A 42930-nucleotide genomic window follows, 5' to 3' on the forward strand; every position below is an offset into this window, starting at 1 on the left:
CCAGGCCCCGGATCAGCACTGTAGGTCTGACCAATCGATCCGTCCTTCGTCCTGGTGACGAAGAAAGCTACCGGCACCACCCCGCCACCCGCGCCGAGGGAGAAGGCACCAAGGTTCATGGCGCGGCGCGCCCCGATATGAGCAGGCATGAAGATCTCCGGTCAGCGCGAGCGTGGAAGTGGGGCGGCATCAGCCGCCCCGGGGGCCGTCGTCAGGTCAGTCGCGATCGACTTCGAGGGCGATGGTGAAGGTCTCGGCCGAGGCCGGCGTCACCGCGCCGCGCGCTTCCAGGAGCGCGTAGAGCTTCTGCGTGGCCGCACCCGTCTCGAAGGCGATGTAGGCGCCGGTCACCGGCACGCCGAAGCCCTTCGCGCCGTCGGAGAAGACGCGGTCGGTCGTCACGTCGAAAGCGCCGAGATAGTTCAGGGCACCGTCGGTCGAGATGGCGAGATTGTCGCCGCTCGCGGACTGCACCGTCGGCGCGGCGCGGAACAGATGGATGCGGAATGCACCGCTCTCCGGCTTCGAGCGCGTCAGGCGCGCGCGCGGGATGCGACCCGTGCCGGCGTTCTTCCGCGCCACCGTGAGGTCGACCGGCACAACCGAAGCAGCCGCGACGTTGTTCGCGATGAGATCGCCGAGCACATAGGGTGTGGTGTCGGCCGGGCGGGTGAAGGAGTTACCCGCGATCGCGGTCTCGCCGCCGACCTGACCAAGGTGCGCCTCGCCAGCGGCGAGCACCGGTGCCAGCGCCCAAGCGGCGATCGCCTTCAGGAGCGAGATGACCGAGCGCGCACCGCCAACGTTGCCGGCGTTCGCCGCGGCGTCCGCCATGGCGCCGATCGAGGCGACCTTGCCGTCGGCGACCTGCACCGGGAGGCCGGTGCTTTCCTTCACGTCGAGCTGGGCGCCGCTTGCGTCCTCATAGGTCGGCTGGACGCGCTGGTGCTTTGGACCGTTCGCCCCGCCCACCTGCTTGGCAGCGGAAAGCGACTGGACATAACCGGTCGGGGTGTTGCCGGAGGTCGGCTCGAGGATGGGCACATTGTCGGACATGGATGGGTCCTTCGCGAGGGAGAGGTCGGGTCAGGCCGCGCGGGCGAGCGGCAAGGCGTGGAGAAGGCCGGTCGCGATGCCGATCGGGATCGGCGGGGCGACGACGGGCGCGAGCTCGTAGGCGAGCGGGAAGGTCTCTATGATGGTGCGCAGCCCGTCCGGGCTGACCGCGCGCAGCCGCGCCGACCCGGCGACGGCCAGCGTCTCGACGCGAGCGGCGAGAAGCTTCGTGCCGTCCGGGCTGACAGCGATACGGCCGCCGAACGTCGTCTCGGCCGCGACCGTCCAGCCCACCGGCGCCGAGATCGTCGCGAGCACCGCGTTGACCGCGGCACCGGTCTGGAAGGTGATCGCGGACAGGGCGAGCGAGGGGTAGCCGGTCCCGCCGAAGTAGGCGGCGAGCTGCTCCAGTGTCACCGGCTGCGAGATGCCGCCGCGCGTCAGGATCACGACGTCGCCGCCCTGCACCGGATCGACCGGCGTAATCGGCGGCTGCGTCCCGTCGAGGTAGATGCGCCCGAGCAGAAGGTCGAACCGCGCCTCCTCAGGCGTGAGGTTGACGATCCGGTCGAGCGGCACCGGCGCGCCGGCGACGAACAGGATGCCGGGCACGACAATGTATCGCTGCTTGGCCATCAAGAGCGTCCTTCAGTTCCAGAGATGTGGGTTGGTCAGTTCGGCCGGGACGTCGGCACGGGGACATTGGCGGGCACGGTGCTGGCGGTGGCCGTGCGCGTGTCGCGCCCTGCCCCGTTCTCCGGTTGTTTCACGTCAAGGCTCGTCGTCGAACCACCGCTGCGGTCCGCCTTGTGGGTCACGCCGTCGATCTCGTACTGGCCGTCGATGCCTGGCCGGGCGCCGGTCAGTATCACCTTCGCGCCGGCCTGCGCCGTCGGCTCAAGATCCATATCAATCGTGCCGTTCGCGCCCTCGCGCTCGCTGTCGGACTTGCGCCCCTGTCCGACCGCTTCGGCCTCGTCTTCGTCGGCAGCGGTGAAGCGGCGGAGGTTCGCGGCGTCCGTTCCCTCGGCACCGATCTCGACGTCCTTCACCTTCCAGTCCGCGGCGTCCCGGTCGAAGTAGCGGACCTGCGCCTTGGCGAACTGCCGCCGCCCCTGCGTCGGATCGATCCGCACGGCGATGACGTTCCGACCGATAGCGGCCGTGATCGTCGGCATGGCCGCGCCCGTCGCGGCCAGCCCCTGCCCGCGCTTGGCGAACACGGCGCGGCCGTCGCGGATCTTGAACGTCGCACCCATCTCGCGCGCCAGCTTCTCGCCCCAGGCAAGGAACGAGGCGCCATCCGGCGACCAGTAATCGCGCTGCATGGAGGCGAAGGCCGGATCGACGATCACGTCCGGCACCCCCGCGGCGCGCCCTGCCTTCTTCAACGCGTCGCCGAGGCTGGCGTCGTCGAGGTGCCAGAGCTGCCCCTCCTTCGCCTTCCCGCGCGTGTCGAAGCCCTTGGCGGTCACGCGCAGGATCCGCCCGCCGCCGCGGGTCAGTTCCCACGGCGTCGAATCGACCACGCCCTGGAACACCGGCACGCCGTCGAGCTCGACGGACAGCTTCGAACTCGGGTCCGGGAGCTTCAGCGAGCCGTCGGTGTCGTCGAAGGCGAGAGAGCAACTGTCCGACGACGTTCCCGACCGGTCCACGACGCTGATGTCGGTGAGGTACGGGCGCATGGCGCTCGACACGTTCTCGCCGTTGATCGTGACGCGCCAAGAGACCGACCAGGGCATACGCTCAGTTCCCGAAAATCGACACGACGGGCTTCGTCGAAACGACGGTGGCCGGCCGATCCGGCAGGATCACCGTTCGACCGATGGGCAGGACCGGCCCCGCCTCGGCGAGACCGGGATTGAGGTCGAGGGCGACCGTCAGAAGGTCACGGGCGAGCGCCGCGCCGAACAGCTTAGCGAGAAGCTCGTCGAGGAGGATCGGCTCGCCCTGTATCGTCATCGAGGTCGGCATGGCGTCAGCGTCCCAAGGCGCCGAAGAGAGATAGGAGCGCCGGCACGATCTCGGCGCTCGCGCCCTCAGGTCCGACCTTGATGAGCGTGATCGTGTGCGCGATCGAGAAACCGACGCCGGACCTGTCGAGGTCGACGTGCTTCTCCTGGATCCGAGTGATCGCGAACCAACCCATCATCTTGCCGTCGCCGCGCATGACCGGCAGCTGCCGTCCAGAGCGGCGGAAACCGTGTAGGGTTTCGAGTTCGGTAAGGCCCCCGATCGTCAAGGGCAACAGCTGGCCGGACAGGGCGATCTCATCGTCGCCCTCACCCATGAACTCGCGGCGAGGCCCAGCACCGATGATTGGTTTGACCGCGAAATCGGCCGACGCCGTTCGATCGACGTCGTCCACGTTGAACGGTGCAGTATCAAGGGAGAGAGTGCCGATCTGATAGAGCATCCCTCAGTCCTCGATGTCGGCCTGCGAAGCGCCGTAGTCAGCTCCACCGCCGACACGACCGGCCCGTTCGGCCAGTTGGTTCTGCAACCCGATCGCCGTCTGCAGCTTGCCGATGTAGGCGTTGATCGACCCCTGCGCGATCTGCGGCTCGGCCGTGACGCTGAACGCGTCCGAAATCCGCTGTCCGAGTTCCTGAGCCTTCAGAGCTGCCGCCTCGCCCTCGGCTGCAATTGCTCCCGCAATGTCGGGGCGTGGCGTCGGAACTGGCAGGCCTCGCCGACCGACGTCGGCGAACGTCGGCGCCGGCGCGGGTGCGGGCATGGCCGGAGCGAAGGATCCTGCATCGGCTGACCGGACACGGCCACCACGATCGGCGCGAGGCGTCTGCTCTACAGGAAGGTCGCCCATCGCGAAGGCGTCGAGGCTGTCCGATCGAGCCGCATCAGCTCGCGCGTTCGCTTCGCTCTCCTGAGCAGCCTGCTGGGCGCGAATGCGGTTGCGCATCTCATCGGTCATCGGCTCGATCCCGGCGGCGCGCATCCGCTCCGGATCGACGGATGATTTCTTCATGAAGCCAATGGGATCATTGGCGAAGTCCGCAATATCGCGGATTTCCTTTGCTACCGTTCGCACGGCAGACGCAAACTCGTTGATCTCCTTCGCGAGATCTCCGAAGAAAGCCTCCAGGGACGAGCCCTTTGCGTCGATGCCAAGTATCCGGCCTAAGTCCTCGCCAAGCTTCCCAACTTCATCTCTCGCACCTTGCACCTTGCTCCAGTCGATCTGGACCTCAAGCTGCTTCATCCCTTGGTCGAGTTGTTGAATAAGGTTGGACAAGCCTTGGAGACCGGTCTTCAGGGCGGGGAGCCCCATTGATCCTGCGTTAATGGTCAGCTCGGCCAGAGCGTTCTTGACCAGCTGCCATTGGCTCCAGAAATCGTCGAGCTTCAGCTTGTAGCTGTTGTCGAGCGACCCGAACCAGCTGTCACCAGCCGCATAGGCGAGGTTGCGCTTCAATTCCTCCGAACCCTCGACGAGCTGCGTCATCACGTCGAGATGGTCTTGGCCGAAGAGTTCGACGATGATGCCGGTGCGCTTCTCCTTGTCCATCGCCTTGAGCGCGTCGACGACCTCAACGAAAGCTTCGGAAGCCTTGCCGCTGGCCAGCTGCTTCTTGAACTTCTTGTCGTCTTTTATCAGCTGGTAGTACGCCGTGCGCCCGTCGCTCGACAGGGCATCCGGCGCCATCAAGCGGGTCAGGATCGAGTTCGTCGCGGTCGCGCCCTTCGCAGCCGACACCTTCAGGTTGGCGAGCGCCGCGCCGAGCGCGGCCGTCTCCTGCGCGGAGAACCCGAACGTCTTCGCCATGGCGCCGGCTTGATCGATGTAATCGACGATGCCGCTTTCGTCGGCGATTCCGGCGTCAGCGAGTCCGTTGATCAGATCGAAGTACCGCTGCATCTGATTGAGCGGAACGCCGAGAACCTTGTTGAAGCCGGCAGATGCGTTGCCGACATCGGTCGCCGACATTTCGAACGCATCAGCGGCCTTCGCCGAAAGGGCTGCGAACTGGCGCAGGTCGTCGAGCGGGATACCAGCTGCGGCGCCGCGCTCGTACGCGGCCGCGATCTCCTCGATCGGCACAGCCAGCTCGCCGGACGTCGCCAGCGCCTTAATCTCGTCCCCGAGCTTCGCCGTCTGCGCAGCGGTGGCGCCGGACTTCTTCTGGATGTTCGTCAGCGCCGTCTCGAAGTCGGCTGCTGCAGAGATGATCTGACCGGCGCTGAGCGCACCGGCTACCGGAGCCAGGACACGGGACGCGCCGGCGAGCATCATATTTCGGGCGGTTCCTAGACCGGCCACGTCTTCGGCCGTGGTGCGAGCGCCACGACCGACCTCCTTGCGCTGCTTGTCGAGGCTCCTGAGGCTGCGTTCGACGCCCTTCGCGGGGCCCGACACACGGTCCGTCAGGCTCAGGACGAGTTCACTGGCCAAGCGAGCCATAATCAGACGTCCCCGAGATCGGGCGCGACGGCGCGAGCCAGAAGCGTTGCGATGCGGCTATCGCACCATTTCAGGGCACGCAGCACTTCGACATCGACGCTGGCCATCCGCGCATGAAGTTCCTGCTCGGTGATCCGCCCGTGGACGCGGTCCTCGACATCGGCGAACGAAGGCTCTGCGAAAAACAGATGCTCGATGCGCTGCCCGTTGATGTGGAAAGCGTACCTCAGGCGGTATGCGCTGTAGATCGGACACTCGTCGTAGACGATCACGGGACGATCCACGCTCGTCACGTTCGGAGTCACCTCGCGTTCGCTGGGAGCTGCCTCTTGCAATCGCTCGAGATGAGGAGGCGCCAGCGCGTCAGCGTCAGCGTCGGCGGCAACCCGAAGGCGCTCGAAATGGCCTTCCCGTTCGGCAAGATCGATCATAGGTTGCGCTCCTGAAGTCGAACCGCCCTTCCAAAAAGGACGAACATGCGGACGTTGATACTGACGCTGGCTCTGACGCTCACTGTGCCTGCAATGGCTCTGGCCATGACGTGCAAGGAGTTCGAGACGCGCGTGCAAGCCGCAGATACCAAGGACCTGCTGCGAGAATTCGACGGGACCGAAAGCATCAATCTGCCCGGCCTCATCAACGTCGAGAACATTCCTGGCATCATGCTGGGATTGTCCTGCCCTGACGGCAATTTCGAGGGGCTCGGCGCCACACTTACGGACGGCTCCAAGGCCGGTATCACACGATGGAGCGTCTTCACCGTGAGCGTCCTGCGAGCGCTCGCGCCAGAAGGCGAAGCCCGCCAAATGCCGAAGACTGCCGCCGCCCTGCAGTCGAAGGCAAACGAAGATGCCCAGCGCCGAAAGATCAGGGACGGGGTCGCCATCGGTAGCGCCGAACAGAATATCGGCGTTTGGCAGGCTCGCTTCGAGACAGGACTGAACCAGATCCGTTTCGAGATCAGGCAGTGATAGTCAGGGGCCCTTAGGCTCCCAGCGCCTGCCGTGTTTCCGCGAACAGATCGCTCCCCGCACGCCGAGCGATGCGCTCCCAGAAGTCGAAGTAGATCAGCTCCTTTCCGCCGAGCGTGAACTCGAAGTGCGTCACCTCGCGGAAGGCATGGTTGCAGCCCTTGAACTCGGCCGGGTCGCTTTCGTCGGGCTCCCAGCCGGTGATGGCGCCCTCGATGATTCCGCGAGCCGGCACGGTCCGGCCGGACTGCGTGTCGCGATAGGCGGCCGCGAACGTCCAGGTGTCCTTCACCCCCATGCCGCGGAATACGTCCTCGTCGATGCCCTTGGCCATGAAGGCGGGCTCGAGCGCTTCGATGCGTGGCTGCGTGAAGTTCACCTCCATCACGCCTCCGCCCGGATTGTGCGGCGTCGTGACGAAATTGATCGGCGGGATCGTGAGGGAGGCGATCGTCGTCGCCATGCTCGTGCCGGTTTCGGTCGCCCGGCGAACGTCGACAGCGGTGAGGAGAAGCAGCGGCTTCTGAGCCATGGAATGGATCCTTCGTCGAAGAGGGTCAGGCGACCGTGTTGAGGCGGGCGAAGATGTCGTTGATCAGTCCCTCGACCGCCGTGCGGTAGCGGTGGATCTCGGTGTCCGCGCGCCGGAACAGCGGCGCCGGCTCGATACCGAGGTCGAGCTTGATGCGGCCGAGCCGGATGTTCTCTGGCGAGTTCTGGTCGGGGATGAAGATCTGCCGGTTGTAGCCGAGAATGTCGTCCGCCGCCTTGTGATCGCGCAGCATGAACAGGATCGAGTTGATCAGCGCCTCGGCCATGTCGACCGTGATCTTGCGGCCAAGGAACTGGCGGTAAATCTGGATCAGCTTGACCGTGATGAAGTCGGCGCCGCGAACCTGGTGGATCTGCTTCCAGAGCTCGCCGTTGTCGGTATTGTCGGCGCCGATGAAGGTGAAGCCGCCCTCGGCGATCGCGCCGTCGACGTTGACCTCGCCCGGCACCACGATCGACACCTCAGCGTCGAGCAGCTGCTGGCCCTCGGTCGAGCCGTCGAGCAGCGAGAACGGAATGCGGCGCGAGACACCGGCGATGCCGTAGATCGCGCGGTTGGCGATCGGGTCGAAGGGCTTGCCCTGGTTCTCGTTGTCGACGCGGGCGAAGAGTCCGAGCACGCGCGGGCCCATCGGCCGCGTCACGAGGTTCGTGCCCTCGTAAACGCGGGCTGCGATGCCGACAGGCATCAGGCGCTGCGAGTTCATGGTCTCCCGCGCGTCGATGGCGTTGGCCTTCGAGGTGTCGTCGACGTCGACGGCGGCGATGGCCAGCAGCTTTTCGAGCGCCTCCGGCAGCGCCGCAACGATCGGGTTTGCCGTGTCGGCGTCCGGCCGCCAAGCCGTGCGGCCGCACCACACGAGGCGGGGTGTCCCGCCGACCAGCGCCGGCACCGAGCCGACGAGCGCCAGCGCGGCGACGATGTTGGCGACCGTCGCGGCGACGTTGATGCCCTCGGCGATACGGATCGCGGTGACGTCGGCGCCGACGTTGAGCCCCTGCAGCTGGGAGTTGATGCCGGCGACGGCATCGCGCAGCGGGCCGGTGCCGAGCTTCATCAGCATGTCCGGATCGGACGACGAGAAGCGTACGGCCTGCCCGAGCGGGAACGCCAGCGGGTCGGCGTCCTGCGAGGCCTCGATCAGCAGCATCTTCGAGAAGTCGGCGCCGGTGACCGGCACCGGCTCGTTGTTCGATCGGCTGAAGGTCATGCCGAAGTTCGGAGCGGTCATCTGCGCCTCGGAAAGAAAGGGTCGGAACGGGAAAGGGCCCGGCGGATGCCGAGCCCTCGGAGGGTCGTCAGGGATGCGGCGTCAGCCGCGGCGGCGCTGAAACCAGCCGTAGGCCCGACCGAACAGGATGACGCCGGTCGCCATCACGACGCCCATGCCGGGCCAGATGGCACCGACGCAGCGGCCGAGCTCGAGATGGGCGGCGAGGTCGAGCGCCGACGCATCGTGCGCCGCACAGCAGGCGGACCAGTCGAGACCGAACAGGCGGTCCGGCCAGAGCGAGCAGTGATCGATCGTCATGCGACCGGCTCGCCGACGTAGAGGAAGACGTTGGCGCCGATCGCGAGCGGCGCGAGCCGGATAGCCTTGGCGCCGCCCGTCTTCTTCGTCCGCTTATCGGTGATTGTCTTCGCCGTCAGGCCGGTGAAGACCTGTAGGACGCCGGTCAGCAGCCCACCCTTCCCCATTGTCGCCTCGGCGGTGGCGTCGTCGAACAGGTGATCGTGCTCCGGCAGGTTCTCGATCGTGAGCGTCAGATCGTTCGAGCCCCCGCGGTCCAATACCTTCAGGCGCCCGGCGGCTCCGAGTAGGAGGCAGTCCTTGCCGTCCGGAACCGTGATCGTGGCGGCCGTCACCTCGATCGCCTGGAAGAACGTTGGATAGGCGGCGCGCCGAATGGTGCGCCCGTCGCAGAGGATCCAGCCGTCATGGTCGGATCGGCGGGCCGAATGCTTGAAGTCCCCGATACGGCGCAGGGACGAGTATCCTGCCGGCCGCTGCATCACAGGCTCCGTGCAAAGCGCCAGAAGGCGTCGATTGCTGCGGCGTCCATGTCCTGGCTGGCGCCAAAGATGGCGACGAGCGGGTCGTCACGATTGAACTGCTGGCCGCCGGCGACGAGCATGGTCGCATTGAACTGGGCGTCCGCCGGAAGCCCGTCGATCACATCCTGCATGACGGCCGGAATTTCGCCGGTCTTCACGGCATCGAGCGCCTCTTGCGACGTGATGAGGCCGTAGGGCGGCAGGGCGAGCGCCTGGAAGAACTGCCGGGGCGTGATCGGCAAGAACACCTCGGCATGCGACGGAAGCTCGGGCTCGAGCGGGCGTTCGATCATGACCCAGGTTTCGGCGACCGAGTTCCACACCGCGATCTCGTCGAACGTGTCGTCGGGCTTCGGCGGAGCAAGAGCGAAGCCGCACTCGGCCGCGCTGTCCGGATGGTTGGCGAGATCGGTGCGTAGCTGGCCGTCGGCGGTGAAGGCCTCGAACGGCAGTTCCGCCGGGGCCCCGCCGTTCTGTCGGTAGAGGTCCGGCATCAGACCACCTTCACGTAGGGTTTCAGATTCGGCGTGCTCGGCCGCCGATAGGCTCGCGGCAGACGTAGTTTCGTGCTTCGCCGATAGGACGTCGAGAGAAGCTCGAAGGTGGCGGCGAGGCCGTTGCCGACGAGGACGCGCTTGTCCGAACCGCTGTTGAGATCGGCGCCTGAGATCGCGCGGCGCACGCCGTTCATGACGTAGTTGGAGCCGCCGTCCTGCCGCGTCTCGATCACCTCGTCGCCGACGCGGTGGACGCTGCAACTGACGCCGCCCGTTCCCAGTATCTGCGACGTCGACGCGAGCCCGTCGTCCGAGATCAACGGCGTGGAGGTGCCGCTGCTCGCGCGCGTGCCGACGTAGACGATGCCATCGGCGACGGAGACGGCCGTCGGCGCGCCGTTGAAGTTGACCGTCAGCATAGCGAAGTTGACGCCGTCTCGCGTGGAGATCAGCCTCGAGTTGCTAGCGGACGTCATGACAAGCAGATCGCCGTCCGAGCGGACGTCCCCAACGCTGATCAAGACGCCTGGAACGAAACCGCGCTGCGTCCAGGTCACGAGATCCGGCGAGGACAGGAAGACCGTGTCGCTGTTGCCCGTGTTCACCTGCGTTCGCACGAGCATGAAGAGGCCAGCCACGAATGAGATCATGGTCTGAACGTTGAGGTACGTCGGGTCGGGCGTCGACGCGAGCGTCCACGTCAAACCGTCCGTCGAGCGATACACCTTCAAAGTGGAGGTGAATGCGGCGAAGGTGCCCTTGGCGTAGACGACGCTATTCACATAGCCCGTCTCGTTCGGCAACGTCGCCGTCGTGAAACTCACGAGATCCGTCGTGACGATCAGCTTGCCGCCCTCGCAGCCGAAGACGAACTTCCCTCCGCCGTAGCAGCCGTCGCGGACGCGCAGCGGTAGCGTGCCGACGACGTTTCCGATGGCCGCGCTTGGGAGAAACACGGCGGCGAGCGCGTCGGTACGGTCGATCAGGCGTCCATCGGCCGGAAGCCAATCTCCACCCGGATCGAACTCGAAATAGTCGATGCCGCCGACCGGAACGCCACCCTGTCGCTCGCTGAGAGTCCGGACGCCGCGGCGAACGCCGCCCATCGCGCTCACGCGGTCTTCTCCGCATAGTACTGCTGGACATGGGCAGTGATGTCGCCGGGCGCCGACGCGGACGCCTCGAGCTTGTCGCCGGGCCCCAGCACGAGCCGGCGTGTGGCCATGTCGAGCGCCCGCACCGGATAGTTCAGCGGCAGGAAGGCACGTACACCCTTGCCCGCATCCGCATAGACCACGCGGCAGGCCGTGAGGCTCGCGCTGACCTGGCCGTCGGTGTTGATGAAGGCGACGTCATACCCGCGCACCTCGCCGCTGCCGGCAGGGTTCTCGATGACGGTGCGAACCGTCGTGTCGAGCGGGGTGCCGCCGGGGGCTGCAAGGTTCGCCATGGGTCAGTCCCCGATGAAGAGCGCATAGGCCATCGCCTGACGCTTGGCACGCTGGACGAAAGCGGTGGTGGCGATCCCGTCGCCGTCGTCGATCTCGGCGCGCGTCGGCGCCCGAGCATCGCCGGTCAGCGCGGGGTCCTTCAAACGAGCGACTTTCTCGGCGAAGTCGGGATCGTCGGCGAGCGCCGCGCTGAGGGCGAGGATCGCCGCCTGCGCGCTGGTCGTGTCGGTGAACATGCCGCCGGAGGTGATCTGCACCGACGAGCCGGTGACGATCCCCGCCTGGATTAGCGCCAGCTGCTCCTTAGCCTGCTCGATCGACGCCTTCAGCGCGTCGAAGGCAGCCGCCGTCGACGTCAGGCGCGTCGCCAGCTGTCCCTGCAGCACGGTGTCGAGGTTGCCGTTCGCGACGGCCGTGATGGTCGCTGTGATGTCAGCCTTCAGCGCATCGAGGTCGTCGAGCTCGCCGCACAGGGCGAGGAAGACGGCATTCCAGAGCGCCGCCGAGAACTTGTCGCTCGGCGCGACTTGGAACGCCTCAGATCGGCTTGGCGGAGACAATCGCGTCCTCCCCGTGTTCGGCGATGATCGCGTTCAGCATCTCGCCGGTGAACTCGGTGAGGTCGCGCGGCAAGTACTTGAAGGACCCAACCGTCAGGACGCGCGAGACGCGCGCACGGTAGCTCATGGCCGGGTCGTACGGCTGGGCGGCATCGGCCATGGCTCAGGTCCTCAGAAGGCGTTCAGCTGGATGTCCTGCCCGAAGGGCACGGACACGACGGTGTCGGTGGTCGCATCGAGCCGCCAGCGGGCACGCGTCTGCGGCGAGCCGAAGTTGAAGTTCGCGGTGAACTTCGTCCGGCTCGGCTTCTCCCGGTCGACCACCGGCGTGATCGACGCCGGCGAGACCACCGTCCCGTCGGCGAGGATGATCTTCGGCGTGCAGGTGTGATGCACGCTGTCATAGGCGTCCATGTTCACGACGATCTGCGCTTGGCTCGACGAGAAGCCGAAGGTCAGCTCCTTGCCGATCGCCTGAAGGTCGTTGCGCATGCGCCCCGTCCGCACGCGAGCCCACTGGTCGATCACGATACCCGGCGCGATATCGGCCGTGCCGATCAGGACGGCGCGGATCTGCACCAGCGCCGGCAGGTTCGTCAGCGCGTTCGCCTCGCGTGGGTCGATGGGCACCCACTCGTCCCGACCTTCGGACTTCACCTCGAAGGCGATCTTCGTGCCCGCCGGTAGGAGGTTGTCGAAGAGGAGCGTCAGCTCCGTCATCCCGCCTTCGAGGATCGCGCTCTCAAGCGGCACGGTGACGCGCGAGGCGGCGAAGCGGGCGCCGTTGACCTTGAACAGGAAGTCCTCGGTCGTCGACAGCTGCGACCACACACCGTCGGTGCAGACGAACGCGCTGCCGCCCGAGAAGGCGTTGGCGTCGCTGGTGCCGAACGCATGGTTGCCGGTGGTGACCGTGAACCACGCGTAGCGCTCGCCCTGGTCGAGCAGCGTCGGCGGGATATCGATCTTGTTCCAGGCGTTTGCGACGAGCTCGCCGCGCGGCTTGTTCACCCGCGCGATCACCGAGTTAAAGTCCGGTGCGCCGGCCTCGTTGAGGAGGCAGAGGACGAGGAGGACGTCGCCGGTCGAGCCAACGCGCTTGACGAAGACCTCGATCGAGGTCGCGATCATCACCTGGCTGCTGAGGAACGTCTGCCCGTGGATCGCGCCGTTTAGGCCGAACGTCTCGGTGTTGTAGACCGTGTAGCTCTCCTGCGTCGTCTGCGTGATCACCTCGCGGACGGCGTGGACCTGATGCGCGTCAAACGACTGAGCGCCCTGATACCCGGCATACTGGAAGGTCCGCCCGTTCGCGGCGAAGACCTCCTGCGGGCGGCGCGCCGGCAGCCCGGCCGAGCCCCAGCCCGCCATGTTCTCGCAGACCGTGATCGTCGGGCCGTAGCTGACCTTCGTCACCGGGCGCTGCAGCTGCGTCGCGGTGACCACCGTGTGCACGGTGTTCGAGATGTCCTTCGTTCCCGAGCCGGTGAGGTTGGCGACGCGCGTCACCTCCGACCATGCGGGCAGCACGAGGTTGCCGGATCGCTTGATGTCGGCACTGTCGGGGTTGAGGAGACGGATCTGGGAGTCCCGCTCGTTCTGGTACTGGAAGCGGATGCCCTCGTTGATGCGGAACCGGGCGGCCGCATGGGCGAAGTCCCAGCGGTCTTTCACCAGCGCCTGGTCGAACCAGTAGTTCCGCGCCTCCTCTGGCACGTTGAGGATCTGGTTGTGCCGCGAGATGTCGCGGGAGAACTGCTCGACGAGCTCGCGCGGCGGCACGCGGCGGGCGAGCTCCAGGACGTCGCCGCCGAGCGCCGCGAGATCCGTCGCGATCGTCGTCGTGTCCTGGATGACCTTCACCATCTGGACCTCGAGCGCGACGGTGCGCGTCTCGATCTCGTAGACGGTCTTCACCCGCGCCGGCTCATTGGCGACGATCTCGGCGACGCCCGACGTCGTCAGGCGCACGAAGGCGACGCAGCAGTCGGTCGCCGCAATGACCGGGCGACGCGCGGGCGCGGGCGACGCCATGCCCTGCTGCACCGTGATGCCGAAGACGCGGCTGAAGCGCTTGGCGACCGGCATCACGACCGGCACCGATTCCTGCAGCGGCTCTTCGCCCGTCTCGATCGCGCGGTTCAGCGTGATCTCGTCGGTGCGCGGCCGCAGGACCAGCGCAACCCACGCCTCGTCCGAGGCGGCGATCGGCTTGTAGACCTGCAGGTCGGTCTCGATCGGATCGCCGTTGGCGTAGATTGCACCGACGTTGTGCATCTCGCCGGCCGAGACAATCACGACGGTCGGGGCGCCTGGCTTCGTCGCAACGGTCAGCCGCGACCAGTGCGCCGGCCAACCCAGCGCACCAACCGTCACGCGGTCGGTGCCCGCCAGAGCGTAGCGACCGATATCGGTGACGTCCGGCGCGAGCAGGATCTCCGACTCGTCAAAGCTCAAGCGGTCCATGTCGGCCTCATAGATGCGGGCGCTCGACGGTCGCGGCAAAGGTCGCTGCCCCGTCGAAGGGAAGCTCGTCGCCGAAGGTCGCGGGGCGACGCCAGGCAAACGAGACGAGGTATTCGCTGTGCTTGCCCTTCGCGACCTGCAGCGCGCGCTTGGCCCGCAGGATCGGCTCGAGGTCGACGGCGCGCAGCGCGGCGCGGCCGAGAGCACCCCGGCCGAGCACGAAGGCGTTGGTCGGCGCGCGCAGCGTGACCTTCACGAGGTAGCGCGCCTTGAAGGGCGGATGCTGCAACGGCGTGACGCCGAGCGCGGAGCGGCCGAGCACGAAGCGCGCGGGATAGCTCACCGTGTCGATCACCTCGGCGTCGACGTAGGCGAGGTAGCGCACGACGCCCTCATGCGTGCCCTTCAGCGCGGCGATGCCGTTGCCGGCGTCCGCCACCATCAGGCGCTTGCGCGCCTCCGACCAGTCGTCGAACCACAGGTCGACGCTCTCGCGCGCAGCGAGGAACGGCAGGAAGGCGGCAGGCGTCAGCGTCGGGTCGAGGATCTCGCGCAGGGGCACCGGCAGGGTGTCGATGAACGCGGCGGCGAGCGACCGTTCGAACGGGCCCGCCTCGTCGTAGATGACGGTGTCGACGGCCGTCATGTCCGGACCCGCGTCGTCACCATCGCGCTCGCCATCACCGGCACCGCGTAGAGATCGGGCAGGATCCGCACCGGCGCCTCGTCGACGGCCGAGATGACGTTGCCGTTGCCGTAGGCGACGCCGCGGAAGAACCCGTCGGGGATCTCGCCGCCGATCGTCGTGCGCGCGAGAGCCGCCTTGCGGACCGCGGCGAGAATATCGTCGCGCACCAGCGAAGCGTCGGGGCCCGGCGGGATCTCGACGGTCAACGCGACCGCATACTCGACGCGGCGCGCCGGCAGCACGGCGACAGCGACCGCCTCTGGCTTCACATGCGAGGCGCGACATGCGAGCGAGACAGTGCGCCGCTCGTCCGCTGTCGGCGCCCTGCCCTCTGGCCCGATGATCACGATGTCCGTGTCGCCGCGGCGGCCGTGGACGTCGAAGCCGTTGACCCGCGCGTCCCAGAGGCCGATCGGACGGCCGTCGGCGTCGAGGCCGGAGGGCCAGGCGCTGTGCGCCTCATAGAGGTAGCGGTCCTCCGACCCGGCCGAGCCGCGATCGAAGCTCAGGAGGTAGCGGTTGAGGAGCGACGGGTCGCTCTCCATCACCGCGGGCGCGTCAGCCGTCGCCGGTACGAGGACCTGCCGCTGGATGCCCTGCCGGGCGACGAGCGCGGCGAGGTCGTCGCCCGTGGCCGTCGTCGGAAACAGGGCGCGCAGCACGTCGTTGACGCGCTGGCGGTCGAGCATCCGCAGGAAGGTGAAGGCACGCGCACCGACGGCGACCGGGTTCGCCTCGAGATTGCCGATCGTGTAGGCCGGCAGCGACGGATCGCGCTGGCGCTCCTCGTTCCAGGCGTCGACGAAGCGCGCGGTGAAGGCGGCGCGCATCTCGTCGTAGGCGTAGGGCTGGATCGCCGCCGGCAGCGGGACCAGCGACAGGTCGATCGCCGTGGGCGCCCTCATGCCGTCACCCCGCCACTGCGGCCGAAGTTCACGCCGAACGTGCGCACGCTCTCGATCGTCGGGTCGCCGAGGTGGCCGTTCGGCCGGAAGTCGACCTCGATGCGGAAGCCCGCACGGCCAAGCCGGAGTTCGTCGACGGACCCGCCGGGGATCACCCGGCGGACCCGAAAGCGCGGCTCCCAAAGGTCGATCGCGGCCGCGAGCAGCAGCATGAAGGTAGCGAAGAGGCGCGGCGTCAGGAGACGGCCGAGCAGCTCGCGGGCCCCGGCGCCGAACTCGCGCAGCATGACGTGCTCTCCGATGCGAGAAAAGAACAGGATCTCGACCGACTGCAGCGCGCTCTCGTAGTTCGAGATGCGCGCGCCGGTCCGGCGGTCGAAGTCCATCGGAAACCCTTCGTGTCAGACGGGCCCTTCGGTCAGCGCTCCGCCGACCACGACGCCGGTATGGCGGTGTGTAGAGCCCACGTTCAGATCATCGTGCGTCTTCTGCCCGCCGGCCTGCGCTTCACCCGCACCGGAGAAGGTCCAAGTCACGCCGCCGATGATCAGCCGCAGCTCGCCCCCGCCGATCTCGACGCGCACGCCGGCATCCTCGAAGACGTTGGCGGCCATATCGTCGTTCGGGCTGGCGTTGGCCTCGGAGTATCCGCCGCGGAACATCGCCCCCTGCCGGAGATCGCCGTTGGCGCTCACCACGCCGACGATCTGGCCAACCTTCAACGGTACGGACGTCTTCCCGGTCTCGGGATGCGGGAGCCAGGGCGACAGGAACGGCTGGCCTTCCGCGTCCTGCCCTAGCTTCAGCCGGTAGCCGCGCTTGGCGTCCACGGCGTGCACCGGCCCGACGCGGACCATGTTCGCCATAGCGGAGCGCATGCGCTCCAGTTCGGTCTTCAGCGCGACGCTCATGGTGCGAGCACCACGATAGGTTCGGGCATTCCCTCGACCTCGGCCAGCACTGGCGTTGCGCGGTCCGTGTCCTGTTTAATGGGCCCCAGTCCAATTGCCCGGAGTTCGTCGCGCGTCGCGCCCAGACGGCGCTGTGTAATGTGCCAGTCCGGGGCGACAGGACCGTCGAAGATGGTGCGCAAAGTGCCCGCGATCTTCTGATTGTCCTGATCCTCGCTCTCTGCCAGCCGATCGAGGAAGGCGGTAAAGGGGCTGGCGGGCTCCAGCACATCGCCCAGCACAGGGTCCGGAAGGAGATCGAGCCAGATGCGGGTTTGGCGCCCGGCGAGACGCTGACCATCGTCAGAGGTGCGCTTGGCACCAACTTCAATCTTCACGACGCGGAGCGACAGACTCCTCCAGATCTCGGCCCAGTCGTTGTCCGGGTCGGTTAGCGCGTCGTTGACCTGGCGCTGGACGAACTCGAGCAAAAACTCGAAATGACGATCGCTGGCCGGAACACCTATCCCGACGATCTCGGACTCGCCCTTGTCATTCGTCTGCGTCATGGCGATCGAGACACCCGCCTCTATGACCAGGACGCAGGTTCCGTTGGCGGTGAGGTTCCGACCTTCGATGCCTTCGGCAACCGCATCGTCGGTGAACACAGCAACGAAAGGCCGATCCTCATTGGTGCGCAGCGTGCCGTCGGCCGCGATGTCCAACGCCCCGTTCGGACTGTCGAGAACGTTGTCACCGACCAGCGTTCGCCCTTTGATGGCCTCGACAGCCGCCGTCCGCAAGGCAATTCGAGCGATGCTCATGATGAGTGCGCCTCACACCTCGCCGAGCATCAGCACAAGCCGCGTATCTCCGCGATCGTCTACCCTCAGCACTTCGAACCAGGGCTGGCCGGGCCGCGACACGGCCCGGACCTTATCGCCGGTGTTGAACACGACGCCGGGAAACGCGGAGCGGTCGATATGCAACTCCGCTTTTCCGACCGCAACGCGGGATCGCCACTCCGACGCATAGCCGCCAGCGAGGTTGACCTCGTCGCCGCCGCCCGTTCGCAGCACACCCTGAACTTCAGAGGTTTGCCTCTTTGGATCGGCCCGTCCCTTCGCCATGGGAGCGAGATGGACCCTCTCGGCGAAGGCGCGATCCACAGAGGCGAGAACGGCCGCACGGATGGCCGCGTAGCCGTTCGCGACAGGCACCGATCAGCTCGCGCCGTTGATGGCGGCGACGATGTCGGCCTTCGTGTCGGCCGCCTTTACCGTCACACCCCGCTGCCCCGCCAAGGCGACGAGCTCGTCCCTCGACTTCGTATCGAGGTCGACAGCATCGGCCTCGACCTCGTCGGTGATCGTCTCCGCTTCGGTGCCCTGACCACCCTGATGGAAGCGGCCACCGTAGAAGCCAGGTTTCTTGACCGTGCCCATCTTACTTCGCCTTTCCGGAGATCAGGGTTTCGGGAAGCGTCGCGACCGGCAGCGGGTAGCTGTAGATCTCGACACGGTCCCACGCCTCGCGACCCGACGTGTCGGCGAGAAGCAGACCGTAGTGCTCGCGAGCGCGCTGGTTGAGGTACGGCTTGAACTCGTTCGCCGGCGAGTAGCCGATCTTGAACGCGCCGCGCAGGCCGAGCGGGAAGAAGCGCGCCTCATCGCTCGCGATCGCCAGCGTCGAACCGTCGTCGGTGCCGCGGTAGTTGATGAAGATGACGCCCTCGATCTCGATCTGCGAGTAGCCCTCGATGTTTTCGAGCGTCGCGGCGCGTTCGGTGCCGAGCTTCGTTTCCTTGATCTGCTTGTGGTTCACGAGCAGATCGAAGAACTCGTCGCCGACAAGGCCAGCGATCCGGGCCCCCGGCGTCCAGTTGCCCTTCGCCGCCTTGAGCATCTTCCGCTTGAGATCGCGGATCTTCTTCCGGACGTCGGTCGCCTCCTTGTCGAGTTCGAAGACGATCGGGGTCGGGCGTGTGATACCCCAGAACTTGAACCAATCGACGATCTCGCGCCCCGTAGCGTCGATGACCTTCCCCTGCACCGCGCCGAAGCGCATGTGCTCCATCGTCAGGTCGAGATCCTCGAGGATCAGACGGGTGCGGTCCGCGATCTCGCTGGCCACGTCCCGCGTCTGCATTTCGAACGGCAGCGCCAGCAGCCCGGCCAGCTGCGCCGCGTAGACCGTCGAACCCTTGGCCAGGCGCACCGTGTCGAACTTGCGGATCGAGTCGTCCTCGACCTCGAGTTCGACCGGCGGGGCGCCCATCTCCGAGGTCGGGATAAGCGACATGGTGCCACCGCGCAGCTGCACGGCGATCGTGCGGGTGCGGGCGTAAATCGGCTCGAAGATGTTGAGCCCGCCGAGAAGGGACGGACGGAACACGGTGCGCTCCACGATCTCCTCGTGGAATTCGACCGCGCCCCAACCGTTGGCGTTGAAGATGTCGGTGACCAGTGCCATCGGTGCGGGCCCTCCTTAACGGCCGACGATGCCGAGCGCGGCAAGGCTCGCCATGGCGGCGGTCTTCTGCACATCGGTGGTGCCGGCGGCGAAGATCAGCACGTTGGCGTGCACTTCGCTGTCGCGGGCGGTGATGGTGCGCCGAACATCCTCGGCGGTGGCGTCGCAGCCTTCCCAAAGGATGGCCGCCGCCGTCTGGGTGCCGTCGGTCGCAGCGGGGGCGAACGGCGCAAACTCGCCGGTCGCGGTGATGCGTCCGAGCACGGTGCCCGCGCGCAGTTTGCCCGAACCGCTGGCAATGATAGCCTGCTCGCGGGAGCGGTAGCCATGCGCCTCGGACACGAGGTAGTGGGCCGCACCGGCGTTGCGGTCCTGGTTGAGAACTTCAGCCATGGTGGCGGCCTCCTCAGCGGCGCTTGTTGCGAGCGTCGGCAGCGGCCGACAGGATCGCGCGATCGCCGCGCTGTGCGGTCGGGCCGTCGCTGCCGTTCAGACCTTCGCCGTTGAGGCGACGCTGCGCGTGCTGCTGGGTGCTCGACATGGCGGGGGCGCCGCCACCGTTCGTCCCGGCGCCGCCTTGGCCACCGTTCTTAGGCGAACGGGACAAGGCAGCCTTCACCTTCTCGACGGGGTCATCGGTCTCGTCGGCGAAGTAGCCGGCGAGATCTTCACGCCCCCTGGCTTCGTCGAGCGCCATGATCTCACGGCGGCGCTGGCGATCGGCGGCGACCGCGGTTGCGATGGCGGATGCGTTATCGGGAGCCTGGCCCCCGTTGGTGTTGTCAGCCACGGGGGGCTCCTGGTTCTGGGGTTGGGTGGAAGCGGATGCGGTGGGGGCACCGGTCGACGTTGGCGCGCGCTTGGCCTTGGCCTGCGCCATCGACCAGTTCTTGCGCTTCGCCAAAGCGGCGAGCTTCGGCGGTGCATGCCCGTAGGTGCGGTAGTCGAAGGCGGCGACTGGCTCGCCTTTGCCGGTCCCGGCATCGTCGGCAAAGCCTTCCGCGACCGCTTCGTCCGGCGCGAACCATCGCTCGGCTTTCATGATGGCGCGGCACTCGTCCTCGGACTTGCCGCTCTTCAGGGCGTAGACGCGGGCATAGGCAGTGGCGAGGGCTTCAAGCCCTTCCACCGTCTTGGCGTGATCGTCCACAGTGCCGAAGGTCCAAGACGCCGGATCGTGGATCATCAGGACGGCGCCCGCCGACATGGTGACGACGTCGCCCGCCATGACGATCAGGGACGCGGCAGAGGCTGCGATGCCCTCCACCACGAAGTTCGTGATGCCGGTGCGTCCGGCGAACAGCGCATGGATCGCGGCGCCCTCGGTTGCATAACCACCGCCCGAGTTGATGTGGACATCGAGCGTCGAATCGGCGTCCACCTGCGCAAGTGCCAGAAGCACGTCGGAATAGGTGAAGTGGTCGCCAAAATAGAAGTCGCCAACGTCGCCGGACAGCGTCAGCCGTCCGTCGTTCAGAATGCAGGCCATGAGGCCCTCCGTCAGTAGGGGCGCGCCCGAGCCGGGATCGCGTAGCGGGTGCGGCGAGGCTTTTCGCCCCGGCTTTCAGCGCAGCGCCGAAGAGCCTCGTTGAGGGCGGCGGTGACGTCGGCGAGCGAGGCGGAGGCGAAGCGCGTCATGTCCGCGCCGAACCGTGCTTCCGTCACCATTTCACCGGAAAGGATCGCTTCCTCGACGCGGCGCAGTTTCGCGGCGCGAGCGCACCAATCGACATCCTCAGCCATCATTCCTCCTCGCGCCGCGGCTCTCGGCTGCCTTCCGCCGACATGCCGTTCGGGCCGCCGCCGCCGGTCGATCGTCCAAACGGCAGAGGGATGTTGTGTTCGGTCAGAAGCTGGATCTCGCGCCCGATCTGGATCGCGGTCTCCTCCCAGTCGCGGCCGAGCAGCCCCGCCTCGTCGGCGAGCGAGGAAAGCCCGAGCTCGAGGCGAAGGCGTGCGGCCATCGCACTCTTGGCGTCGTCCGCGGTGGGCTGGGCCGGGCCCTGCCATTCCGCCCAAACGACGCGGTCGCGGTTTGCCAAGAAGGCGCCGTAACCGCCGCGGAACGGAATGCGTCCCTCCGCGATGCTCTCCTCAAGCCAGAACTCGTAGATCGCCTGCGCGAAGGGTGCCGCGATCCGCTCGCGACGTCGCAGGACAATCGGCCAGATGGAAGCGATGCCCATGCGAACGGACGAGTAAGTCGCGCCGGTGTGGTCGCCCGTGAAGCTCTCGACGGTGACACCGAGGCGCCGCGCCATCTCCCGCTTCAGATCCTTCGAGAACGGCAGATACTGCGAGCCCGGCGTCGCCGCCGTATGCATCTCGAACACCTCGCCTGGACCCAGATGGTTGATCTGGGACTGGCTCGTAATCGAGATGCCCTTGTCCTTCAGCGCACCGATACGGGCGCCCCACACATCCACCAAGTCCTGCGCCAGGTCGCCGAGGCCTTCCAGGCCGTCGAGTTCGTCGTCCTCCGCCAGTTTGCGGATCGCATCGAATGCCTGATCGCTCGGCTCCGGGCTCTTGATCGTAGCCGCGAAGATCGTCTGCAGCAACGCCGTCGCCAGCGTAGCGTCGGCCAGCTGGTCGGATTGCGCCAGAACTTTCAGGATCGGCGCCAACACCGAAATGCCGCGCGGGCTCCCCGGATTGTCGCTCCGGTCCATGACGTGAATGACGTCGCGGGCCAGGATGTCCGTGTCGTTCTCGATCCCGCGCGCCCGCTTCCGGAACCGATATGCACGGACCCTGCCCCGGCTGTCATGCCGAATGCCCTGATCGATGCCTTCGAACTCGCTGGAAGTACGCGGTAGACGGTGAGGCGCAACAAGCGAGACTTTGGTGCCGGTGCGAACGCCATAGGTCCGGCGATCCTCAGGCTCGAGGAAGTCGAACACGCCGAACGCCTCGCCATAGACGAGATAGTGACGGATCACCGCATCCAGCATGTCGGCGATCGTCATCTTGCCGGCGAGGTCGCACTCGGACGGGGTCCACGCCCAACGGCGCCATTCCGCCTCGACCAGCCGGCACCAAGCCGCCCGCTGCTTCTCCGTGTAGCCCAGCCTCGTGAGATCGGGTCGGGCGTTGAGCTTTAGTTCGGTGCCGATCGTGTCGGCAATGATCTGATCGGCCGCGCCGGCAAGCCAGCCGGAGTTGTGCAAGAAGTCCAGCGCCAGCGCCGAGGCGCGACCCGCCGCCTCGCGCACGTCGAGATGGGCGTCGCGGGTGACGGCCTGGCGCATGGATAGGATGCGCGCACTGTCCGGGCGCAGGTAGCGCTGGACGGCACGCGTGGCGTTGGCGGGACGCGCGGTCGGGGCGGTATCGACCGAACGCCCCGCGCTCACGCGAACTCGGGGCTTCGTCTCACCCATCGTCGGCTTCCTAGCTGTATCCCTTCCAACGTGTACGCTGGCGGGGTTTGGGTTCACCGGTCTTTCCGTCGTCCTTCTGTCGCTTCTCCCGCGGAGGCTTGCGGCTGGGCTTCACGAACGGGCTCTCGTCGGCGGCATCGAACAGGTCGGCGACCTCTTCGCGGCCATGGACCTCCAACAGAAGGTCGTCCCAGCGCTCGGCTGTCAGACGACGCTTGCGCTCGATGTGCCAGGCCAGCGCCAAGGCATAGACCGTGGCGTCGAACCAATCGTTCTTCCGCCCGACGATCTTGCGCCATACGCGCTGGGCCGATGGGTTGATCAGCCGGCGGCCGCGCTTCGACTGCGCCGAACGAACCTCCTCGTCGGGGTCAACCAAGCGCTCCGCCGTCATCTCCTGCGCGAAGGATTCGTCGCAGAAGTCCGGCGGCATATGCAGCGTGTTGCGCGGCCAGCGCCCGGCCTCGTCCGCCCCTTGTACGAAGTTGGCGAGACCCGCCGTCACCTCCGTCTTCGTGTCGTACAGACCCACCGGATACAGCATCACCTTGGAGACGATGCGCCCGTTCCGGTCCTTCACGTCACGCTTCACGGGCGTGCCGAGCCATGGCAGGTTCGGCTGATGACGGCCGTCCAAGGCGTAGACGTTCGGCCGACCGGAACAGAATCGGTAGACGCGATCCGTCGAGAAGCCCGAGTCGACGCCCGATAGATCAATCGTCTTCTCGGAGCCGCCACCTTCAACCGGATAGGTCCGGGCCAAGGCGTCAGCTAGTGCGATCCACGGCTCGTCGCTTTGGTCGGGCGCACCTTCGAAAATCTCGCGGTCGATCAGCCAGCGCTGGCCGCGTGGCCCAATGGCGTAGACCAGCCACTTGATGCCGTAGCCCTGAACGTCCGCCGCCGACACAAGGATGGCGGCGCTGCGCGGAACGACGCGGGTCGGAAACGGCAGCGCGCGGGCGACCTCGACGATTTTCTCCCAATCGACCGTAATGCCCCCGGGATCGTACGGCTGCGCGAGGTCCTGCTGACAGAACACGCGCATCTTCGTCGTGTCGCCTTCGGCCTCGATCCACCGTGCCCATATGTCGCCGAACCGCTCGCGAGGCGCATAGGCAGCCCACAGGTGGTAGCTTGGCTGCCAGTCGCGGCACCGTCCTTCGCAAGGTGGACAGCGCCAGCGATCAAGTGCAGCGACGTCCATGGCACGCGGCAAGGGTGGGTCGCCCTCCGGCACCCGGGTGGCGATCCACACGCCGCGGCGAAGCATTTCGCCCTTATGACCGTCGAGGATGACACCGTCGCAGGTCACACACCGCATATGCGATGGACGACCTTCGTCGTCGGGCCCGCGCATCTGGTCGAACTCGAGCGCCTGGAAGGCGTCGCAATGCGGACACGGAACAAAGAACTGACGCCGATCCCCCGCGTCATAGTCGGCAGTGATTGGACACTCGCCGGCAACGCCGGGCGTCGAACCCTGCCATTCCTTGGCGAGGTCGCCGTACATCTTCTGTCGGGCACGCGCCTGGTCGCGAGGCGAACCGCGTCCGTCGACGTCGCGTGGGTAACCGGTCACCTCGTCCATAGCGAGATTGCGGATCGAGACCATCTGAAGGCCCTTGGAAGAGCCTGCGTTGACGATCTGCGCGAAGCCGCCGGCGAACCGCTTGAAGCTGGTGGTCGATCCCTGCTCGTCCCGGCTGTTGACCGGCAGCACCTTATGCGCGATCCGCGGGCTCGCCTCGATCGTCGGCTGCAGCTTGACGCGGTTGAACTTGGTCGCTTCCTCCAGCGTCGGAAGGACGATCATCATCGAGCCGGGCGCCTGGTCGACCGTGAAGCCGAACCAGTTTTCGATCGCCGTCGACTTGCCGAGCTGCGCGGCCCATCGCGCCGTCACCCGGCGTGCCGGATGGTCCGGATGGAGGCAGTCCTGCGGCTCGCGCAGATACGGGACCCTGTCGGTCAGGAAGTCACCGGGCCAAGGCGAGCCGGACTCGGCCGACACCTTGCGGTAGCGGTCCGCCCATTCGCTAAGCGTCAACTCCTCGGCGGGCCGGGAGGCCGCCTCTAGCGACCGGAACAGGATCTCGGCGCCGTGCGGCAGCGCGGCGAACTGCTCGCGTACGGGATGCTGCGTCACTGCAGCCCCGCTCCGTTGGCAGCCTCGTCGAGCGCAACGGCATCCCCATCCGCCTCGCGTACCCGGCGCATGGCGTCGAGCCGCTGCAGGATCTCGCGGTGGAACACCTCAACGCCGCGCTTTGAGAACGTCTTGAGGGCCAGGCGCACGGTGCGCTCGTCCCAGCCGTAGCGGACCGACAGGCTGGCCGCTTCACTCTCGACCGCGCGATCGAAGGCGCTCTGCATCAGAGCCAGGGCCTCGCGACCCGCTCGGTCCACCTCGCCCGTCACCGTCAGGTGCCGGCGCCGGTGAGCCAGGTCCATCTCCTTCATCTCGGCATCGGCGTTCGCCTTACGGGCGATACCGTCTGATTGCGACCCGGCGAACCTACGGCTCGGCGCTGGCGGGCGCCCGAGTGCCGAGCCGGTGTGGACCGGATTGCGCAGCCGGATGTTCTCACCGCGATGCGCCATAAGCGCGCCGAGCTCGACCAGATTGGACTGGCCGGCGCGTTTCAGCGGCAGGGCCTCGGCGTGCTGCTTCAGGTATCGCGACAGGGTCGAGCGATCGACCGCATCACCGGTCTCAGCCAGCGCGGCGGCCGCGTCGGTGATCGACACCCACGTTCCTTCCTCGCTCATGTCCGCTCCGTGCATTCGTGCGGCCCGCACGTGTGTGCCGTGTACCGCTTTCGGCCCGGCTCACTGCCGAGAACTCGGGCCCTTTCGAGCCGTGATGGCTTCAGACCGGTCCAAACGGTCCCTGAATGGGGGGGGGTGTCACCCGTCGGCCACACCCCTCTGAAGTCGAGGGGACGGAGTCGTGGCCCCCGGTCGGTCAGGTCACGACGCCCTTGGTCACCCGCGCGATCTCGTGTGCAAGGCGACGAGGCAGCACGTCCGAGACCGTCGAGGTGAAGGCGTCAGCCGTGGCACCCTTGACCATCTCGGCCGGGATCACGACGCCCGAGTCTTCCTCGCGGAACGGCGTGCGCGCCTTGCCGACACGGGCGAAGACCTTGCCGCCGAGGCCAAGCGCCTTGCGGTTCGGGAAGCGCCCGCCCTGCATGAAAGTCCCGGCGAACACCTTGCGCCCGCCGAATGGCGCGGCCGACACGCCCTTGCGCGTCTCGCGTGCCCCGAAGAACCGCAAGCCGACGTCACCGCCCTGCGTTTCCATGACGTAGGTGAGCCCCTCCCAGGAGGAGCGTTTCGTCTTCACGGCACGAACGATGACCTGGCGCTTGAGGCCGGTCTGTTTCGTCAGCGCCCGCACCACCTTCGTGCGCGCCATCTCGCCAGTGCGGTTGATGGCTCGGTTGAGGACCTTGCGACTTTCGTCGTTGCCGAGCGCGCGGACCGCATCGTCGAAGCGGCGGATCGAGGCGACGTCGCTCCACCGAAGGGAAAGCTCCATCGCCACCGCCCACAAAAAACGCCCCGGAAGCGGTGCTTCGGAGCGTCTCGAACCTTTTTCAGTGTGCTTGTCTTAAGTCAAGTTTCCGTCGCAGGTCAACTGGCTTAAGCCGCGCTAAACTCCCGCAAGGGGGCTTTGCACAGGAAGAATACGGGGCCGGAACGTCACGACGCCCTCGTCCTCCCAAGGCCAAGGCCGACGCAGGCTGGGCGCGACACGGTGAGCGACGAGGCATCCGTCGAGATCCGACGAGAGGAACGCCAGCGCCGCGACCCAAGCCTGATAGTCGAGACGCTCGCCGGCAAGCATGGCCGGATGGGGATCGAGATAGTGCTTCTGGAAGGCACCCTCGAACGGTCGACGCCGTCGCGCATCAAACCCATCCATTTCCACCATCACCGGCGCCCGTCCTTCACCCTCGCTCCGCTCCACGAGGCGGTACCATGCGGGTTGACCTTTCGGACCCAACTCCACGCGGCGCTCGACCGGCCCATGCCCCTCCCATGTCGGCGCCCGACCGATCATGGCCACCCGCATCACCAGCGCCGCCAGCTGGTCGCCCTTGGCGCGAGCGATGTCGAAGCCGAGCCGGTTGCTTTCGGCACGCTCGGCATCGGTGATGCCCTCGACGTCGGAGAGGACGTCATAGCCCTCCTCCCACTCGCAGCGCATGTCCGCCAGACGATCGACGCTCGCCGCCACCGCCAAGGCGTCCGCATGCGGCTCCGCCTCGCCGTCGGACCACAGGTCCGGAACGCAGCCGAAGCCGTTGGCCGACACGTCCACCAGCGTGCCCAGTTCGCCGAAGCGCGAGACGGCATCCCAGCCGCCGGCGATGCCAATGCCGCCCGAGCGACTGCCGCCACCAACCTTCGGAAGTTCCTGCCGATATGCCCACTGCAGCAGATGCTCGATGCCGATCAGCTTTTTTCCGGCTTCGCTGGCGTTATGGGTCGGAAGGGAGGCAAGACCGTTCGTCATTTCGTTTCGACCCTTGAAGAAAGCCGTTTAAAAACAATGGGTTTGGAAGCTTGGGAGGATTGGGAGGATGAAATTCGCCTAACGTAAGAAGAGACCTTTCCTTTCGCTGGCCCCTATCCCCACGAAGGCACGCGCGTGAGAAAAGCCGGGATCATCCTCCCAATCCTCCCAAGCTTCCAAACCCGTTGAAATCCCACACCCTTTTCGCAGGGCCGCAAGCCGATGCCGGACGGTCTACCCTCCCAACCGGCCCAAGATCGGGGACGTCGGGCGAGTTGACCCCATCGGCAGGGTGCGCAGAGAAAGGGGAAAGGGTTCGGCATCGCTCAGTCCCGCGGCGCGAAGGGTCGGTCGCCGGTGTCGCTGTGAGTGGCGTTCGGGCCTGGCTGGAAGCGTTCCTTGATGCGGATGCCACGATAGAGTGTTGCCCCGCTCTTGCGCTTCGAGAACATCTGCATCGTGCCGTCGGGGGCCTTCCACGATCGTCGAGTCTGGTCGGGCAATCGCCGGGTGAAGGTCGACTGCGGGAAGGCGTACTGCCCCTCCTGCCGGCAGAAGACCGAGTAGGCGAGATAGAGATCGCCCGGCGATACGGAGTGCAGGTCCTCGCCGGTCACGTCGCAGGCGACGCGAATGAACGCCCCGACCGGGTCGCTTTCCTCCCGGTGCTCCTGCACGGCCGCCAGCACTTCCTTCGGCGGTTCCAGCCCCCCAAGGGATAGGAATTCCAGCGCCCCCGAGATCATCCAGGCGAGGATTCCGTCGCGCTCCGCCAGAAGCCGTTCCGGCAGCGTCTTGTCGCGCTCGGCCGGCGGGATCTGCACGCCCCATTCGAACAGGTGGACGCGACGCCAGATGCCGTCATCGTCGCCGAGGATGCGAGGCTTGTGGTTGCCGGTGATGACGAACTTCGCCTTGATGACGATCTCGACGAAATCCTGATGCAGCTTGCGCACCGCCATCTTGTCGCCGCCGGTCAGGAGCTTGATGAGGCCCTCGCGGAGCTTCGCCCCCTCGTCGCCTTCCGAGGCGAGACAGCCCCTCGCCCCGTTGAGGCGCGCAAGGTCCGGCGTCGCCTCGGCGCCCGAGCGCCGGCTCTCACCGGTGAAGCTGTCGATCGAAAGCGTGACGGCATAGTCGGCGAGGATCTTCGCGATGACGTCGGTGAAGGTCGACTTGCCGTTCGCGCCGATGCCGTAGAAGAAGGCGATCATCTGCTCCGAGGTCAGGCCGGTCAGCATGTACCCGGACAGGCGCTGCAGATAGCGGCGCATCTCGACCTTCGGCTGAACGCGCTGCAGGAACTGGAAGAAGGTCGGCGCCAGGATGCGCGCGGCCTCCTCGAACTGCTCCGCCCCCATCACCGTCGGCCCCGGCGTGAGATAGCCGTCGGCGCACTGGATATGCGCATCGCAGAGCTTCGTGATGAGGTCGTCGCGGTTCCAGTCGTCGAGCCGGACGCCCCACAGGAACACCGGATGGTCAGGATCGGATTCCGGGTCCTCGAGCGCGCGTACGAAGCGCAGCGTTCCAGATCGCGTGTTGAGCGCGAGGTCCTCGCCGTTGAAGAGGTCGACCGTCTTCGAAAGATAGGGCGCCGCCTCCTTCAGCATGTTGTCGAGCTTGCCCGAACCAGCCGTCGACTTGGCGTGCCGGGCGCGGGCCGCGGCGCGGTCCTCAAGCTTGGCGAGAATCCTGTCACGCTCGGCGATCGCCTTTTTGGCGGCCGAGACGCCGGAAGCGTTGCCGGCAGCCTCGATGCTGGGCAGATCGCGCTCCGCATCGCTGCCCGCCTCGACGAGCAATTCCTCGGCGGTCGTCAGGGAAATTTCGCGGCACTCCAGCCGGATTGCCTCGGCGGTTTGATGCGAGAGCGGACGAACCACCGATCCATCCTCGTCTTCGCGCCAGCGCAGGCCGTCGTAGCCGTGCCAGCCGATCTTCGCTGCGAACAGGACGTCGCGGCCGTGCCGATGCTGGAACCGACGGCCGTTGCCGATGTCGGTTTCGGGCTCCGCCGCGCAGAGGGCGAGGAGGGAAACCCCTTCCTGTGACTTGTCGAGCATGCTGTCCCCCGCCTTCAGTCGTCGGACCAAAGGTCGCTGTGATCGTCGAAAAGACCGGCGGCCACGTCGTCCCAATAGGACTGGCAACCTCGGCAGTGTTTTTCGCCGTCCCTCTCCGCCTCGATCGGTGCGGGGCAGGTCTGGCAGGTGATGGAGCGCTCCGAGATCAGCGCCTCGTGCGCTTCGCGCAGGAGAAGTGCTCTCACTCGACTGCCACCGCGCCCTCGGACTGCAGCCGCAGCCCGGTCACGGCCCCCGCCTCGCGTCGGCCGCCGAGCTGCTTCAAGCTGGCGCCGAAATTGGCGCGCACCATCGGCGTCTGGCCGCGTGCGCGGCAGAAGCCGATGTAACGATCGTAGGCGGCCGCGAAGTCGAAGCCGGGGCCGGCGTCGTCGCGCGCCAGGTGGATCTGGGCGAAGACGGTGAAGTTGCGCTCAGCCGGCGTCGGACCCTCCGCGATGCGGAACTCGAGCGGCCGTCGCATCGGCACCACGAGGTCATCCTCGTCCGAGAGCAGTCCGAGCGGCCGGCGCGGCGCATGCCTTTCCTCTAGCAGGCGATCGAGAACGGAGCGCGTCAAGTCGAAGGCCTTCGCCGTCGCCATCAGGACCGCAGCCTCGGACCGGCTTGGGTCCTCGCTGCGCTGGCGTTCGGCAAACAGCAACAGCATTTCCTGCCGCTCGGCTTCATCCAGCGCGGTGAAACCGTCGAGGTCGAATGGTCCGAATAGGTCGCCGCCGATCGTCGGCGGAAGAATGGCGAGTGCCGACACGGGCGCCTCCGGCTTGGCTGTGGAAACGGGGAGAGGGTCAACGATCGTTGTCGGCAGTGCAGGTTCAGGCTGGCAGACCGGAACAGGCTGCGGGTCTGCGGCCGGCTGAGCCGGAATGGGGGGCGGCGGGCTGTAGGCGGCCACCGATGCCGCCTCGCGGTAGAAGCCGTGGTGCCGCGCCAGCGCGATGATACGATTGGCGGGATCGGCGCAGGCAGGCTCCACGCCCAACGCCTCGCACCACCGCTGATAGGCTCGCCCGGCATGCAGCACGGTCGTGTGGTCGCGATCGAAGATGCGCCCGATCTCGGGCAGTGATCCGCCGCCGCGCGGCAACCCGCTTCGATCGTTCAGCAGGATACCGATAGCCGTCTGCCGAGCCTTGACGATGCGGGGAATGCGCAGCTGCGACAGCAGCTCGCCGCGCGTGACTCCGAACGCCTCAGACACAGCGTCAAGGAACTGGTTTAGGCGCGCTCGCGCCGTCGGACCGATAGCGTTCATGCCGCGATCTCCTTGTCGTTAGCGGCCAAGCGCGCGCCTATAGCCGCAAAGGCACGTAGCGTTGCCGCAAGCAGCGCGTTGGCCGGGTCGACGGCGTAGCCGGTGAAGGGCGAAGCGGTGCCAGGAAGGATGAGCGTCGCACCGAACGCGAACGAGGCGCCCGCCTGACGCTTGCCGATCGTCCAGCGCGCTGCGGGAAAGAGATCGTCGAGCATGCGGAAGGCGCCGGACAGATCGCCGACGAGGCCGCGCGTGTGCCGAAGCCAGATCTCCGACTGGCCCATGCCAGCATGCTCAGCCAGCCAGTGCAGAAGGTCCGCGTCGAGGTCGAGATCGCGGGACCCCGACAATTCGAGCCGATGCACGAGGATCGCCGTCATGCAGCCTCCATTTCAGGTTCGAGCGCGGCCGCGACGTCCGCCCAGTCGCCGCCGACGGGCGCGAACAGCGCGCGGACGGTGCGGCCCTCGCGCGCGTGCCGGGCACAGCCGCGCTTCAGCGCCGCGCGCGTCATCACCGGTTCGCTGTCGCCGTCGCCGAGCAGCACGAGTTCGTCGATCCATGCAGGCACCGGCACCGCGTCCGACCCCATGTCCGGCTCGAGGCCGGGCACGAAGTGAGGCTTCATCACTCCGTTGGTCGCTCGACGCTTGATCGTCGGATGGCGAATTCGGCTGCCCGGCTCGTCGCGCCCACTGCGGGCCTTGCCGGCGAGATTTCCGAGATCGCCGGCGGCGCAATAGAACGTGTCTGCGCGAAACCCGTCGAAGCGGGCGAAGCCGAGGACCGTCTCGATCCCTTCGCCCACCACCATGCGGGTCGCCGACGACAGGAGCCCGAGGACCGGGATCACCCCGCCCGCTTTCGAGCCGCGCATCTTCTTCGACGGCAACGGCTCACCGTCGACCGGCGAGACGAGCGTCGGCCTGAACTTGGGCGCAGCGTCGAGATCGATCCAAGTCGCATGCAGCCCGATCGACATCCAGCGGAAGCCCGAAGCCGATCCGGCATCTGGAACCAGCCTGCAGAACAACCCGAGCTGCGCCGGGCCGTGGTGAATCGCGACCTTTGCGCCCTTCCCGTCCTCGGCGAAGAAACCGAGACGCGGATGCGTCCGCAGATAGGCGCCGTCGAGGCGCGAGACGTCGAGCCGGCGCGCGGCAAGGTAGGCTTTTGCCGAAGCGCTATTGCAATCGAACGCGGCCGCCTCGCGCCAGAGGGCGCGACAACGATCCCACTCGCGGGCGCGGTACTGGTTCTGTTGCGCTTCGCGCTCGACCTCTTCGCGAGCCGCGCGCTCGCGCTGCTCCGCAAGCCGGTGCTCGGCCGCCTCGCGCCGTGCGGCGCGCTCGGCATCGTCGCCCCCGTCGCGGCTCGGACGGTCGCGGCCGTTCAGAAGCTCGCACGCGTCGAGAAAGTCGAGCCCTGTCAGGTGCTTCACCAGCCCGATCGCGTCGCCGCCCTCGGCGCCGCGGCAGTTGAAGACGCTCTTCTGCGAGTTCAGAGAGAAACGATCCTTGCCGCCGCAGGACGGGCACGGTCCAACATGCTCAGGGCCTGACGAGCGCAACGACCGCAGCGAGAACCCGCAACGCTCGAACGCCTGCAGGACGGACACCGCGCGCGCATCCTCGACGAACGCATCCATCTCGAACGTGCGGGCGCCGGTCATGCGAGCGCCCAACAGATCATGCGCTGATAAACGGTTTGGACGCGCTTGACCTTCCCGGCCTTTTCCAAACGCTCAAGCTCACGCCGCACGGTGGCCGTCGAGATGCCGGGGCGTCGGGTGTGAGTGTCACGATCGCGCGGAGTCGAGCGGAGTACGTTGGCCACGTAGTACGTCATTCCGCCGGCGGAGTTGCGTACGCGTAGGACGCCGAGGATATCGTCGGCCAAGGTTGCAGTGCGGGCGCCGGTCATGCCGAAGCTTCCACCTTGGCGCGGATCGCGGCGGCCATGCGCTCGACGTCGGCGAGCTCGGCAAGGATCGCCTCGCGGTCCTTCCGGCAGATGGTGCCGTCGTCGAGCGCCGCGAACATCGTGTCCTGCAGGTCGGCGAACTCGCGCGTGAGGTTCCGGATGTCGGAATGGCCGAAGACGCCCGCCGACGCGGAGCGCTCGAGCAGGCGCAACTCGTAGCCCTGCGCGGCGGCCAGCGCGCGGGCATGCAGCGGCTCGCCCGCGAGGAAATCGAGATCGAGCGCCACGTCGAGCGCCACGAACCGCTCCTCGTGATCCACGTGCGGCGAGCACGCGAACGACAGAGCCGCTTCGCCGACCCGAACCAGCCTCTCTCGCACCAGCGCGGCCGCACCGCCCGCGGCGGTCAGCGACAGCCGCGTGGCGAGCTTCAACCCGTTGCGCATGGTCTCGGACGACGGGCGACGGCTCACGACACGGCCCTCACGGGTGAAGCCGACGCCGCCGGGTTTACATGACACACCGGCGCATCCGCCCCATTCTTGCCATCATCAGACGAGGGGGCGGCCATGGAAGGCGCGAAGAAATCGGAATACGTGAGATCAACGCCACGGCTCTCGGCCTCGGCAATCAATTTCGGCACATGCCAATGCGGCACCGAACCGCCAGTGCCGCCCTTGTCTTTCGACAGGCGCCACTTCGTGACGGTGTGCACGTTGACGTCGACGATCGAAGCCACCTCGCGGATGCCTCCGAATTTCGCGATGATCGTAGCGGCGGGTTCATGATGCATGCGCAGATATTCGATAATCGAACAGAGCAAGTCAATCGATCATGTTCGATTTTAGCTCAGGACGAGCTTTCGCATCGTGTGCGAAAAACGAACATGCGCAACAATCCGTATCACGATTGGTTCGTCGAGCAGCTGGCCAAGTCAGGAAAGAGCCAGTCCGAGCTCGCGCGTCACATGGGCTTGAAGCCGTCCATGGTGAACAAGATCGTTCACGGGACGAGAAAGCTCTCCAGCTCAGAGGTAGCAGACGCTGCGTCATTCTTCGGCCAATCTGCTCCGAGCTTCGACGAAGTCCGGGAGAGTGGGGGACTGCGGTCCGTCGTCGTAGTGGGCCGGGTTGAGGCTGGAGCGTTCCGCGAAGTCGACGATATGATCGATGACAGCGAGCGTGAAGAGATCGCGCTACCCGCCGATAATCTCTTCCCGAACGCTCGCATCATGGCGTTCGACGTCATTGGGGACTCGATGAATGCTCTCAAGCCGCGCCCCATTTTGGAAGGCGACCGGGTGATTGCCGTCGCTTACGAGGACATCGCGCATCTCAAGCCCTTGCGGGATGGCCTCGTTGTAGTGGTAGAGCGGTCTCACAATAGCGGGATGATGCGCGAGTGGTCGGTCAAGCAGCTTGAGATCTTCGACGACCATTACGAGTTTCATCCGCGGTCGAGCAATCGGAAGCACAAGCCGATCCTTGTGGAACGCGACCTCAGCGCCGACGACGGCACGACCGTCGAGATCATTGCCGTCGTTCGACGCGTCGTGAACGACATCCAGTTCAACTAAGCTGCGATTGCACCGAGCACCTTGACGGCAACGATGGTCCCGACCGGGCTATCGCACTCTCGGCATATGAAGCGCTGTCTATCCAACAGTCCACTTTCAACCAACTCGTCCACGGTCGTCGGCGAATCGTCGCAAGCCTCTGGCGTAAGCGTCCGTCTCACGTCCTTTTTGCAGTTGAAACAACGGATGTGAACGCGGAACGAAGTGGGTAGGGGAACGTCTGCCGTCACGTTTGTTCTCCTCTTGTTCTCCTTCCCTTGTGCCGCCTTTGCAGGCCGAGAGTCCACCCGTCATCGTTGTGAATAGCTGTGCATAAGCCGGTTTGTTCTTTTTTCGAATAAAGGCGCTTGACGAGTATCTGTTCGATATTCGAATATGCCTCCATCCTCATTGGATCGGAGCATCCCATGCCCCTCCCCCTTCTGCAGACCGCCGAGCCGACCGCTGCCTCCCACGGTCGGCTCGGCGCCGACGCGCGCCCTACCGTTCCCCCCGTGCCGGCAGGGCGCGCGTCGGAAACCTATGATCAGGCTGATGCCTGGTCGGAGGACGTCGTCCGCCGCGAGTTCGGCGATCCGTCGGGGCTCGGCTTCGGCTTCGCCGATCCAGGCGAAATGGAACGCCGTGGCCGCGAGGAGTTCTGGCCGGAAGCCAGCCGCCTTGACCCGGCGACGATGCTGGCGATCGCTGCCTACTCGGCCTGCGTCGTGATCGCCGCCATCGTCGCCTACCCGTTCGTTTCGGACTGGCTCCGCTGATGCGCGCCTATCTCCGCGAACTCTGCTCGCTGGCGGCCGTCGGCCTGTTCATGGTCGGCTTCGTCGCACTCAGCGCCATCGTCGTCGAAGGCCGCGACGTGGCGCACGGCGTCGCGCTCGCCGAGGCCCGGCCATGACCGACTTCCGTGTCGAGGCCCATTCCGGTCGCGTGATGCTCTTCAAGATGAAGTCGGCCGAGGACGAACGCGATCGGCACGTCGCCACGATGACGCCCGGTGAAAGTGTGGCCCTCGGGTCCGGCCTGATCGAGCTCGCCGCCATCGCCCGCACGCAGTCCGCGGACAAGGATCAGGCGCGACGCGCCCAGCTGTCCTACGACATCGCCGACACCGAGACGAAGCTCGCCACGCTTCGTCGCGAGCTTTCGAGCATGGACGGAGGATCCCTGTGACCGCCGCCCTCACATCGGAGCAGCGCGTCCAGGCGCGCTCGGCGCTCGGCCTTGGCTTTGCGCCGAAGGTCTCTCAGCGCAACGAGGCACGCCCCCAACTCGGCGCGCACAGCTACGACGTCTGGCTCGGCATGGTCGCCGCCGGGCTCGCGGTCGAGTGCGAGACCACCGCGTTCTGGACGATCTTCCGCCTGACCCGTGCCGGCGCCGATGCCGCACTCGAGGCCGGCGAGAGCCTCGATCCGCGTCATTTCCCGCCGATCGGCGCGCACTGATGCCGACCTTCCGCGTCCACTTCGACACCGGCGAGGTCTTCGTCGTCGAGGCAGAAAGCCCCGAAGACGCACGCCGGAAGGCGCAAAACCGCAGCGAGCCGCGCCTCAGCGACCGCGAGCGGATCACCAGCATCAAGCTGGACCGCACGGCCCGGCATCAGTCCCGCCGCGAAACGCGGCTCACCCGCTTCCGCTGAAAGGAACCGACCGATGACCGAAGGTCAGCACATCATCGCGCGCGCCAAGGCATTCGCCGCCCACCACGCCGCTCTCGCCATCCCCTCCAAGGTGGAGCGCCCTGTCGCTGACGGGCCCTCGCCCGTCGCCCGGCGCATCGCCGACGACATGCTCGACATCGCCGGCACCTCCGCCTGCGTCGTCGAGGAGGACCTCCTCCTCCGCGGCTGGAACCGCGAGGATCTTCGCGTGCACGGCGCCGAGGCCCGCGAGATCGCCAACGCTGTCGCCGAGCGGAGCGCCCAGTGAGCGCCGCCGCCTGGAACCCGGTCGTGCAGTGGACGCCAAAGCATCTGGTGGACGAGGTCACGCCGCCGCCGCGCGATAGCCCCAGCGCTTGGATCGTCGGCCTCGCGCCCGCGAGCACGCTCTACGTCATCGCCGGCTTCGACGACGACGCGGAACTCGGCGAGACGGCGACGACCTGCGCCGTTGGCGAGACGATGATGTTTAAGCCCTACCGCGAGTTCAACTCGATCTACGTGACCGTCCAGCCCGACGGCTCGTGGGACACAAGTGACCCGATCCGCGCGGAAGCTGATCACTTTGCCGACGAGAACGGCGACTTCATTGGCGGATCGGTCTCTGAGGTCATCAGTCATTTCCAGAGCGCCGACGAGCGCCGCAACGAAGTCGCGGAGTTTCGCATCCATTCCTACCACTGGGGTAATGCGAAGCCGTTCCGTCTCGAAATATCTGCCGACACCGGCAAGGCGCACTTCAACCCGGTCGACGCCGGATGACCGCTTGGGCGCAGACACTGACGGGCCGTGCGCTCGACTTCGCCGAGCCGACGATCGCGCGCGAGCATCTGTTCGGCGAGGTGGCGCACGGTCTGGCGACGGTGAACCGCTACGCCGGGCAGCTGGCGATGCCGCTCTCGGTGGCGCAGCACTCGGTGATGATGGCCGAGGCGGCGTTCGACGAGACCGACGACGTCGAGCTCGCCGCGTTCTGCCTGCTCCACGATGCGCACGAGGCCTACTTCGGCGACTGGCCGAGCCCGGCGCAGGAGGCCGTCGGCGAGGCGATGGCGCGTCAGGCGGTCTCGGCAGGCATCAACGCGCTCGCGGCCGAAGCCCTGCGCATTCGCCATCGCCGCGGCATCGCCGAGGTCAAAGCGACGCTCGACCGGGCCGTGATGGAGGCTGCCGGCCTCTCCTACACGCGCTTCCAGATGCGAGGTGCGGAGGTTCATGAGTTCGACGTCCGCATGCTGCGCACGGAGCGTGACGCCCTGATGCCGCGCCCGCCGCGCGCTTGGGCGGCTGTCATCGAGGGCGCACGGCGCCTCGTCGTCCGCTCCAACCCCCGCTTCAAGTGCTGGGCCTGGCCGGAAGCCGAGGACCGCTTCCGCGGAGCCCTCGCCCGTCTCTGCCCCCTCACCGAACCCGCCGCGCTGACGGCCTGACAGGAGGAAGTCCATGAAGATCGTCCGCGAGCCGCAGGTGTTGCTCGGAATGCTGGAAGGCGGCGAGTTCGTCGGCAAGCTGCAGCATGAACTGTCCGACACGCTGCGCGCACTGGCTGAGAGTGCCGGCCCGAAGGGCAAGGCGTCCGGCCACGTTACGGTGAAGATGGCGCTGAAGGTCGAGGCCGGCATGGTGACGATCACGCCCGAACTCACCTCGAAGAAGCCCAAGGAGGAGTTCGGCCCGTCCACCTTCTGGGTGACCGAGGACGGCGAGCTTTCTACCCAGCATCCCCGTCAGACCGACATGTTCTCCGGCCCCCGCGACGCCAGCGACCGCGAGTTCGGCTGACCCCTTCCCGCCTGCCAACCTGAGAGGAGGCCACCATGGCCGAGACCACCACGCCCACGCCGATGAACGAACCGATCGTCGGCGAAGCCCTGCGGCTGGAGACCATCCGCATCGACGGCGACGCGGTCGAGAAGCTCGCATCGCTCGGCAGTCGCGCCACGGGTGTCGAGATCGAATGGATCGACACCCCCGCCGAGCTGCTGGGCCTGCCTGACAGCTTCCCCGTGGCCGTCGTTCACGGCGACAAGCCCGAGGTACGCAGCATCAAGGCGCTCGCCGACGAGTACCGCCTCTATCCCGAGTTCCGCCGAGGCGTGGCTCAGGTCGGCGACGTCGCAAGCCTGATCGACCTCCTCAACCGGCAGAAGCTGGAATCGTCCGTCGTCTTCGCGATCTCGGACTGGAAGAAGCCTTCGCTGACGGCCGTCGTCGACTATCACGACCTGGCGCGGCGCGACGGCCGTGGTGACGCCAACTGGGGCAAGCACCGCCTGCACTACGCCTTCCCCTTCTCCGACGAGTGGAGGACCTGGCTCGCGCACGACGGCAAGCCGATGGACCAGGCCGAGTTCGCCGAGTTCGTCGAGGAGCGCGCGCCCGACATGATCGCGCTCGTCGAGGCCGAGAACGCGCACCACGCCCGCGAACTCCAGGTCGACCGCATCGGCTCGCCCATCCAGATATTCGAACTCGCCCGCGGCCTCGAAATCAACGTCGGCGGCAAGGTGAAGCAAAACATCAAGCTTCAGTCGGGCGAGGCGAAGATCAGCTTCGAGGAAAGTCACACCGGTCGAGACGGCGCGCCCATCACCGTGCCGGGCGCCTTCGCCCTGTCGATCCCGCTTTTCTACAACGAAGAGCCGATCACGATCCCCGTCCGCCTGCGCTATCGCCTCATCGGCGGCGCGATCGTCTGGACCTACAAGCTCTTCCGCGTCGATCGCCTCGTCGCCGAAGCGGTGAAGCTCGCGAAGGACGAGGTCCGCGAGAAGACCGGCCTGCCGGTTTACGAGGGCGCCCCCGAGATGTTGGCCGACGGCCGCATCCTGACCGGCGCCGGCGGAGCCTGATCGATGTCCGTCGCCTTCACCGTTCCCCAAGACGTTCTTCTCCGCCTCGTCTCGCGCGTCGAGCTCGTGATCGAGAAGCGCAACACGATCCCCATCCTGTCCAACGTCCTGGTTTCGGCGAACGGCGACGGCTCGCTCTCCGTCGAAGGCACCGACCTCGATATCTGGATCCGGATGGAAGCCGATCCCGGTGCGGCCGACGTGTCGGTCCCCGGATCGACCACCGTTCCCGCCGGGCTGCTGAAGGACATCCTCCGCAAGCTCGGCAAGGGCGACGTGCGCTTCGCCAACGACGGACGCTTCGCGACCATCACCAGCGGCAAGGCGCGATTCAACCTCAACGAGCTGCCGCCGGAGGACTTCCCCGACATCACCGGCGTGAATGCCAAGCAGGCGTCCGAGTTCGAGGTCTGGCCGGGTTCGCTCACCGCGATCCTGTCGGACGTCGGCTTCGCGACGTCGACCGAGGAGACCCGCTACTACCTCAACGGCGTCTATCTGCACCCGGTCGAGGTCGACGGCGTCCACAAGCTCGCGGCCGTTGCGACCGATGGGCATCGCCTGTCGAAGCTCGTGCAGGGCGTCGAGGGCGAGATCGCCGAGATGAAAGGCGTGATCGTCCACAACAAAACGCTTCGCCTGTTCAAGTCGATGGCCGAGTGGTGCCCGGAGGGCGAGCGCGTCGCGATCACCTGCGACGAGTTCAAGGTGATGTTCTCCGCCGGCGGATTCCGCCTGGTGTCGAAGCTGATCGACGGCACCTTTCCGGACTACACGCGCGTCATCCCGGGCGGCAACCCGAACAGCTTCATTGTATCGCCTGCCGCGCTGCGCGCCGCGGTCGACCGTGTGTCCACTGTGTCGTCGGAGCGCGGCCGCGCCGCGACCTTCGGCATCGACAACGAGCGGCTCGACCTCACCGTCCGCTCACCCGACGCCGGCGAGGCGCGCGAGGAACTCACGATCCAGTCCGCCGGGGACTTCGCGCTCGAGATCGGCTTCAACGCGAAATACGTCGTCGACGTGCTCGCGACCTTCGAGGCCGAGACTCTCCGCTTCGCCCTCGGCGACGCCGGCTCCCCCGCGCTGATCACCAACCCCGCCGACGCGAGCCGCCTCGTCGTGCTGATGCCGATGAGGGTGTGACGATGAGCGCCACGCCCGTTCTCGACCGAATCCGCCGTATCGAAGACGCCCTTGCCGAAGCTCTGCGCCAGCAGGGCGCCGACGTCGAGAACTATCACGGCGATCTCATTGCCTTCATCGACTTCGAAGGACTGATGCTCGCGAACCGCCCAGCGGTCGACGTCACACGCTTGGCGAAAGACGTGGAGCGGGCGCTGTCATGACCCGCCACCTCACCGAGCGCCAGCGCGCCGAGCAGGTTATCTTCATCGACCAGCTCGCCCACGTCGTCGAGGTCGGCGCCAGCGACCCGACCGACGCGGAGGTCAGGGTCGTCCTCGCACGGTTGGCCGAGGCGCGTCGCGACACGATCGCGGGCTTGCTCTGGTCCGAACAGCAGCAGCTGTCGCGCCGCGTCTTGCGTGCCGATATTGAGGCCTTCGCGCCGGCGCGCCGGGTCAATGCACCCGTCGCCGGCTTCGGCCTTGCCCTTTACTGCCTGCTGCGTCGGCTGATCGACGCGGCTTACCTTGTGATCGGCGACGGCTCGCCGCTGGACCAGGCAACGACGACGATCCTCGTCTCGCTGGAAGATTACGCCAGCCGGCCAGGCGCGATGGATCGGGCCGAGCGCGACGCTGATGCCATCGCCGCAACGCTGCGCGCCAGCGGCTACCTGCAGGGCCTCGACGCCCCAACGGACGCCTGACCAATGCGTGCGGCCGAACAGATCCCGCTCTTCGACCTCGGGGCCCCGCCTGTGACGGCGCAGATGCGAAAGGATCTCGCCAAGCTCGAGGCCGCGCGCCCGTGGGGCATGCCCCGTTTCAAGAACGACTGGCGCACCCCGGCCGCGCGCATCACCGGCCAGAACGCCGCCATCCTCCGCCTGCACGGCCTCGCTCGAACCGACTACGAGCCCCGCACCCCCGCCCTGAAAATCACCCCTGCCGGCCGCCGCATCGTGGCCGCGATGGAAACCAACTGATGCTGCACGTTGTATCCGTCTCCGGCGGCAAAGACAGCACTGCCACCTACTGCCGGGCGATCGAGCGAGGCGTGCCGTTTCGCGCAGTAGCAGCTGACACCGGCAACGAGCACCCGGCGACTTATGAGGCCGTGAACCGACTGCACGAGAAGACAGGCGGTCCGCCAGTTGAATGGGTTAAGGCCAACTTCGCCGACCGGATCGCAGGCAAGCGCCGCTTCATCGAACGCAACTGGGCAGCTCACGGCGTTCCCGAGGATCTGGTCGCACGCGCGCTTGCCGTGCTGCATCCGACCGGCAATCCCTTTCTCGACCTATGCCTCTGGAAGGGCCGCTTCCCAAGCCGGAAGGCCCAGTTCTGCACGTTCGAGCTGAAGGTGCAGCCGATCGACCGGCATGTGACCCGTCCGATGTTGGCCACCGGTGAGACGGTGATCTCCTGGCAGGGCGTGCGCGCAGCGGAGAGCATCGTCCGGCGGGGGTTGCCGCCCCTCCAGAGACTGAACGCGCATGAGGATCTACCGGGGCGCCTGTTCGTCTATCGGCCACTCCTGCGCGTCGCGAGCGTCGAAGAGGTGTTCGCCATCGCAAGACGGCACGGCGTCGAGCCGAACCCGCTCTACGGCTGGGGCCTGAGCCGCGTCGGATGCTTCCCGTGCATCAACTGCACGAAGGGCGAGCTGGCGCTCGTGGATCGTGTCTTTCCCGAGCAGATTGATCGGCTTGAAGAATGGGAAGGCCTCGTCTCCGAAGCCTCAAAACGTGGATACGCTGGGTTTTTCGCCCTCGTGAACGATCCAGTCATGTTGGCGGAGTTCAACATGATCTCCGTCGAAGCTGGCCAGCCGGCACACCATGTTAGCCATACCGATTTCATCAAGCGCTTCGGCGTCCGCCGCATGGTCGAGTGGGCGAAGACGGATCGCGGCGGGCGCCAGTACAGCCTTCTTGCCCGCGACATTGGCACGGCCTGCAACGAGTGGGGGCTTTGCGGATGACGGAGAAGCTGTTCCTCGACGATCGTGAGATCGCCATGCGCCTCGGCGTGAAGCCGAATCTCTTTTCAGCGATCGCCAAGACGCTAGAGAAGTCTGGCTTCCCCCAGCCCGACCCTCTCTTTGAGGACAAGCGCTACTGGCCTGCCTGCCGGTCCTTCCTCGACCGCCGCCACAATGTCCATCAGGATGCCGGGGGGGGCGATGCCCCGTTGCAGCTTGATGGAAAGGAAAACTGGTGAAGCAAGACATTCCCGGCCTGCAGCGCAGGAAGCGGGCGAACGGCCAAGCGCTCTATTGGGTCGCCCGCGCGATCTCGCGCCGATCGGAGGGTTACCAGACGCCAACGATCCGCATCCATGCCACCGACGAAACCGAGATCGCCGCGCTGTGCGCCCGGTACACGGCCGAGTTCTTGGAGTGGTTGAGCGACAAGGACGACCCACGCCCCTGCCGCTTCGAGGGCACGATCAAGGCGCTGACGACGCTCTATCGCAAGAACCCCGACAGCCCGTACCACGACCTCAAACCGAACTCGCGTGCCATGTACGATGAGTCGCTCGATCTCCTGGAGAAGACGGTCGGCGATCGACAGCTCGCGCGCTTGAACGGAAACGACTTCCGCCGCTGGTACAAGAAGCTGCGCGAGCCGGCGCCACCGAAGAAGGACGGCGATCCGGTCGGCCCCGAGCGCATCCGGCGCGCCTTCAAGGCGATGCAGCTCTTACGCATCGCGGTGAAATTCGGCGTGACGGTCGACGTGAAGGAATGCGTCCGCCTCGCGACGATACTGAGCAACATGCGCTTCGAATCGCCGGGCGCGCGTGAGGTCTTTGTGACCTTCGAGCAGTCGGCCGCGATAATCGCCAAGGCGATCGAGCTCGGGCGGCCCAGCATCGCCATCGCCCAAGCCCTCCAATTCGACCTGACCCTTCGGCAGATCGACGTGATCGGGAGATGGGATAAGTGCGAGCGTGGAGCCAGCGGCATCATCAGCCGCGGACGTCGCTGGTCGGGCGGCCTCGTTTGGAGCGAGATCGACGCCGAGGGCATTCTCCGGAAGAAGACCACGAAGACCGGCCAGGAAGCCGTTCACGACACGAAGGCCTATCCGCTCGTCGCGCAGTGCCTCGACCTTGTTGCGGCCGACAAGCGAATCGGCCCGGTCATCATCAACGAGACTACTGGGCTGCCCTACCGCTATCGAAACTTCTACCAGATGTGGCGAGCCATCGCGACGAAGGCGGGCGTGCCGGTTACGGTTTGGAACCGCGACAGCCGCGCCGGCGGGGTGACAGAAGGGTCCGACGCAGGCGTTGACCTGGAGACGCTTCGCCATCATGCGAATCACTCTCAGGCCTCGACGACGGCGATCTACAGCCGGAAAACGCTGGAGAAAACACGCACCGTTGCGGCAATCCGAGTCGCTGCCCGGAACAAGCCAGAAACGCCCGCGTAACAACGCCGTCGCAACACCGTCGCAACGCACCGGGCAGTCAGCAGACTAAAACACTGAATTCGTTGGCGATCTCAGTAGGATTCGAACCTACGACCCCCAGATTAGGAAT

60 protein-coding genes are annotated in these 42930 nt (G+C 66.6%); 19 read left to right on the forward strand and 41 right to left on the reverse strand.

Going from position 1 to position 42930, the window contains the following annotated elements; translation table 11 throughout:
• Positions 1-216: 216 nt before the first annotated feature.
• Genes BM175_RS19650 through BM175_RS23000 form a run of 7 tightly spaced genes read right to left on the reverse strand, consistent with a single transcriptional unit; the run spans position 217 to position 5910 of the window.
• Positions 217-1056 (reverse strand): hypothetical protein, encoded by an 840-nt coding sequence (locus tag BM175_RS19650; protein ID WP_090966119.1) that lies wholly within the window; start codon positions 1054-1056, stop codon positions 217-219.
• A 30-nt stretch (positions 1057-1086) separates the two neighbouring features.
• Positions 1087-1692 carry a hypothetical protein gene (locus BM175_RS19655; protein ID WP_090966121.1) on the reverse strand — a complete coding sequence of 202 codons (606 nt, stop codon included), beginning with the start codon at positions 1690-1692 and terminating at the stop codon, positions 1087-1089.
• Positions 1693-1727: 35 nt separating this feature from the next.
• Positions 1728-2801 carry a phage late control D family protein gene (locus BM175_RS19660; protein WP_090966123.1) on the reverse strand — a complete coding sequence of 358 codons (1074 nt, stop codon included), beginning with the start codon at positions 2799-2801 and terminating at the stop codon, positions 1728-1730.
• Between the two features lie 4 nt (positions 2802-2805).
• Positions 2806-3033, reverse strand: coding sequence for a tail protein X (locus BM175_RS19665; RefSeq protein WP_090966125.1), 228 nt, complete (start codon positions 3031-3033; stop codon positions 2806-2808).
• 4 nt (positions 3034-3037) lie between these two features.
• Positions 3038-3475, reverse strand: coding sequence for a phage tail protein (locus BM175_RS19670; protein WP_090966127.1), 438 nt, complete (start codon positions 3473-3475; stop codon positions 3038-3040).
• A 3-nt stretch (positions 3476-3478) separates the two neighbouring features.
• Positions 3479-5470 carry a phage tail tape measure protein gene (locus tag BM175_RS19675; protein ID WP_175526931.1) on the reverse strand — a complete coding sequence of 664 codons (1992 nt, stop codon included), beginning with the start codon at positions 5468-5470 and terminating at the stop codon, positions 3479-3481.
• Positions 5471-5481: 11 nt separating this feature from the next.
• The gene (locus BM175_RS23000) at positions 5482-5910 is read right to left on the reverse strand and encodes a hypothetical protein (protein ID WP_090966130.1); all 429 of its coding nucleotides are present in this window, start codon (positions 5908-5910) and stop codon (positions 5482-5484) included.
• A 45-nt stretch (positions 5911-5955) separates the two neighbouring features.
• On the opposite strand from BM175_RS23000, the gene BM175_RS19685 reads away from it, so the two are divergent.
• Entirely contained in the window at positions 5956-6450 is a 495-nt protein-coding gene (locus BM175_RS19685) for a hypothetical protein (RefSeq protein WP_175526932.1), read from the forward strand.
• Between the two features lie 13 nt (positions 6451-6463).
• Here the strand turns inward: BM175_RS19685 and BM175_RS19690 are convergent, their stop codons facing one another.
• The 34 genes from BM175_RS19690 to BM175_RS19855 all read right to left on the reverse strand — a co-directional run bounded on the left by BM175_RS19690 (position 6464) and on the right by BM175_RS19855 (position 32986).
• Complete coding sequence (locus BM175_RS19690) at positions 6464-6982, reverse strand: phage major tail tube protein (RefSeq protein ID WP_090966134.1); 519 nt, start codon at positions 6980-6982, stop codon at positions 6464-6466.
• 25 nt (positions 6983-7007) lie between these two features.
• Positions 7008-8234, reverse strand: coding sequence for a phage tail sheath protein (locus BM175_RS19695; RefSeq protein WP_090966136.1), 1227 nt, complete (start codon positions 8232-8234; stop codon positions 7008-7010).
• A gap of 81 nt (positions 8235-8315) precedes the next feature.
• Positions 8316-8534 (reverse strand): hypothetical protein, encoded by a 219-nt coding sequence (locus BM175_RS19700; RefSeq protein ID WP_090966138.1) that lies wholly within the window; start codon positions 8532-8534, stop codon positions 8316-8318.
• Positions 8531-9016: a tail fiber protein gene (locus BM175_RS19705; protein WP_090966140.1), complete on the reverse strand. Its 486-nt coding sequence runs from the start codon at positions 9014-9016 to the stop codon at positions 8531-8533. Before BM175_RS19705 ends, BM175_RS19700 begins: the two co-directional genes overlap by 4 nt.
• The gene (locus BM175_RS19710) at positions 9016-9552 is read right to left on the reverse strand and encodes a hypothetical protein (RefSeq protein WP_090966142.1); all 537 of its coding nucleotides are present in this window, start codon (positions 9550-9552) and stop codon (positions 9016-9018) included. The genes BM175_RS19705 and BM175_RS19710 overlap by 1 nt, the downstream gene beginning before the upstream one ends.
• Entirely contained in the window at positions 9552-10670 is a 1119-nt protein-coding gene (locus BM175_RS19715; RefSeq protein ID WP_139224716.1) for a glycoside hydrolase family protein, read from the reverse strand. The genes BM175_RS19710 and BM175_RS19715 overlap by 1 nt, the downstream gene beginning before the upstream one ends.
• Entirely contained in the window at positions 10667-11005 is a 339-nt protein-coding gene (locus BM175_RS19720) for a hypothetical protein (protein WP_090966146.1), read from the reverse strand. Before BM175_RS19720 ends, BM175_RS19715 begins: the two co-directional genes overlap by 4 nt.
• A gap of 3 nt (positions 11006-11008) precedes the next feature.
• Complete coding sequence (locus BM175_RS19725; RefSeq protein WP_090966148.1) at positions 11009-11566, reverse strand: hypothetical protein; 558 nt, start codon at positions 11564-11566, stop codon at positions 11009-11011.
• Positions 11544-11726 carry a hypothetical protein gene (locus tag BM175_RS19730; RefSeq protein WP_090966150.1) on the reverse strand — a complete coding sequence of 61 codons (183 nt, stop codon included), beginning with the start codon at positions 11724-11726 and terminating at the stop codon, positions 11544-11546. The genes BM175_RS19725 and BM175_RS19730 overlap by 23 nt, the downstream gene beginning before the upstream one ends.
• Before the next feature lie 11 nt (positions 11727-11737).
• On the reverse strand, positions 11738-14023 hold the full coding sequence (locus tag BM175_RS19735; RefSeq protein ID WP_175526933.1) for a hypothetical protein: 2286 nt from the start codon (positions 14021-14023) through the stop codon (positions 11738-11740).
• Positions 14024-14039: 16 nt separating this feature from the next.
• Complete coding sequence (locus BM175_RS19740) at positions 14040-14678, reverse strand: phage tail protein I (protein ID WP_090966154.1); 639 nt, start codon at positions 14676-14678, stop codon at positions 14040-14042.
• Positions 14675-15625: a baseplate J/gp47 family protein gene (locus BM175_RS19745; RefSeq protein ID WP_090966156.1), complete on the reverse strand. Its 951-nt coding sequence runs from the start codon at positions 15623-15625 to the stop codon at positions 14675-14677. Before BM175_RS19745 ends, BM175_RS19740 begins: the two co-directional genes overlap by 4 nt.
• Positions 15622-16011: a GPW/gp25 family protein gene (locus tag BM175_RS19750; protein ID WP_090966158.1), complete on the reverse strand. Its 390-nt coding sequence runs from the start codon at positions 16009-16011 to the stop codon at positions 15622-15624. Before BM175_RS19750 ends, BM175_RS19745 begins: the two co-directional genes overlap by 4 nt.
• A 15-nt stretch (positions 16012-16026) precedes the next feature.
• Entirely contained in the window at positions 16027-16536 is a 510-nt protein-coding gene (locus tag BM175_RS19755; RefSeq protein ID WP_090966160.1) for a phage baseplate assembly protein V, read from the reverse strand.
• Complete coding sequence (locus BM175_RS19760) at positions 16533-17339, reverse strand: hypothetical protein (protein ID WP_175526934.1); 807 nt, start codon at positions 17337-17339, stop codon at positions 16533-16535. The genes BM175_RS19755 and BM175_RS19760 overlap by 4 nt, the downstream gene beginning before the upstream one ends.
• Positions 17340-17351: 12 nt before the next feature.
• Positions 17352-17645, reverse strand: a complete 294-nt coding sequence (locus BM175_RS19765) for a hypothetical protein (protein ID WP_210284137.1) — start codon at positions 17643-17645, stop codon at positions 17352-17354.
• Between the two features lie 93 nt (positions 17646-17738).
• Positions 17739-17960, reverse strand: a complete 222-nt coding sequence (locus BM175_RS19770) for a hypothetical protein (RefSeq protein WP_090966162.1) — start codon at positions 17958-17960, stop codon at positions 17739-17741.
• Between the two features lies 1 nt (position 17961).
• Positions 17962-18987: a major capsid protein gene (locus BM175_RS19775; RefSeq protein ID WP_090966164.1), complete on the reverse strand. Its 1026-nt coding sequence runs from the start codon at positions 18985-18987 to the stop codon at positions 17962-17964.
• 15 nt (positions 18988-19002) lie between these two features.
• Positions 19003-19380, reverse strand: coding sequence for a head decoration protein (locus tag BM175_RS19780; protein ID WP_090966166.1), 378 nt, complete (start codon positions 19378-19380; stop codon positions 19003-19005).
• Positions 19381-19393: 13 nt separating this feature from the next.
• On the reverse strand, positions 19394-20476 hold the full coding sequence (locus tag BM175_RS19785; RefSeq protein WP_090966168.1) for a head maturation protease, ClpP-related: 1083 nt from the start codon (positions 20474-20476) through the stop codon (positions 19394-19396).
• An 11-nt stretch (positions 20477-20487) separates the two neighbouring features.
• Positions 20488-20730, reverse strand: a complete 243-nt coding sequence (locus tag BM175_RS19790) for a hypothetical protein (RefSeq protein ID WP_090966170.1) — start codon at positions 20728-20730, stop codon at positions 20488-20490.
• Positions 20730-22370: a phage portal protein gene (locus BM175_RS19795; RefSeq protein WP_090966172.1), complete on the reverse strand. Its 1641-nt coding sequence runs from the start codon at positions 22368-22370 to the stop codon at positions 20730-20732. Before BM175_RS19795 ends, BM175_RS19790 begins: the two co-directional genes overlap by 1 nt.
• A gap of 10 nt (positions 22371-22380) precedes the next feature.
• Entirely contained in the window at positions 22381-24519 is a 2139-nt protein-coding gene (locus BM175_RS19800) for a phage terminase large subunit family protein (RefSeq protein WP_090966174.1), read from the reverse strand.
• A complete protein-coding gene (locus tag BM175_RS19805) occupies positions 24516-25121 on the reverse strand; it encodes a hypothetical protein (protein ID WP_244546091.1) in 606 nt (201 codons plus the stop codon). The genes BM175_RS19800 and BM175_RS19805 overlap by 4 nt, the downstream gene beginning before the upstream one ends.
• 217 nt (positions 25122-25338) lie before the next feature.
• Positions 25339-25917, reverse strand: a complete 579-nt coding sequence (locus BM175_RS19810; RefSeq protein ID WP_090966176.1) for a hypothetical protein — start codon at positions 25915-25917, stop codon at positions 25339-25341.
• A 114-nt stretch (positions 25918-26031) separates the two neighbouring features.
• Entirely contained in the window at positions 26032-26898 is an 867-nt protein-coding gene (locus tag BM175_RS19815; protein WP_090966179.1) for a hypothetical protein, read from the reverse strand.
• Positions 26899-27224: 326 nt separating this feature from the next.
• A complete protein-coding gene (locus tag BM175_RS19820; RefSeq protein ID WP_090966181.1) occupies positions 27225-28964 on the reverse strand; it encodes a phage/plasmid primase, P4 family in 1740 nt (579 codons plus the stop codon).
• 14 nt (positions 28965-28978) lie between these two features.
• Complete coding sequence (locus BM175_RS19825; RefSeq protein ID WP_090966183.1) at positions 28979-29170, reverse strand: hypothetical protein; 192 nt, start codon at positions 29168-29170, stop codon at positions 28979-28981.
• On the reverse strand, positions 29167-30240 hold the full coding sequence (locus tag BM175_RS19830) for a helix-turn-helix domain-containing protein (protein WP_090966185.1): 1074 nt from the start codon (positions 30238-30240) through the stop codon (positions 29167-29169). The genes BM175_RS19825 and BM175_RS19830 overlap by 4 nt, the downstream gene beginning before the upstream one ends.
• A complete protein-coding gene (locus BM175_RS19835; RefSeq protein ID WP_090966186.1) occupies positions 30237-30620 on the reverse strand; it encodes a hypothetical protein in 384 nt (127 codons plus the stop codon). The genes BM175_RS19830 and BM175_RS19835 overlap by 4 nt, the downstream gene beginning before the upstream one ends.
• The gene (locus BM175_RS19840; protein WP_090966188.1) at positions 30617-31912 is read right to left on the reverse strand and encodes a primase/helicase family protein; all 1296 of its coding nucleotides are present in this window, start codon (positions 31910-31912) and stop codon (positions 30617-30619) included. Before BM175_RS19840 ends, BM175_RS19835 begins: the two co-directional genes overlap by 4 nt.
• On the reverse strand, positions 31909-32163 hold the full coding sequence (locus BM175_RS19845; RefSeq protein WP_090966190.1) for a DeoR family transcriptional regulator: 255 nt from the start codon (positions 32161-32163) through the stop codon (positions 31909-31911). Before BM175_RS19845 ends, BM175_RS19840 begins: the two co-directional genes overlap by 4 nt.
• Positions 32160-32636: a hypothetical protein gene (locus BM175_RS19850; RefSeq protein WP_139224718.1), complete on the reverse strand. Its 477-nt coding sequence runs from the start codon at positions 32634-32636 to the stop codon at positions 32160-32162. The genes BM175_RS19845 and BM175_RS19850 overlap by 4 nt, the downstream gene beginning before the upstream one ends.
• Positions 32633-32986, reverse strand: a complete 354-nt coding sequence (locus tag BM175_RS19855; RefSeq protein ID WP_090966194.1) for a carph-isopro domain-containing protein — start codon at positions 32984-32986, stop codon at positions 32633-32635. Before BM175_RS19855 ends, BM175_RS19850 begins: the two co-directional genes overlap by 4 nt.
• A gap of 63 nt (positions 32987-33049) precedes the next feature.
• Here BM175_RS19855 and BM175_RS19860 point away from each other — a divergent pair, with 63 nt between their 5' ends.
• The 18 genes from BM175_RS19860 to BM175_RS19940 all read left to right on the forward strand — a co-directional run bounded on the left by BM175_RS19860 (position 33050) and on the right by BM175_RS19940 (position 42821).
• Positions 33050-33739, forward strand: coding sequence for a LexA family protein (locus tag BM175_RS19860; RefSeq protein ID WP_090966196.1), 690 nt, complete (start codon positions 33050-33052; stop codon positions 33737-33739).
• 407 nt (positions 33740-34146) lie between these two features.
• Complete coding sequence (locus tag BM175_RS19865; RefSeq protein WP_090966198.1) at positions 34147-34497, forward strand: hypothetical protein; 351 nt, start codon at positions 34147-34149, stop codon at positions 34495-34497.
• Positions 34497-34634, forward strand: a complete 138-nt coding sequence (locus BM175_RS22845) for a hypothetical protein (RefSeq protein ID WP_175526935.1) — start codon at positions 34497-34499, stop codon at positions 34632-34634. Before BM175_RS19865 ends, BM175_RS22845 begins: the two co-directional genes overlap by 1 nt.
• The gene (locus tag BM175_RS19870) at positions 34631-34909 is read left to right on the forward strand and encodes a hypothetical protein (protein ID WP_090966200.1); all 279 of its coding nucleotides are present in this window, start codon (positions 34631-34633) and stop codon (positions 34907-34909) included. Before BM175_RS22845 ends, BM175_RS19870 begins: the two co-directional genes overlap by 4 nt.
• Positions 34906-35184: a hypothetical protein gene (locus tag BM175_RS19875; protein WP_090966202.1), complete on the forward strand. Its 279-nt coding sequence runs from the start codon at positions 34906-34908 to the stop codon at positions 35182-35184. The genes BM175_RS19870 and BM175_RS19875 overlap by 4 nt, the downstream gene beginning before the upstream one ends.
• Positions 35184-35381 (forward strand): hypothetical protein, encoded by a 198-nt coding sequence (locus tag BM175_RS19880; RefSeq protein WP_090966204.1) that lies wholly within the window; start codon positions 35184-35186, stop codon positions 35379-35381. Before BM175_RS19875 ends, BM175_RS19880 begins: the two co-directional genes overlap by 1 nt.
• Positions 35382-35394: 13 nt before the next feature.
• A complete protein-coding gene (locus BM175_RS19885; protein WP_090966206.1) occupies positions 35395-35670 on the forward strand; it encodes a hypothetical protein in 276 nt (91 codons plus the stop codon).
• Positions 35667-36164, forward strand: coding sequence for a hypothetical protein (locus tag BM175_RS19890; protein ID WP_090966208.1), 498 nt, complete (start codon positions 35667-35669; stop codon positions 36162-36164). Before BM175_RS19885 ends, BM175_RS19890 begins: the two co-directional genes overlap by 4 nt.
• Positions 36161-36832, forward strand: coding sequence for an HD domain-containing protein (locus BM175_RS19895; RefSeq protein ID WP_090966210.1), 672 nt, complete (start codon positions 36161-36163; stop codon positions 36830-36832). The genes BM175_RS19890 and BM175_RS19895 overlap by 4 nt, the downstream gene beginning before the upstream one ends.
• A gap of 13 nt (positions 36833-36845) precedes the next feature.
• Complete coding sequence (locus BM175_RS19900; protein WP_090966212.1) at positions 36846-37184, forward strand: hypothetical protein; 339 nt, start codon at positions 36846-36848, stop codon at positions 37182-37184.
• 35 nt (positions 37185-37219) lie between these two features.
• Positions 37220-38254 (forward strand): DUF2303 family protein, encoded by a 1035-nt coding sequence (locus BM175_RS19905; RefSeq protein ID WP_090966214.1) that lies wholly within the window; start codon positions 37220-37222, stop codon positions 38252-38254.
• Positions 38255-38257: 3 nt separating this feature from the next.
• Entirely contained in the window at positions 38258-39400 is a 1143-nt protein-coding gene (gene dnaN, locus BM175_RS19910) for a DNA polymerase III subunit beta (protein WP_090966216.1), read from the forward strand.
• 2 nt (positions 39401-39402) lie between these two features.
• Positions 39403-39603, forward strand: coding sequence for a hypothetical protein (locus tag BM175_RS19915; protein WP_090966218.1), 201 nt, complete (start codon positions 39403-39405; stop codon positions 39601-39603).
• Positions 39600-40088, forward strand: a complete 489-nt coding sequence (locus BM175_RS19920) for a hypothetical protein (RefSeq protein WP_090966220.1) — start codon at positions 39600-39602, stop codon at positions 40086-40088. The genes BM175_RS19915 and BM175_RS19920 overlap by 4 nt, the downstream gene beginning before the upstream one ends.
• 3 nt (positions 40089-40091) lie before the next feature.
• Positions 40092-40367 carry a hypothetical protein gene (locus BM175_RS19925; protein ID WP_090966222.1) on the forward strand — a complete coding sequence of 92 codons (276 nt, stop codon included), beginning with the start codon at positions 40092-40094 and terminating at the stop codon, positions 40365-40367.
• Positions 40367-41365 carry a phosphoadenosine phosphosulfate reductase domain-containing protein gene (locus tag BM175_RS19930; RefSeq protein ID WP_090966224.1) on the forward strand — a complete coding sequence of 333 codons (999 nt, stop codon included), beginning with the start codon at positions 40367-40369 and terminating at the stop codon, positions 41363-41365. The genes BM175_RS19925 and BM175_RS19930 overlap by 1 nt, the downstream gene beginning before the upstream one ends.
• Complete coding sequence (locus BM175_RS19935) at positions 41362-41604, forward strand: helix-turn-helix domain-containing protein (protein WP_244546092.1); 243 nt, start codon at positions 41362-41364, stop codon at positions 41602-41604. The genes BM175_RS19930 and BM175_RS19935 overlap by 4 nt, the downstream gene beginning before the upstream one ends.
• Complete coding sequence (locus BM175_RS19940) at positions 41601-42821, forward strand: site-specific integrase (RefSeq protein WP_244546093.1); 1221 nt, start codon at positions 41601-41603, stop codon at positions 42819-42821. The genes BM175_RS19935 and BM175_RS19940 overlap by 4 nt, the downstream gene beginning before the upstream one ends.
• Positions 42822-42930 lie beyond the last annotated feature (109 nt).

The sequence above is a fragment of the Aureimonas phyllosphaerae genome (genome assembly GCF_900113065.1).
GTDB lineage: Bacteria > Pseudomonadota > Alphaproteobacteria > Rhizobiales > Rhizobiaceae > Aureimonas > Aureimonas phyllosphaerae.

What these genes read in the sequence shown, in the direction of transcription:
- BM175_RS19650 (WP_090966119.1), bottom strand. Translation starts at nt 1,056, where the DNA reads ATGTCCGACAATGTGCCCATCCTCGAGCCGACCTCCGGCAACACCCCG.
- BM175_RS19655 (WP_090966121.1), bottom strand. Translation starts at nt 1,692, where the DNA reads ATGGCCAAGCAGCGATACATTGTCGTGCCCGGCATCCTGTTCGTCGCC.
- BM175_RS19660 (WP_090966123.1), bottom strand. Translation starts at nt 2,801, where the DNA reads ATGCCCTGGTCGGTCTCTTGGCGCGTCACGATCAACGGCGAGAACGTG.
- BM175_RS19665 (WP_090966125.1), bottom strand. Translation starts at nt 3,033, where the DNA reads ATGCCGACCTCGATGACGATACAGGGCGAGCCGATCCTCCTCGACGAG.
- BM175_RS19670 (WP_090966127.1), bottom strand. Translation starts at nt 3,475, where the DNA reads ATGCTCTATCAGATCGGCACTCTCTCCCTTGATACTGCACCGTTCAAC.
- BM175_RS23000 (WP_090966130.1), bottom strand. Translation starts at nt 5,910, where the DNA reads ATGATCGATCTTGCCGAACGGGAAGGCCATTTCGAGCGCCTTCGGGTT.
- BM175_RS19685 (WP_175526932.1), top strand. Translation starts at nt 5,956, where the DNA reads ATGCGGACGTTGATACTGACGCTGGCTCTGACGCTCACTGTGCCTGCA.
- BM175_RS19690 (WP_090966134.1), bottom strand. Translation starts at nt 6,982, where the DNA reads ATGGCTCAGAAGCCGCTGCTTCTCCTCACCGCTGTCGACGTTCGCCGG.
- BM175_RS19695 (WP_090966136.1), bottom strand. Translation starts at nt 8,234, where the DNA reads ATGACCGCTCCGAACTTCGGCATGACCTTCAGCCGATCGAACAACGAG.
- BM175_RS19700 (WP_090966138.1), bottom strand. Translation starts at nt 8,534, where the DNA reads ATGACGATCGATCACTGCTCGCTCTGGCCGGACCGCCTGTTCGGTCTC.
- BM175_RS19705 (WP_090966140.1), bottom strand. Translation starts at nt 9,016, where the DNA reads ATGCAGCGGCCGGCAGGATACTCGTCCCTGCGCCGTATCGGGGACTTC.
- BM175_RS19710 (WP_090966142.1), bottom strand. Translation starts at nt 9,552, where the DNA reads ATGCCGGACCTCTACCGACAGAACGGCGGGGCCCCGGCGGAACTGCCG.
- BM175_RS19720 (WP_090966146.1), bottom strand. Translation starts at nt 11,005, where the DNA reads ATGGCGAACCTTGCAGCCCCCGGCGGCACCCCGCTCGACACGACGGTT.
- BM175_RS19730 (WP_090966150.1), bottom strand. Translation starts at nt 11,726, where the DNA reads ATGGCCGATGCCGCCCAGCCGTACGACCCGGCCATGAGCTACCGTGCG.
- BM175_RS19740 (WP_090966154.1), bottom strand. Translation starts at nt 14,678, where the DNA reads ATGACGGCCGTCGACACCGTCATCTACGACGAGGCGGGCCCGTTCGAA.
- BM175_RS19745 (WP_090966156.1), bottom strand. Translation starts at nt 15,625, where the DNA reads ATGAGGGCGCCCACGGCGATCGACCTGTCGCTGGTCCCGCTGCCGGCG.
- BM175_RS19750 (WP_090966158.1), bottom strand. Translation starts at nt 16,011, where the DNA reads ATGGACTTCGACCGCCGGACCGGCGCGCGCATCTCGAACTACGAGAGC.
- BM175_RS19755 (WP_090966160.1), bottom strand. Translation starts at nt 16,536, where the DNA reads ATGAGCGTCGCGCTGAAGACCGAACTGGAGCGCATGCGCTCCGCTATG.
- BM175_RS19760 (WP_175526934.1), bottom strand. Translation starts at nt 17,339, where the DNA reads ATGAGCATCGCTCGAATTGCCTTGCGGACGGCGGCTGTCGAGGCCATC.
- BM175_RS19765 (WP_210284137.1), bottom strand. Translation starts at nt 17,645, where the DNA reads ATGGCGAAGGGACGGGCCGATCCAAAGAGGCAAACCTCTGAAGTTCAG.
- BM175_RS19770 (WP_090966162.1), bottom strand. Translation starts at nt 17,960, where the DNA reads ATGGGCACGGTCAAGAAACCTGGCTTCTACGGTGGCCGCTTCCATCAG.
- BM175_RS19775 (WP_090966164.1), bottom strand. Translation starts at nt 18,987, where the DNA reads ATGGCACTGGTCACCGACATCTTCAACGCCAACGGTTGGGGCGCGGTC.
- BM175_RS19780 (WP_090966166.1), bottom strand. Translation starts at nt 19,380, where the DNA reads ATGGCTGAAGTTCTCAACCAGGACCGCAACGCCGGTGCGGCCCACTAC.
- BM175_RS19785 (WP_090966168.1), bottom strand. Translation starts at nt 20,476, where the DNA reads ATGGCCTGCATTCTGAACGACGGACGGCTGACGCTGTCCGGCGACGTT.
- BM175_RS19790 (WP_090966170.1), bottom strand. Translation starts at nt 20,730, where the DNA reads ATGGCTGAGGATGTCGATTGGTGCGCTCGCGCCGCGAAACTGCGCCGC.
- BM175_RS19795 (WP_090966172.1), bottom strand. Translation starts at nt 22,370, where the DNA reads ATGGGTGAGACGAAGCCCCGAGTTCGCGTGAGCGCGGGGCGTTCGGTC.
- BM175_RS19810 (WP_090966176.1), bottom strand. Translation starts at nt 25,917, where the DNA reads ATGGAGCTTTCCCTTCGGTGGAGCGACGTCGCCTCGATCCGCCGCTTC.
- BM175_RS19815 (WP_090966179.1), bottom strand. Translation starts at nt 26,898, where the DNA reads ATGACGAACGGTCTTGCCTCCCTTCCGACCCATAACGCCAGCGAAGCC.
- BM175_RS19820 (WP_090966181.1), bottom strand. Translation starts at nt 28,964, where the DNA reads ATGCTCGACAAGTCACAGGAAGGGGTTTCCCTCCTCGCCCTCTGCGCG.
- BM175_RS19830 (WP_090966185.1), bottom strand. Translation starts at nt 30,240, where the DNA reads ATGAACGCTATCGGTCCGACGGCGCGAGCGCGCCTAAACCAGTTCCTT.
- BM175_RS19835 (WP_090966186.1), bottom strand. Translation starts at nt 30,620, where the DNA reads ATGACGGCGATCCTCGTGCATCGGCTCGAATTGTCGGGGTCCCGCGAT.
- BM175_RS19840 (WP_090966188.1), bottom strand. Translation starts at nt 31,912, where the DNA reads ATGACCGGCGCCCGCACGTTCGAGATGGATGCGTTCGTCGAGGATGCG.
- BM175_RS19845 (WP_090966190.1), bottom strand. Translation starts at nt 32,163, where the DNA reads ATGACCGGCGCCCGCACTGCAACCTTGGCCGACGATATCCTCGGCGTC.
- BM175_RS19860 (WP_090966196.1), top strand. Translation starts at nt 33,050, where the DNA reads ATGCGCAACAATCCGTATCACGATTGGTTCGTCGAGCAGCTGGCCAAG.
- BM175_RS19865 (WP_090966198.1), top strand. Translation starts at nt 34,147, where the DNA reads ATGCCCCTCCCCCTTCTGCAGACCGCCGAGCCGACCGCTGCCTCCCAC.
- BM175_RS22845 (WP_175526935.1), top strand. Translation starts at nt 34,497, where the DNA reads ATGCGCGCCTATCTCCGCGAACTCTGCTCGCTGGCGGCCGTCGGCCTG.
- BM175_RS19870 (WP_090966200.1), top strand. Translation starts at nt 34,631, where the DNA reads ATGACCGACTTCCGTGTCGAGGCCCATTCCGGTCGCGTGATGCTCTTC.
- BM175_RS19880 (WP_090966204.1), top strand. Translation starts at nt 35,184, where the DNA reads ATGCCGACCTTCCGCGTCCACTTCGACACCGGCGAGGTCTTCGTCGTC.
- BM175_RS19885 (WP_090966206.1), top strand. Translation starts at nt 35,395, where the DNA reads ATGACCGAAGGTCAGCACATCATCGCGCGCGCCAAGGCATTCGCCGCC.
- BM175_RS19895 (WP_090966210.1), top strand. Translation starts at nt 36,161, where the DNA reads ATGACCGCTTGGGCGCAGACACTGACGGGCCGTGCGCTCGACTTCGCC.
- BM175_RS19900 (WP_090966212.1), top strand. Translation starts at nt 36,846, where the DNA reads ATGAAGATCGTCCGCGAGCCGCAGGTGTTGCTCGGAATGCTGGAAGGC.
- BM175_RS19905 (WP_090966214.1), top strand. Translation starts at nt 37,220, where the DNA reads ATGGCCGAGACCACCACGCCCACGCCGATGAACGAACCGATCGTCGGC.
- dnaN (WP_090966216.1), top strand. Translation starts at nt 38,258, where the DNA reads ATGTCCGTCGCCTTCACCGTTCCCCAAGACGTTCTTCTCCGCCTCGTC.
- BM175_RS19915 (WP_090966218.1), top strand. Translation starts at nt 39,403, where the DNA reads ATGAGCGCCACGCCCGTTCTCGACCGAATCCGCCGTATCGAAGACGCC.
- BM175_RS19920 (WP_090966220.1), top strand. Translation starts at nt 39,600, where the DNA reads ATGACCCGCCACCTCACCGAGCGCCAGCGCGCCGAGCAGGTTATCTTC.
- BM175_RS19925 (WP_090966222.1), top strand. Translation starts at nt 40,092, where the DNA reads ATGCGTGCGGCCGAACAGATCCCGCTCTTCGACCTCGGGGCCCCGCCT.
- BM175_RS19930 (WP_090966224.1), top strand. Translation starts at nt 40,367, where the DNA reads ATGCTGCACGTTGTATCCGTCTCCGGCGGCAAAGACAGCACTGCCACC.
- BM175_RS19935 (WP_244546092.1), top strand. Translation starts at nt 41,362, where the DNA reads ATGACGGAGAAGCTGTTCCTCGACGATCGTGAGATCGCCATGCGCCTC.